Below are 56,979 nucleotides of genomic sequence, written 5' to 3'. Positions count from 1 at the left end.
GCGTCCCAGTCGTCACCACCGGACGCGGCAGGCGCAGCGGCGGCAGGGGCGGAGTCGTCCAGAGCGGGGGCGGGGGCGTCCCAGTCGTCGCCGCCAGATGCGGCGGGCGCGGCGGGCGCAGCCTGAGCCGGCGCGGCCGGGGCAGCGGTCGCGTCGAGAGCCGGAGCGGGGGCATCCCAGTCGTCACCACTCGATGCGGCGGGCGCGGCGGGCGTCTCAGGAGCAGGAGCCGGGGCGGCATCCCAGTCGTCGGCCGCTGCCGACGCAGCGCCACCGGCAGACGCCGCAGCACCGGCCGCGGCAGCCTTCTGGCCGTTGGACGGCGCGTTCTTCGGCGCGGGAGCCTCCGCCTTCGCGGGCGCGTTCTGGGCGGCCGGCTGCTGCTCGGCCGTCTCGTTCTTCGGTGCGCCGGTCTTCACCTCGTCGGCCGTCTTTGCGGCACCCTTCGCAGGCTTCTCCTCGAGTTCGGAGGTGGCCGCGGCCTTCGCGTCAGGCGTCTCGACGCTCTCGTCGACGGAGTCGTCACGGCCGATCTTGTTCTTGCCGTTCACCCCGTGGATGCCGACCGAACCCGGGCGCTTCGGCGCGCCCTTCTTCGGGTCGCGCATGAGCAGGTAGGCGATCAGAGCCAATAGCAGGATGACGTTTTCGAGGATGAACCACTTCACGGTCGCGTCCCATCAGTCGTACGAGCACACATTTCTGTGGCCACCCTACCGCCGAGTCACTTGCGCCGGGCCGGGATTTACCGCGTCGTGATGCGCCCGCGGGCGTTGCTACCGTGGTGGGGTGAGCACGCCTGAACCCCGCACCGAAACCGCCGAGCGCGACGAGAGCCGCCACGACACCCGTGACGACGCCCGCCCGGCGTCCGAGGCCCCACGCCCGGCACATGACGAGGCGCGCGCCGACGAACGTCCGGCCATGAACCGCGACGGCGTGCCCCTCGCTCGCGTGCGTCGTGCGCCCCGCGTCATGCCGTTCCTGCTGACAGGCGCCGTCATCGGAGCCCTCGCGGGCCTCTTCGTCTCCCTCGACGGCGGTGACGGCGGCAACTACACGGCGTCGTCATCGACCGGTTATCTCGTCGTCCTGTTCGCTGCCCTCGGCACGCTGCTCGGCGGCCTCGCGTTCGTCGTCGCCGACCGTCGTTCCTGACGCCCGTACGCGTCCTGCGCCCCGGCGCCCGGCTGCTCGCACGATGCACGCTGCGGCTCAGGTCGTGAAAGACTGATGTCTGTGGCACGCGGCGACGGCAAACTCTCACACGACATCCTTCCCGGCGAGAAGGGCCCCCAGGACGCATGTGGCGTCTTCGGGGTCTGGGCGCCGGGTGAAGAGGTCGCGAAACTCACCTACTACGGCCTGTACGCGCTGCAGCACCGCGGCCAGGAGTCGGCAGGTATCGCGACGAGCGACGGCAAGAGCCTGCTCGTCTACAAGGACATGGGCCTCGTCTCCCAGGTGTTCGACGAGACGAGCCTCGCCTCCCTGCGCGGCCACCTCGCGATCGGCCACTGCCGGTACTCGACGACGGGTGGTTCCACCTGGGAGAACGCGCAGCCGACGCTCGGTGACACCGAGGCGGGCACCGTGGCGCTCGCGCACAACGGCAACCTCATCAACTCCGCCGAGCTGCGCGAGAAGCTCGAGGAGATTCACGGCGAGCTCGGCAACACGCTCGGCGAGCTGCGTCGCGGCAACACCACCGACACCGCGCTCGTGACGGCGCTGCTCGGCGCTCAGTTCGACACGAGCCTCGAGAAGACGGCCCTCGCCCTGCTGCCTCACCTGCGGGGCGCGTTCTGCTTCGTCTTCATGGACGAGAACACGCTCTACGCCGCGCGTGACCCGCAGGGCATCCGCCCGCTCGTCATCGGCCGTCTGGAGCGCGGTTGGGTCGTCGCGAGCGAGACGGCGGCGCTCGACATCGTCGGCGCCAGCTACGTGCGCGAGGTCGCGCCGGGCGAGATGATCGCCATCGACGCGGACGGTCTGCGCTCGACGACGTTCGCCGAGCCCGAGCCGAAGGGCTGCGTCTTCGAGTACGTCTACCTCGCCCGTCCCGACACGACGATCGCCGGCCGCGAGGTCTACGAGAGCCGCGTCGAGATGGGCCGTCAGCTCGCGCGTGAGTTCCCCGTCGACGCCGACATGGTCATGCCGACGCCGGAATCCGGGACGCCCGCCGCGATCGGGTACGCCGAGGAGTCCGGGATTCCGTACGGCATGGGCCTGGTGAAAAACGCCTACGTCGGGCGGACGTTCATCGCGCCGAGCCAGACGATCCGCCAGCTCGGCATCCGCCTCAAGCTCAATCCGCTCAAGCCCGTCATCAAGGGCAAGCGCCTCGTCGTCATCGACGACTCGATCGTGCGCGGCAACACCCAGCGCGCCCTCGTGCGGATGCTGCGCGAGGCCGGCGCGGCCGAGGTGCACGTGCGCATCTCGAGCCCGCCGGTGCGCTGGCCGTGCTTCTACGGCATCGACTTCGCGACGCGCGCCGAACTCATCGCCAACGGCCTCGTCGTCGACGAGATCGCGACGTCTCTCGGTGCCGACTCGCTCGGTTACATCAGCGAGGACGGCATGATCGCCGCCACCGGGCAGCCGCGCGAGAACCTGTGCACCGCGTGCTTCACGGGCCGTTACCCCGTCGAGCTGCCCGCTGAGGATCGCCTCGGCAAGGGCCTGCTCGAGCTGCAGCTGCCTGTCGAGTTCGGCGGCGTCGATCCGACGACGGTCGGCACGGCCGACCTCGGCCAGGACGAGTCGATCGACCTCGCCCGCACCAACCCCGACGGCGTCTCGCACGCCGGGGGCGCCGCCGTCAGCCCGGTCCGTCGGCACACGTCGAACTGACCGACGCCTCTCGATCCTCCCGCGCCGCCGCAGCCCTGACGGCGGCGCCGCGCCCGCACCGTGACCTCGCACTTCGAAGGACGACGATGACCCAGCACAACGAACCCATCACCTACGCCGGCGCCGGCGTCGACGTCGAGGCCGGCGACAAGGCCGTCGAACTGATGAAGGCCTCCGTCAAGCAGGCCCAGCGCCCCGAGGTGCTCGGCGGCCTCGGCGGGTTCGCGGGGCTGTTCGACGCCTCCGTCCTCGCGCGCATGGAGCACCCGATCCTCGCGACGTCGACGGACGGCGTCGGCACGAAGGTCGCGATCGCGCAGGCGCTCGACACACACGACACGATCGGGTTCGACCTCGTCGGCATGGTCGTCGACGACATCGTCGTGTGCGGCGCGGAGCCGCTCTACATGACCGACTACATCGCGACCGGCAAGGTGGTGCCCGAGCGCATCGCGGCCATCGTCAAGGGCATCGCAGCGGCATGCCGTCAGGCGAACGTCGCCCTCATCGGTGGGGAGACGGCCGAGCACCCGGGCCTGCTCGCCGCGGACGAGTACGACGTCGCGGGCGCCGCGACGGGCGTCGTCGACAAGGCCGATCTCATCCTTCCCGAGTCGGTGCGCGAAGGTGACGTCGTCCTCGGCCTCGCCGCGAGCGGCCTGCACAGCAACGGCTACTCGCTCGTGCGCAAGGTCTACGCGAGCGCCGGGTGGGGCTACGACAAGCACGTCGAGGAGTTCGGTCGCACGCTGGGGGAGGAGCTGCTCGAACCGACGCGGGTCTACGCTGCTGACCTGCTGCGCCTCATCCGCACCGACGGCGTCGACATCCACGCACTGTCCCACGTCACAGGCGGGGGCCTGGCGGCGAACGTCGCCCGCGTCCTGCCCAAGGGCATGGGCGCGCGCATCGAGCGTTCGACGTGGACGCCGCCGGCCGTCTTCGACGTCACCCAGCGCGTCGGCAACGTGCCCCAGGACGACATCGAACGCACCCTCAACATGGGCGTCGGCTTCGTCGCCGTGCTGCCCGCCGAGCAGGCCGCGACGGCCATCGAGGTGTGCGCCGAACTCGACCTGCCCGCATGGCGCATGGGCGATATCGCACGCACCGAGAACCTCGACGCCGCAGAGGCAGAGATCATCTCCGGCGCCAAGGGCGTCGACGCCGGCGCCTGCCAGATCGTGGGCAGCTACGCCTGACGCGTGAGCACGGGCGCTCGAGCCCCTCGAGCTCGGCGGCGGCCCACGCAGAAGTCAGCACGACGAGAGCCTCCGTCCCGATGGGATGGAGGCTCTCGTTCACGTCAACTCAAGAAAAAGCGGGTTGCGCGCCCGTCGTGGTCAGGCGTCGTCCGACGCCCACTTGGAATAGCGGTCATACTCGTCGCCCTCGTCGTCGGCTTGCGCCTGACGCGTTTCGTTCGCGCTGCGCGAGGCACGGAGCTCTCGCTCCAACGCGCTGAGGTCGGTGTCCGGCGAGAAGTACTTGAGCTCGCGTGCAACCTTGGTCTGCTTGGCTTTGGCCCGGCCGCGCCCCATGGCGAGACCCCCTCTGTCGTGTTGCCAGGGCGGCCGTCATCACCCCGCACGCGGGCGTGCGGACGTCAGGCGGAGGGCCCTGGGGATCCTAAGTTTCTGTCGTGGGGGTAACGCTACCTCAGGTGCGTTGATTTCCGCCCATCGACGCGGATCGCCGGGCGCCTCGCGCGGCCATGAGTGACCGGTCTCACTCCGTGTGGGTGGTGGCCAAGCCTGGATCGTCGACGACACGCCGTCGGGCGACGACGAACGTCCCCACGAGGGCGAGCGCGCCGAGGCCGAAACCACCCAGGACGAGGGCGGGTTCGTTGTCGCCAGGCTCGTCGACCGTCGGCGTCGTCGGCCCCTTGACGGTGCTCGGGGAGGCCGTGGCGGTCTGCACGGTCAACTCCTGAGCTCCCTCGGACGCCCCGGCGGTGCTGCTCGAGCTCACACCCGGGCTGCGCGTGATGGCGGCGGCGGGTGAGGACGACCCCGCGGCGACGGCGAGCACGCAGGCGCCACCAACGACGAGGGCGCGAGCGGATGCGGGCAGATGGCGCGACGTCATGCCCCCATTCTGACGCCCGCGCGACGGGGGCGCCACGTTCCGCGTCGTCGTTTCGCATCATCGCGCCCGGTATCGTCGCCGGACATGACGACGTCTCGGTTCACCACCCTCGCAGGCCCGGCCATCGCCGAGATCGAGGTGAAGCACTCGCGGTTCCTGTGTGAACTGACGCCGGTGGGGGCGGGTGACGACGAAGTGTCGGAGGTGGCCGCACGGGCCGTCGTCGAGGCCGCTCGTAAGCAGCACTGGGACGCGCGTCATCACTGCAGCGCGTTCGTGCTCGGCCCCCAGCGTCAGGTGCGGCGCAGCAACGACGACGGCGAGCCGTCGGGCACGGCGGGCGCGCCGATGCTGGAGGCGCTCGTCGCCTCGGGTCTGAGCGACGTCGTCGCCGTCGTGACGCGCTGGTTCGGCGGCACGCTGCTCGGCGCCGGAGGGCTCGTGCGGGCCTACGGCGACGTCGTGCGCGCCGCGCTGGCCGAGGCCCGCGTCGTCACGTACGAGTGTCGCCTCGTCATGGCGGCCGACGTCGGCATCGCCGACGTCGGCCGCGTCGAGAACGCCCTGCGAGCCGCCGGGCGGCACGTCGAGGGCGTCGACTACGCCCAAGGCGCGGCCTCAGGAACGGCGCGCCTGGTGCTCGCCGTCACGGAGGCCGACCGCGCAGCGCTCGAGAGCGAGCTCGCGAGCCTGACGGGCGGTTCGGCCGACCTCGACGAGTGTGGGCAGCGCTGGGTCTCACTCGCCGACCAGCCTGGGTGAGGCGTCAGCCGGCCGGACCTTCGCGCGTTTTCGGGGCGCACCGGCCGCCACCCATCAGCGACACCACACCTGCCCCGGTACTTCTGCCGCGCCACGGCGCGTCTCCCGCGCCCTGAGACGGGGTTGGCGCGTGGGCGTGCGAACCCCCAGAGTGGCTCCATGAGTGAACCGAAGACCTTGACCCCCGACGAAACATACGCACTCGACCGGGCCCACGTCTTCCATTCGTGGTCGGCGCAGGCCGCGCTGAAGCCGATGGTCGTGACGAAGACGTCCGGCTCCCGCCTGTGGGACGGCGACGGCAACGAGTACCTCGACTTCACCGGCCAGCTCGTCTACACGAACGTCGGCCACCAGCACCCGCGCGTCGTCGAGGCGATCAAGACGCAGGCCGAGACGCTGTGCACGATCGGGCCGAGCAACGCCAACGACCAGCGTTCGCAGCTGGCGAAGATGATCAGCGACCTGCTGCCCGACACGCTCAACAAGGTGTTCTTCACCAACGGTGGTACCGAGGCGAACGAGCACGCCGTCCGCATGGCGCGCGAGGTGACGGGCCGTCGCAAGCTGCTCGCCGCCTACCGCAGCTACCACGGCGCGACGGCGCAGTCGATCCACCTCACCGGTGAGGCGCGCCGCTTCGCCAACGACAAGGGCGCGAGCGAGGTCGTCCACTTCTTCGGTCCGTTCCTCTACCGCAGCGAGTTCTGGGCGACGAGCGAGGACGAGGAGTGCGAGCGTGCGCTGACGCACCTCGAGCACACCATCACCTCCGAGGGCGCAGACGCGTTCGCCGCTCTCATCCTCGAGCCCGTCATCGGTTCGGCCGGCATCATCCCGCCGCCGCCGGGCTACCTCGAGGGCGTCCGCGAGATCTGCACGAAGTACGGCATCATCTTCATCGCCGACGAGGTCATGGCCGGCTTCGGCCGCACCGGTGCCTGGTTCGCGCACCAGCACGCAAATGTCGTGCCCGACCTCATCACGTTCGCCAAGGGCGTCAACTCGGGGTACGTGCCGCTCGGCGGTGTCGTGCTGAGCGACGAGATCGCCCACCACTTCGACGAGCGCGCCTACCCCGGCGGCCTCACATACTCCGGCCACCCGCTCGCGTGCGCGGCGGGCGTCGCGACGATCGCGGCGATGCAGGACGAGGGCATCGTCGAGAACGCCGCCCGCATCGGTTCCGACGTGCTCGGCCCCGGCCTGCAGGCGCTCGCCGAGAAGCACGACGCGGTCGGCCAGGCGCGTGGCGTCGGGGTGTTCTGGGCGCTCGAACTCGTCAAGGACGCCGCGCGCACGCCCGACGTCGAGCGCGCCGCCGCCGTCGCGGCCGCGTGCAAGAAGAACGGCCTGCTCGTCATCGCCGCCGCGAACCGGCTGCACGTCGTGCCGCCGTGCAACGTCAGCGACGACGACGTCCGTGCGGCCCTGACGATCCTCGACGAGGCGCTCTCCGCGAGCTGACGACGACGCGCCGTCGGTGGGTGATCGACCGGGTGCGACGCTGCCGAACGAGGCAGCTTCGCGCCCGGTGAAACGTCGGGGTGCCGCGGCGCGGAACGCGCCTCGAACCGGGAGGCATCTCGAACCGGGAGGCATGCAGAACACGAGAAAGCCCCCGAGACGAATCTCGGGGGCTTTCTCGGTGGAGCGTGGCCAGAGACGGGGTCGAACCGCCGACCTAGCGATTTTCAGTCGCTCGCTCTACCAACTGAGCTATCTGGCCCTTGGGAAAGGGATGGCGACCCCGACGGGACTCGAACCCGCGACCTCCGCCGTGACAAGGCGGCGCGCTAACCAACTGCGCTACGGGGCCTCGTGAAAGGCCGATCTGTGCGTGGTATCCCCAACGGGATTCGAACCCGTGCCGCTGCCGTGAAAGGGCAGTGTCCTAGGCCGCTAGACGATGGGGACTACACAAATCATTCCCGCGAGCCGCTCACCTTCCGGTGTTTGCCCCGCTGGAACTTGCGTAACTTTAGTACACGTTCGCCGGGCAACGCAAAACGCCCGGAATGACGGGGATTCCGGCGGCATGGCGTGCGGTGCGCTGCCTGGCCCGGACGGCGTCGAGGCGCTTCTCAGGCGATCTCCTTGCGCGCGAACGTACGCACCCGCTCGACGTCCCACGTCGTGATGACGCGCTCGAGCGGCACGCCGAGCTCCTCGATGCGCGCGGCGCCGTACTGGAGGAAGTCGAGCTGGCCGGGCGCGTGCGCGTCGGAGTCGAGGGAGAAGTAGCAGCCGGCGTCGATCGCCTCGCGGATGAGATCGTCGGGCGGGTCGCAGCGTTCGGGGCGCGCGTTGATCTCGACGGCGACGCGGTGCTCGGCGCATGCAGCGAACACGGCCTTGGAATCGAACGTCGACGGTGGGCGGACGCCGCGTTCGCCGTCGACGAGGCGGCCGGTGCAGTGCCCGAGGATCGTCGTGTGGGGGTTCTCGATGGCGCCGAGCATGCGTTTCGTCATGGCAGCCGGGCCCGAACGCAGCTTGGAGTGAACCGACGCGACCCGCACGTCGAGGCGGTCGAGCATGTCGGCGCGCTGGTCGAGGGAGCCGTCCTCCTTGATGTCTACCTCGATACCCTTGAGCAGGACGAACGGGGTGCCCGTCGCCCCGAGGGCCGAGTTCATCGCGTCGATGACGCCGAGCTGCTTCGTCAGCCGCTCGGCACTCAGCCCGTTGGCGACGCGCAGCGAGGGGGAGTGGTCGGTCTGCACGATGTACTCGCGCCCGAGGGAGATCGCTGCCATGACCATCTCGTCGATCGGTGAGCCGCCGTCGCTCCAGTCCGAGTGGGTGTGGCAGTCGCCCTTGACGGCGGCCATGACACGCTGCGCGCCCTCGACGAGGTGCTCGGGGCTCGATTCCTCCAGCTGGTCGAGGTAGCTCGGGACGCGGCCGTCGAGTGCCTCGGTGATGACGGCGAGCGTCGTCTTGCCGATGCCGGAGACGTCCGCGAGGGAGCCGTCGGCGGCCTTCGCGCGCAACGTCTCCTCGTCGAGCGCGGCAATCGCGCGCGAGGCGCCACGGAACGCCTTGACGCGGTATGTACCCGCACGGCGACGTTCGAGCAGGAAGGCGATGCGGTCGAGCGCTTCGCGAGGCGTGGGAGCACCGGTCATGTGGTCACTGTACGAACATCGCCCGGACTTGCCCAGGGCCTCCGCCTTGCCCGAGGACACTGATTTGCCCAGAGGTTAGGTGAGCCTTAGTTTGGGGTTGGCTCCACTGCGTGGCCTCGGTGTCGTTCCTTCGTGGGTGCCACTGGAAATGGCCGATCAGGATCGCAGCGAGGTGCCCCTGCGGCGCCGAGGAGCCCCGACGAGACGAGGACATCGTGACGAACACCGAAGCAGCGCCGGCCCGCCCGCGTCGAACGCCCACCCACGTGAGAGTCGAGCAGACCGAGCGGCTGACCCGCGACCTCGTGCGCGTCCACTTCAGCGGGGACGGGCTGCGCGCCCTCGAGCCGAAACCCGTGACGGACGCCTACGTCAAGCTCATCTTCCCGCCGCGCGGGGCCGACTACGCAGCGCCGTTCGACCCCGAACAGATCCGCGCCGAGCGGCCTCGTGAGGAATGGCCGGTGACGCGGACCTACACGATCCGGGCGATCGACCACGCGGCCGGAACGATGGCGATCGACTTCGTCGTGCACGGTGACGCCGGCCTCGCGGGGCCCTGGGCGGCTGCGGCGCGAGCGGGCGACGTCATCGGCTTCCTCGGCCCCGGCGGCGCGTGGGCGCCCGAGTCGGAGGCCGCTCATCACCTCTTCGTCGGCGACGAATCGGCCTACCCCGCGATCGCCGCGGCGCTCGATGCGCTGCCGCAGGACGCCGCGTGCACCGTCGTGCTCGAGGTGGCCGACGCGAGCGTGCACCCTCCGGTGCGCGCACTGGCGCACATGAACCTCGTCTGGGTGCACCGGGACGAGACGCGCAGCCACGGCGGCGGGCTCGTCGACGTCGTCGCCGCAGCCGACGTGCCGGGTCTGCGCGACGGTGATGCCCCCGACGGGCTGCGCGTGTTCGTGCACGGCAACGCCGAGATGATCAAGGAGATGCGCCGGTTGCTCATCGTCGAGAAGAGCGTCGCTCGTGCGCACGCGTCGATCTCCGGATACTGGCGCCCCGGCCATGACGAGGACGCGTGGCAGTCGAGCAAGCGCGAGTTCGTGCAGCAGATGGAGCAGGAACAAGACCGCGCCTGACCCCCGCGCCTCGCCCCCTGTGCCCATCCGCGATTCTCGTCCCCAACGGCGAACGGCGTCCCCATCGGCGATTTTCGTCCGCATTCGTCGAGGTCACGCTGATGGCCGGGCGCTCGCCCCCGCGTCACTGATCGCCTCGGCGCGATCGACGCCGAGGTCCGCGACGACAACGACGTCGAACGCGGCGCGCGGTCGCGGCGAAACGCGAGACAATGCCGCGGTGAAGTCCTGGTTGCTCCTGCTGCTCGTCGTCGCTGCTGCGGCCCTCGTCCTGCTGACGCGTCGTTCGGTGCGGACGTCCGTCGTCACGTGGATGGCGGCGCGGCTCGGCCCCGACGCGCGCAGCGGCCGGCGGGCCGCGCTGCTGTGGCACGGTTCGGCGTTCCTCGCCGCCGTCGCAACACTGACGGGCGCCTGGTTCGGTGTGCGCGCCGGGGGAGCGGCGCGCTGGGTCGGGGATGCGGCGGCGATCGCGGTCGTCCTCGGCTACCTGCCGTTCACGTCGCTGGGCGCGCCGAAGACGACCCGGTGGCAGAAGAGCTTCGGGCAGCATCTCGCCGAAGCGGGGGCTGCCCGAAGTGCCGCGACGGCCTGTGCCGACGTCGCGCGTGTGTTCTCAGTGGTCGGTGTGCTCGTCGCTCTCGCTGCGCTCGTCGTCGTCGCCGGCCGCGGGGCGTGAGGTGTTCGCGGATTCGATCTGACCGGCCGGCGCAGACGACTTCTGCTTCGTGCCGAGCGGGTCGCTGAGCGTCGACTCGAGCGTCTCCTTCGGCAGCGCCTTCTCCTGCAGACGGGCCGTGGACGCCTGGATCTGCTTCGTCACGTACGGCCCGACGAGGCTGATCGCCGCAGCTCCGACAGCCATCCACAGACGCGGGTGACGCACGCCGCGCTTGAGCAGCATCTTCTCGACGTTCTTGTCGATGCGCAGCGCGAGCCCGGACGTCACGAGGCCCATGCCGGCCGTCGCGGCGGCGGCCAGGTCGCTCATCGACGACGATGTGGCGCGCCCGTCGACGACGTTGATCGCCTTGTTCGAGTCGGCCAGGCGGGAACTCGCGGGACGGCGCTCGCCCGCCATCGCCATGCCGACGCTCGTCAGCGTCGACGACATCGCGACGCCGCGTCGCACCCAGCGCGGGAAGCGCGCGGGACGCACCAGCGTCGTGGCGGCCGCCGTCGCGGCGGAGATGGCGGCCTGCGCGGCCGGGGAGTCGAGAGCGGGAAGCGTGAAACGAGGCATGACCTCAGCCTAGCGAGAGGCGCTGACGCGGCACCACCACGTCGGCGACGTCGGCTGGTCACACCTGCGCAGCGCGCGCTTGCGCGCGCCGCAACAAACCGCGCGCCGCGACGGCGAGGCCGAGGGCGACGCTCGTCGCCGTGAGCGTGACGGCGAACGCGGCCGTCGCGCCGTGGGCGTCGACGAGGCGTCCGGCGATGCCCGCTCCGCTGGCGTAGCCGAGGCCTGTCGCGCCGGCGAGGAACGTCATGGCCGTCGCGAGGCGCCCGCGATCGGTGATGAGTTCGCCGAGCGTGAACGTCGTGATCATGTACGGCGCGATCGCGAAGCCGAGGATGACGAGCTCACCTGCGAGCCCCCACAGCCCGTCGACGGCGAGCAACGGCAGCGACAGCACCCACATGGCCGTCGCGAAGAGGAGCAGCCGGCGCGCGTGATCCGGGGTGCGGCGCACGCGGCCCAACGCGAGGCCGGCGCTGACGGAACCGATGCCGAGCAGCGCGTGGAACAACCCGGCGCTCTCGGCGTGGCCGGCGGCGCGCGTCATCATCGTCGTACCGGTCTGGATCGAGCCGAACAGGTTGCCGATGAGGAACTGCGCGACGAACAGGACGGTGAACGCGGCGCTCCACACCGGTATGCGCGACGAGCCCGTCGGGGCCGGCGTGACCAGTGAGGCGCTGGGGTGACGTGCGAACTGCAGACCGAACCACAGCAGCAGCGCCGCGGCGGCGAGCAGCGGCGCCCACGTCCCGAACAAGGCCGCGAACGCGCCGACGAGCATCGGGCCGACGACGAACGACGCCTCGTCCGCGGCTCCCTCGTAGGAGAATGCGGTCGTGACGAGCCGCCCATCGGCGCCGTGCGATCCGATGATAGGACGCCAGCGCACGCGGGCGAGCTGACCGATCTGCGGCAGCGCGAACCCGGCGAGCGCCGCGACGATGGCCGTCAGCCACCAGGGCGTATCGAAGTAGCGGGTGGCGACGACACCGACGAGGCCCGCCGCGCCGCCGAGGCACTGCACGAGAAGGATGCGCGTCTGGCCGAGCCGGTCGGTGAGGGAACCGAACCAGGGCGAACCGATGGCGTTGCACACCGCCAGCGCTCCCGCGCAGATGCCGGCGTAGGTGTAGGAGTCGGTCGTCGTCGCGACGAGCAGCAGCGTGCCGAGTTGCGACATGGCCAGTGGCAGGCGCGCGATGAACGCGACGACGACGTACCAACGGCCCGTGAGCCCGAACAACCCTGAATACCCGACGTGACTCACCCGCCCATGCTACCGGCGCCGTGAGGGCGCCGAAACCGCCGACAACCGCGACCTGACGGGGTTGTCGGTCCTGGCGCACCTAGGCTGAGCACGTGCTCGTCTCACTCGTGCGTCAGTCGCTGGCGCCCCATGGTCGGTTGCTGCTCGGGCTCGTCGCCGCGCAACTCGTCAGCGTCGCCGCGTCGCTGTATCTGCCGAACCTCAACGCCGACATCGTCGACCACGGCGTCGTACGCGCCGACACCGGTTACATCTGGCGCACCGGCGGCTGGATGCTGCTCGTCAGCCTCGTCCAGGTGTGCGCCGCGATCTGCGCGGCCTGGTTCTCGGCCCGCATCGCGATGAACGCCGGACGCGACATGCGGGCCCGCGTCTTCGGCGCCGTCCAGCGCTTCAGCTCGCGCGAGGTCGCCGAGTTCGGCGCGCCGTCGCTCATCACGCGCTCGACGAACGACGTGCAGCAGGTGCAGATGCTCGTTCTCATGGGCGCCAACCTCATGGTGACGGCGCCGATCATGATGGTGGGCGGCGTCATGATGGCGCTGCATCAGGACGTCGGGTTGTCGTGGCTCATGGTCGTCGCCGTGCCGGTGCTGGCCGTCGCGATCGGCCTCATCGTCTCGCGCATGGTGCCCGGGTTCCGCACGGTTCAGGAGCGGCTCGACGGCGTCAACCGGGTCATGCGCGAGCACCTGTCGGGCATCCGCGTCGTGCGTGCGTTCGTCCGGGAACCGCACGAGTTGCAGCGTTTCGGCGCCGCCAACTCGGCGCTCGCGAACGCGCAGATCCGCGTCGGCAACCTCATGGCCTTCATGTTCCCGACGGTGTTCCTCGTCATGAACCTCTCGACGGTCGCCATCTGGTGGTTCGGCGGCCACCGCGTCGGTGACGGCGACCTGCAGATCGGCGCGCTGTCGGCGTACATGAGCTATCTCATGCAGATCCTCATGGCCATCATGATGGCCACGTTCATGCTCGTCATGATCCCGCGCGCCGCAGTGGCTGCCGAGCGCATCACGGCGGTACTGGACACGCGCTCGAGCGTGGTCGAGCCTCCGTCACCGATCCTGCCCGACGGTGGGGTGCGCGGCGTCGTCGAACTCGAGCACGCCGAGATGCGCTATCCGGGCGCCGACGAACCTGTCGTGCGCGACCTGTCGTTCACCGCCCGCCCCGGCCAACGCGTCGCGCTCATCGGCTCGACCGGTTCGGGCAAGTCGACGGTGCTCGGCCTCGTCGCGCGACTGTTCGACGTGTCGGCCGGCGCGGTGCGCATCGACGGCGTCGACGTGCGCGAACTCGACCCGCAGGCGCTGTGGGGCAGCATCGGCCTCGTCCCGCAGCACGCCTATCTGTTCTCCGGCACCGTCGCGTCGAACCTTCGCTACGGCAAACCCGACGCCACCGACGACGAGCTGTGGTCCGCGCTCGAGACGGCACAGGCGCGTGACTTCGTCGAGAGAATGGACGGCGGCCTCGACGCCGTCATCGAGCAGGGCGGTAGCAACGTCTCCGGTGGCCAACGGCAGCGATTGTGCATCGCTCGGGCGCTCGTCGCGAAGCCCCGCATCTACCTGTTCGACGACTCGTTCAGCGCACTCGACCTCGCGACCGACAGGCGGCTGCGTGCCGCGCTCGCGCCGCAGGTGAAGGACGCGACGGTGCTCATCGTCGCCCAGCGCGTCTCGACGATCACCGACGCCGACCTCATCATCGTCCTCGAGGACGGCGCGGCCGTCGGCATGGGCACGCACGAGGAACTGCTCGCCACGTGCGCGCCGTACCGCGAGGTGGTCGATTCGCAGCTCGGACGTCAGGAGGGAGCGGCGTGAGCCGCCGTCAGCCGTCGGGGCCCGCCGCATCGGCCGCATCGCCCGGCTCGGTCACTCGCCCGCCGGGCCCGCCGGCCGGAGGGCCGCGTCGCGGGGGTCATGGCGCGGCGATGGCGCCCGCGGAGAAGTCGCTGAACTTCGGCGGATCCGCGCGCCGCCTCATCGGGCTGCTGAAACCGCATCGGCTGCGCGTCATCGCGGTACTGGCGCTCAGCGTCACGGCCGTCGTCATGAACGTCGTCGCGCCGAAGGTGCTCGGCAAGGCCGTCGACGCAGTGTTCGCGGGCTCGGTGAGCATGCATCTGCCCCTGGGCTCGACGAAGGCACAGGCCGTGGCGGCGCTGCGCGCGTCGGGGCAGTCGAAGATGGCCGACATGGTCGCGGCGATGGACCTCGTACCGGGCGCGGGCATCGACTTCGACCGTGTCGCGACGATCCTGCTCACCGTCGTCGCGCTCTACGTCGTCGCATCGCTGCTGCAGGTCGTGCAGGCGCGTCTGCTCAACACCGTCGTACAACGGACGGTGGAGAAACTGCGCGCCGACGTCGACGCCAAGCTGCAGCGCGTGCCGCTGTCCTATGTCGACTCGCGCCCGCGCGGCGAGCTGCTCTCGCGCGTGACGAACGACATAGACAACGTCGGGCAGTCGATGCAGCAGTCGGCGGGGCAGCTGCTCGTGTCGATCTGCACGGTGCTCGGCGTCGTCGTCATGATGCTGACGGTCTCGTGGCAGCTGACGATCGTCGCACTGCTGACCATTCCCCTCGTCATGCTCGTCGCCGGGCAGATCATGAAGCGTTCGCAGGGGCAGTACGTGGCCCAGTGGGCGCACACGGGCACGCTCAACGGGCAGATCGAGGAGGCGTTCACGGCGCACGAGCTCGTCAAGGTCTTCGGGCGCGGGCCGCAGGTGGAGGCGGCGTTCGCGTCGACGAACGCCTCCTTGACGGAGGTCTCGCGCCGCGCGCAGTTCCTGTCGGGGCTGATGATGCCGATCATGATGTTCGTCGGCAACCTGCAGTACGTCGCGATCTGCGTCATCGGCGGCGTGCGCGTCGCGTCGGGGCAGATGACGCTCGGTGACGTCACCGCGTTCATCCAGTACTCGCGCCAGTTCACGCAGCCCGTCACGCAGATCGCGTCGATGATCAACCTGCTGCAGTCCGGCGTCGCGAGCGCCGAGCGCGTGTTCGAGGTGCTCGACGCGCCGGAGGAGTCGCGCGACGCCCGCGGGCGCGGTGCCGGCGAGAACGCGCACCTGCCGACGCCGCTGCGCGGAGAGGTCGTCTTCGATGACGTGCGCTTCGGTTACGACCCTGACGCGTCGCTCATCACGAGCCTCGACCTGCGGATCGAGCCCGGCCAGACGGTCGCCATCGTCGGGCCGACGGGTGCGGGCAAGACGACGCTCGTCAACCTCGTCATGCGCTTCTACGACGTCGATGCGGGTCGCATCCTCGTCGACGGGGTCGACGTGCGTGACGTGCCACGCGAGGAGTTGCGCTGCCACTTCGGGATGGTGCTGCAGGACAGTTGGCTGTTCCGCGGCACGATCGCCGACAACCTGCGCTACGGGCGGCTCGACGCGAGCGACGACGAACTGCTCGAAGCCGCTCGCGCGACGTTCGTCGACCGGTTCGTGCACTCACTGCCCGACGGCTATGACACGATCATCGACGACGAGGGCGGCTCCATCTCGACGGGTGAGCGTCAGCTCATCACCATCGCGCGCGCCTTCCTCGCGCGGCCCGACATCCTCATCCTCGACGAGGCGACGTCATCGGTCGACACGCGCACGGAGGCGACGCTCCAGCAGGCAATGGCGGCGCTGCGTCAGGATCGCACGAGCTTCGTCATCGCCCACCGACTGTCGACGATCCGTGACGCCGACATCATTCTCGTCATGGAGAACGGCGGCATCGTCGAACAGGGCTCGCACGACGATCTGCTCGCCGCGCGCGGCGCCTACTGGCGGTTGTACGAGGCACAGTTCGCCGGGGCGGCGCAGACCGACACGGACGAGGGGAAGGCAGCGGACGTACGACCGGCCTGACGGGAGCCGGATGATTCCGGCGTCGTCGTCCGCATTCTTCGGCCGGGAAGACCGCCCCGACGTTCTCGAGGGCCGGGGCGGTCGACGGCATCTCAGCCCCGGGCGTGCTCCCACGCGCCGCGCGTGTACTGCGCCGGATACGGCGTCTCGCGCCATGTCAGACCCAGTTCGGCGGCGGCGCGCAGCGGCCAATACGGCTCGCGCAGGCCTGCTCGTCCGATGAGGACGACGTCGGCGTCGCCCTCGGTGAGGATCGCCTCGGCCTGCGCGGGCTCCGTGATGAGTCCCACGGCTCCGGTCGCAATATCGGCCCCGCGCCGGATCTCGGACGCGAAACGCACCTGGTAGTTGGGCCCTACGGGGATGTCGGCGGGCACGTTGCCGCCGGTGCTCGTGTCGACGAGGTCGACGCCGACGGACTTCAGCTCGCGAGCGAGGCGGACGGTCTCGTCGATGTTCCAGCCCGTCTCGGCCCAATCGGTGGCCGAGACCCGCACGAAGAGCGGCTTCGCCTCCGGCCAGGCCCCGCGCACCTCGGTCGCGATGCGTAGCAGCAGACGGGCGCGGTTCTCGAAGGAGCCGCCGTACTCGTCGTCACGGCGGTTGGAGGCAGGGGAGAGGAACTCGTGCAGCAGGTAGCCGTGCGCTGCGTGGAGCTCGACGACGTCGAAACCGGCCTCGTCCGCGCGTCGGGCGGCGTCGACGAAGGCGTCCACGACGTCGTCGATGTCGGCGAGCGTCATGGCGCGGGGCGTTGCGTAACCGTCGAAGGCGACCGCGGACGGGCCGAGAGCCTCCCAACCGCCTGCGTCGACGGGCACGCTGCCGGAGGGCTCACCCGCGAAGGGGCGGTAGGTCGAGGCCTTGCGTCCGGCGTGCGCGAGCTGGACTCCGATCTTCGCGCCGTTCGCGTGGACGGCGTCGACGACGCGGCGCCATGCGGCCACCTGGTCGTGGTTCCACAGGCCGGCGTCCTGGGGGCTGATGCGCCCCTCGGGCGCGACGGCGGTGGCCTCCGTCAGCACGAGCCCGAAACCACCGACGGCGCGCGTCGCGTAGTGGACGAAGTGCCACGCGGTCGGGATACCGTCGCACGCCTCGCAGCTGTACTGACACATCGGCGTGAGCCAGATGCGGTTGCGGAACTCGACGTCGCGCAGGGTGAGGGGTTCGAACAGCTGGGGCATGCGGGGGCCTTTCGTCAGGATCGGGCGCGGCCACGGACCGCGCCTCGTGGGGCCCATGCGACAACGGTGGTTAGGGACGCGATATTTCCTCGGCCCGTTGTTCTGGCCGCGAACCGCTCCGTCAGAACGCCGCCGATGCCTCGCCGCGCTTGACGTCGGCGCGCCATCGCGTGAGGAACGCGGCGCCGGCGGCGTCGTTCGTCAGCGCCGGATCGGGCGTGACCTCGACGGGGTAGGTGCGCTCGAGCAGGCCGTCGGCGGGGCGAACGTCGCCGTGGCGCACGACGAATCCACGCTCGTGCAGACGATCAGCCATCGCGTAGTCGCTGCGAGAATCGCCGAGGGTGCGCCACTCGCGCGGGGTGATGCCGCGCGCGGCGAGCAGTTCGATCGCCTTGTCGGCACCGACGTTCTTGCCGACCCCGACGTGCTCGATGTCGGTCGAGATGATCGTCGGATCGATGCGGACGGCGATGTCTTCACTGCCGTTGAGCGCTTCTCGCTCACCCCAGACGACGCCGATCTCCTGCTCGGCGAGGTAATCCCAAACCCGCTGATCGAACGCGTGCTGACGTTCGCGGTAGACGTCGAGGTCGATGCCATGGTGCGCCTCGAGGCTCACCATGGCCTTCTTCGTGTCGTCGAAGAACATGGCGTCGTCGAAATCGGGGGCGATACTGCGGCAGTACTCGACGAGCCCCGTCGGAACGCGCAGGGCGTCGTCGACGCGCAGGTCGACGCCCGCGTTGCGCAGGTGCGCGCGCGTCGGGGTGAACCACGTCGCGCCCTTCTCACAGACGGCGATGACGGGCGCGTCGTCGGGTAGTCCGGCGTCGAGCAGGGCGGGCATGACGGTGGCTGCGACGAAGTCGTCGGAGCGCCCCGTGTTGAACACGATGGGGACGCCCGCCCGCGCCATCGCGACGAGATCCGTGGCGATCGACGGGATCGCGACGGTGCGCGTCACCGGGCTCGCGATGGGTCCGTCGACGTCGAGGAGGAGGCCGTACAGGGGTTCGCGCAGCTGGCTCGTCATGCTCGAAGTGTCGTCGCGCGCGGGGCCGGTCGCAAGCCGCACCCCCACGCCTCGGTTAAGGATGATTAACTGAAGTCGGCATGGTGTGAGGTGCATCTCACGAAGCGCGATCTGGAGGGTTCATGGACAAGGTGGTGGCCTCGGCTGCGGAAGCGGTCGCCGACATCGGTGACGGTTCGTCGCTCGCCGTCGGAGGGTTCGGGCTGTGCGGCATCCCGAGCGTCCTCATCGCGGCGCTGCACGAGCACGGCGCGAAGGATCTTGACGTCGTCTCCAACAACTGTGGGGTCGACGACTGGGGTCTCGGCGTGCTGCTGCGCGACGGGCGCCTGCGCACCGTCATCGCGTCGTACGTGGGCGAGAACAAGGAATTCGCGCGCCAGTACCTCGAGGGCGAGCTGGAGGTGCACCTGACGCCGCAGGGCACCCTCGCGGAGAAGTTGCGCGCCGGTGGCGCAGGCATCCCCGCGTTCTACACGGCGACGGGTGTGGGTACGCAGGTCGCCGACGGCGGCATGCCGTGGAAGTACGCGGCCGACGGCTCGGTAGAGAAGGCCTCACCGGCGAAGGAGACGCGCGTCTACGGTGACGGCGACGACGCGAAGCCGTACGTGCTCGAGGAGGCCATCACGACGGACTTCGCACTCGTGCGTGCGGCGAAGGGTGATCGTCACGGCAACCTGGTGTTCAACCTGTCGGCGCGCAACTTCAACCCGCTGTGTGCGATGGCGGGCCGCGTCGTCGTCGCGGAGGTGGAGCAGCTCGTCGAGCCGGGCGACATCCACCCCGACGACGTCCACCTGCCCGGCATCTACGTGCAGCGAGTCGTGGAATTGACGTCCGAACAGGCTGACGACAAGCGGATCGAGAAGCGCACGACCCGCGAGACGGAGGGCGACTGAGATGGATGGGCGACTGTTCGGGGGACGTGCGTTCGACCGAGAGTGCGAGAAGCGCACGACCCGCGAGACGGAGGGGGACTGAGATGGATGGGCGACTGTTCGGGGGGCGTGCGTTCGACCGAGAGTGCGAGAAGCGCACGACCCGCGAGACGGAGGGTGACTGACATGGCCTGGACGCGAGAGCAGATGGCGGCGCGTGCTGCGGCGGAGCTGCAGGACGGCGATTACGTCAACCTGGGCATCGGGTTGCCGACGCTCGTGCCGAACTACGTGGCGGACGACGTCGAACTCGTCCTGCAGTCGGAGAACGGGCTGCTGGGGGTGGGCGCGTATCCGAGCGAGGGCGCCGTCGATCCCGACCTCATCAATGCGGGCAAGGAGACGGTGACGCTGCGGCGCGGGGCGTCGACGTTCGACTCGGCCATGTCGTTCGGCATGATCCGGGGCGGCAAGGTCGATGCGGCCATCCTCGGTGCCATGCAGGTGTCGGCGGACGGTGACATCGCGAACTGGATGATCCCGGGCAAGATGGTCAAGGGCATGGGTGGCGCGATGGATCTCGTGCATGGCGCGAAGAAGGTCATCGTCCTCATGGAGCACTGCGCGAAGGACGGATCGCCCAAGATCCTGCCCGCGTGCACCCTGCCGATCACGGGGCTCGGTGTCGTCGAGCGCATCATAACCGACCTCGCCGTCATCGACGTGACGCCCGATGGTCTCGTCGTCACCGAACTCGCACCGGACGTGACGTTCGCCGAGCTCGAGTCGAAGACGGGCGTGCCGCTGACGGCGGCGGCATCCCTGGGCTGAGGCAGCCATTCGGGCGCCGTGGGTGATCGACGGCGATCCGGGCGCGCGGCGTGAGCTCGGGGCGTCGTCGGAGACCGATGACACCCCGAGCTCCAGCGCGGCCCCGGGACGACGCGGCGATCGATGGCGACCCGGGGGATGCCCAGTGTGACCTCGGGTGGCCCCTGGGGTGTTCCATAGTGCAACAACGCAGTAGCGTGGCAGTGAGGAAAGGTGGTGCGTCATGGGGACGTGGAACTACGTGGTGAACGAGAAGTTCACCGAGGAGTATGGCGAGGGTTCGCTCGGCCGGTTCGCGGACATGCTCGGCGACGTCGCCGGGCGAGTGCGGCCGGGCGATCGTGACGGCGCGATGGAACTGCTCGACGCAGGCTTCGAGCGTCTGGGCATGAACATGCCGAAGCTCACGCGTGACCAGCTCGCCGAGAACCTGACGATGGCGGAGCACAGCACTGTCGTCATCAGCGATGACTCCGGTCGCATCATCGCCGAGCACGCGCTGCCGGGTGCGGTGACCAGCACCGACGAGGAGCGGCGCACGCACGTCGAACCCGAGGACGGCGACCGCCCGGCCTACAGCTGAGCCGCCGCTCGCCCCGTTCGTCGGCACCCGCTCGCAAGGCTCGCCCCGCCCGGTTCGTCGTGACGCGTCGGGCGGGGCTAGGCTGTCTCGCGCTGCACGGTGGCCGTGAGAGTCGACGATCGTGAGTCGGACGACTCGTCGCCATGCTCGTCTGGCGCATCGAGCCCGATGCGAGGATCTGGGTGCCAGGAACGGAGCAGCAAGGGCCTTTAGCTCAATTGGCAGAGCTGCGGACTTTTAATCCGTAGGTTGTGGGTTCGAGCCCCACAGGGCCCACCACTCGTCGGCGCGACGAATGTGGACGAAAATCGCCGTTGTGCCAGGTCCCGACCTGCCCGCCCCTACTGCGATTCCCGTCTACATCTGTGATTTGCGTCCACATTCGGTCCAGCAGACACGCGGGTCATGACGCAGGTCGCGTCGCTCCACTCCTCGCGGCCCCGCCCATCGACGCACCACTCGTCGGCGGCAGGGGCTTGGCATACTTGCCCATCGCGTGGGCGATGGCGTCGACGTAGTGTTCCGTCTCCGCGAACGGCGGGACGCCCTGGTACTTCGTCACGTTGCCGAAGCCTGCGTTGTAGCCGGCGAGCGCGAGGCGCATGGGGTTGTCGGCGATGCCTGAACGTTCGGCCCGCTGCTTCAGTTCACGCATCAAACGCCCCTGTGCGGCGACGGCGTCGGCGGGGTCGAACGGGTCGCCCTTGCCGTGGCTGGCCCACGCATCGGGCGTGAACTGGGCGAGCCCCTTGGCGTTCGCGTGCGAGACGGCCTTCGGGTTCCACTTCGACTCGACCTCGAGCTGCGCAGCGAGCACAGCGCCGGGCACGCCCGATTCGCGCGACGCCGCCGCGACGAGCGGCCCCCAGCCGTTCGGCACCTTCGACTCGTCCAGCCCGCCGAGGGGCGCGTCGAACGACGGGACGAGCTGCGGGTCCGAGCGTGTCGACGTCATGAGCAGCAGCAATCCCGCGCACAGCGCGACGACGAGGCACGTCACGACGATGCGCCCACGCCGCGTCAGACGGATGGGCGCGGACGATGACGCGGCGCGTCGTGGGGTCATGATCTTCTCGTTCGCTCTCGTCTCGCGCGTCTTGAGGTCCGACTCTCGGCCGAACCCGGCTGCTTGCCCGCTGCTGCCTCACACGCTGCCAAACGATCAGGGGGCGTAGAACCCTGTCGATGTACGCATCCCCTCCGCAAGGCCGGGGTAGCGGGCCGCTCCAGTCTGACAGGCTGCCGGCGCCCGTCTCGGCTGCCACGCTCGGACGCGTCCCGGATCGACGCTCCGAGGGCCTGACGACGACGCGTCGCTGCAACGTCGCACAACACGTCGACAGATGGTCGCAGCCCCCCGACGACGGGCAGCCCTGATAAATCGACGAACACATGAACGTCCGCCCAGACCTCATCCACGCGCCTCGTCGAGGTGAAGGGATCGAAGGGGGCGATGAGTAGCCCTTGCTGTTCGATCGACACCGCACCCTCGGGCGCCGTGGGCGCCTCAGATCTGGAGAAGACGATGACGAACACCCCGATCACCGCCGGCAACACGATCGGCGAATGGCTGGAGCACGCCTCGACCACCTTCCTGTTGAGCGACGACTCGACCAACATCAACGGCGCGGTGCTCACCTCGGACGGCGGGTGGTCGGCGGCCTGAGCCTCAGGGGCTCGGATTCGGCGGAATTCCGGGGTTGTCGGCATGATGTGGTTGGGTTGTTCTCGACGAGGAGAACCCGACCACACCGACGCCGAGGAGGCGCACCGATGGTGAACGACACCCCCGCAGCATCCGACGACCGCTCGAACGGCACGTGGCGCGACGTCGCGTCACCGCAGGCGCAGGCCGACCTCGACGAACTGCTCTCCGCAGCGCTCGGCGCGGCGATGGAGCACCTCGAGAAGAACGGCGAGTTCTACCCGTTCGCGATGTCGGTCGACGGCGAACCGACGATCGACTCCACCGGTGAGCCGACGGCCGCAAGCAACCAGGCCGTCGCGCCGGACGTCGACATAGTCTTCGCCGACCCCGCCGCGCTGGGCGAGCAGCCCGAGCCCGAAGCGGTGCTGGCCGAGCTGCGCCGCGTCCTCGCGGTGCGCGCCGAGAACGAGAACCGCACGGTCGCGCAGCGCGCGACGGCCATCGTCCTGTACGTCGTCGTGCCCGAGTTCGGTGACGCGGTGCGCGTCGACCTCGAGCACGCCGAGGGTGTGCAGCTCATGGTGCTCGCGCCCGTCAAGGGCAAGGGCAAATCGCGCAAGCGCACCTTCGAGTACGGCGACCTGCGGCTGTTGCCGGGCCAGCGCCACATCTGGTGAGCCGCGCCCTCGACCTCGTCCGCGATCCCGCACGACGACTTCGCGCAGCGGGATGCCCCGTCGACCACACCGAGCAGCAAGGCTGACATGACGAACGAATCGCCCGACGACGCCGCGGCCGGCGCCGTCGAGACCGTCCATCCCGGCGCGCAGGACGTCGCGGGCGACTTCGCCGCGTCCGCGGATGCCGCTGCGCGGGAGGCGAACCCGCGCGTCAAGACGCTGACGCAGCGGTTGCCGAAGACGTTTGACGCCGACCGCATCTACGAGGAGTTCACCGCCTGGGCGGGCGATCGTGGCCTCAGCCTCTATCCGCACCAGGAAGAGGCCATCATCGAGGTGCTCGACGGCAAGAACGTCATCCTCGCGACGCCCACGGGCTCGGGTAAGTCGATGGTCGCGACGGCGGCGCACTTCGCGGCGCTCGCAGGCGACCGGGTGAGCTTCTACACAGCGCCGATCAAGGCTCTCGTGAGCGAGAAGTTCTTCGCGCTGTGCGAGATCTTCGGTGCCGAGCACGTCGGCATGCTGACGGGCGATGCCTCGGTCAACGCCGACGCGCCCATCATCTGCTGCACCGCGGAGATCCTCGCCAACATCGCCTTGCGCGAGGGCAAGGACGCCGACGTCGGCCTCGTCATCATGGACGAGTTCCACTTCTACTCCGAGGGCGATCGCGGCTGGGCGTGGCAGGTGCCGCTGCTCGAACTGCCGCAGGCGCAGTTCCTGCTCATGTCCGCGACGCTCGGTGACGTGCGCCGTTTCGAGGAGGACATGACGCGTCGCACCGGACGCGCCTCCGTCACCGTCGCGGGGGCCGAGCGTCCCGTGCCGCTCAGCTATCACTGGTCGACGACACCACTCAACGAGACGATCGAGGAGCTGCTCGAGACGCGTCAGGCGCCCGTCTACGTCGTGTTCTTCACGCAGGCCCAGGCGCTGGAGAACGCGCAGGCGCTCATGTCGCTCAAGGTCGCCTCCCGTGAGGATCGCGACAGGATCGCCGAGATGATCGGCGACTTCCGCTTCTCCACCGGCTTCGGCAAGACGCTCTCACGACTCATCCGTCACGGCATCGGTGTGCACCACGCCGGCATGTTGCCGAAGTACCGCCGTCTCGTCGAGACGCTCGCGCAGGCCGGTCTGCTGAAGGTGATCTGCGGCACCGACACGCTCGGCGTCGGCATCAACGTGCCGATCCGCACCGTCGTGCTCTCCGGCCTGACGAAGTTCGACGGCACCCGCCAGCGCATGCTCAAGTCGCGCGAGTTCCACCAGATCGCCGGGCGGGCCGGCCGTGCGGGGTTCGACACGAGCGGCACCGTGGTCGTCCAGGCGCCCGAGCACGTCATCGAGAACACACGCAACATCGCGAAGGCCGGTGACGACCCGAAGAAGCTCAAGAAGGTGCAGCGCAAGAAGCCGCCGGAGGGTTTCATCAACTGGAGTGAGGAGAGCTTCGAGCGCATCGTCGCGAGCGAGCCCGAAGCGCTCGTCAGTCGCATGCGCATCACGCACTCGATGCTGCTCAACCTCATCGCCCGCGACGGCGACCCGTTCGTCGCCGTGCGCGATCTCGTGCGCGACAACCACGAGGATCGCAAGGGGCAGGCGAAGCTCGCTCGCCGCGCGATCGGCCTCTACCGCGAGATGCTGGCCGCCGGCGTCGTCCGGCGACTCGACGAACCGCAGGCCGACGGGCGCCAGGTCGACCTCACGGTCGACCTGCAGGACAACTTCGCGCTCAACCAGCCGCTCGCACCGTTCGCCCTCGCCGTCCTCGACATGCTGAGTCCCGACGACGCCGCCCCCGCCCGCGGTGACGCGCCGGAGGTCGACACCTCGACGAACGAGGGCGCACGCGCTGCGGCGCGCACGAACGCACAGGATTACGCGGTCGATGTCGTCAGTGTCATCGAGTCGATCCTCGACGACCCTCGCCCGGTGCTCATGGCGCAACAGCACAAGGCGCGCGGCGTGGCGATCGCCGAGATGAAGGCCGACGGCATCGAGTACGACGAGCGCATGGAGCGCCTCGAGGACGTGACGTGGCCGAAGCCGCTCTCCGACCTGCTCGACGCGGCGTTCGAGACGTACGCGCAGAGCCAACCGATGGTGCGCATGTACGAACTGTCACCCAAGTCCGTCGTGCGCGAGATGTACGAGAATGCCTGGGGCTTCGGCGATCTCATCCGCTTCTACGACCTCGCGCGCAGCGAGGGCGTCGTCCTGCGCTACCTCACCGACGCGTACCGCACCCTGCGTCAGAGCGTGCCCGAGTCGAAGAAGAACGAGGAACTCGCCGACCTCATCGAGTGGCTCGGGGAGGTCATCCGTCAGACCGACTCGAGCCTGCTCGACGAGTGGGAGGCCCTGACGCACCCGGGTGACGCGCCGGTGCAGCAGGAGACGGTGCTGAAGCAGCGTCCCCTCACGGCCAACCCGCGCGCGATGAAGGTCGCCATCCGCAAGGCGATGTTCAAGCGCGTCGAGCTCGCAGCGCGCGACGACGTCGACGGCCTCGCCGCGCTCGACGCAGCCGTCGCGGCGACGACCGACCCGCCGACCGAGATCGTCATGGATGCCGACGCGTGGGATGCCGACCTCGGCGCCTACTACGACGAGCATGACGAGATCCTCCTCGACGCGGACGCCCGCGGGCCGAAGATGCTGCGCATCACCGAGCAGCCCGACAAATGGGAGATCCGCCAGGTCATCCACGACCCCGATGACGACAACGACTGGGGGATCGACGCGGAGGTCGACCTCGCCGCCTCCGACGAGGCGGGCGTCCCGCTCGTCGTCGTGGTCGGCCTCAACCGCCTCGGGGGCTGACGCGTGTCCGCGACGAGCGGCGGTCATCGAGAGCCGCATACCGGCCAAGGACGAAGAGCAGCCGAGCCAATCTTGTGAGCACGGGGAGCCCCTGACGACGAACACCGAACGCACGGGCTCGGGTCGAGCACGTACCCTGACCCGGTTGTTGGCCGGCGCGGTGTCGCACGAGCGTGCCCAGCGCGACGCTTTCAATGAGACAGCCACGCCTCACCCCAGCTCGTCGAAGGAGAACACGGTGGATCAGCAGGTCGGCGCCCACGCGGTCAAGGGCTCGGCGAGCACGGACGCCCCGGCGAGCTCAGAGGGTTCGAGTGGCCTGACGCGCAGCCTCGGGCATCGCACCATGCTGATGATCGGTCTCGGTTCGGCGCTCGGCACGGGCCTGTTCTTCGGTTCCGGCGCGGCGATCGGGGTGGCCGGCCCGGCGGCCGTCGTCAGCTATGCGCTGGGCGCGCTGCTCATCGCCGTCATCGGCCTCGCCATGGCGGAGATGGCGACCGCCCGCCCCGAGCCGGGCAGCTTCGGCGCCGCCGCGGGGCGTTACCTCGGGGAGTGGGCCGGCTACGTCTCTCGCTGGTGCTACTGGGCGGCGAGCGTCATCGCGCTCGGCGGCGAGGTCGTCGCGGCCGGCGCATATCTGCAGTACTGGTGGCCGCAGACGTCGCTCTCCGTGTTCGTCGCCCTCGTGGCGCTCGCGATCATCGTCATCAACCTGCTCTCCGTGCGCGCGTTCGGCCGCGCCGAGGTCGTCTTCTCCGCGCTCAAGGTGACGGCTCTCGTCGCGTTCATCCTCGTCGCGCTCGTCCTCGTGCTGTTCGGCGTGCCCGGCCATCCCGCCACCGGGTTCGCTCACCTCACCGACCACGGCGGGTTCATGCCCGGCGGTATGGAGTCGATCTGGTTGTCGATGTCGATCGTGATGTTCGCCTTCGTCGGCGTCGAGGTCGTGCCGATCACCGCGGCCGAGGCCGACGACCCGCGCCGCAGCGTCCGCACCGCGATGCGCGCCCTCGTCGCCCGGCTGGGGTTGTTCTACGTCATCGCGGTGGGTCTCATCGTCACGCTCAACGCCTGGACCGACGTCGCGTCCGCGAAGGGCCTGACGGCGAGCCCGTTCGTCAAGGCGTTCGACGCCGTCGGGCTCCCGGCCGCCGCGGGCATCATGAACGCCGTCATCCTCGTCGCCGCGCTGTCCACGGGCAATGCGCAGCTGTACGGCGCCGGTCGGCTCGTGCACTCGCTCGCCGTCGATCGTCTCGCACCACGATTCCTCGCCCGCACGACGTTGCGGGGAGTGCCGCTCGCGGCCACGCTCGTCTCGACGTTCGGCCTCGTCCTCGCGATCTACCTCGCACAGACGGGGGTGGCCGACATCTTCACCAAGCTCGCCTCCATCGCGATCTTCTCCGTCATGGTGACGTGGCTGCTCGCCCTCGCCAGCTTCATCGCGTTCAAGCGCCGCGGCGACGTCGATGGCAGCGTCCACCTGCCCGGCGGCAGTGTGACGGCGGCGCTCGGCGTCGTCGGCGTGCTCGCCGTGATGGCCACCGCGTTCGAGGTCGACGACATGCGTCAGGCGGCGCTCATCGGCAGTGGCTGGGTCCTCGTGCTGCTCGTCGCGTACCTCCTCACGCGGGCCGGGCGAGCCCGGGCCCGTACCTACTGACGCCCCACCTCACCCCTGCGGTGGGATGCTGCGGCCCCGACTCGATTTTCCGCGCGAATGGTGGTGGGGTTGGAGGCATGAGCGCGCCCGTGACGTCCACCTATCGCTTCCAGCTGCACGCCGACTTCCCGTTCGACGCTGCCCGCGCGCAGTTGCCGTACCTGAAGAAGCTCGGCATCTCGCACGCCTATTGCTCGCCGATCCTCACCGCCGTCCCCGGTTCGGTCCACGGCTATGACGTGCTCGACCACACCCGTGTCAACCCGGAGCTGGGCGGACGCGAAGCGTTCGAGCGGTTCGCCGACGCCGCGCACGAGCTGGGGCTCGGTGTCGTCGTCGACGTCGTGCCGAACCACATGGCGTTCGTCGCGCCCGAGTCGAGCAACGCGCCGCTGTGGGCGCTGCTGGCAGGGGGGAAGGACGCCTCGACGGCGCATTGGTTCGACGTCGACTGGGACGCGCTCGACGGCGCGCTCGGCGTCCCGATTCTCGGCAAGCCGCTCGACGAGGAGATCGCGGACGGCTCGATCACGCTCGACCGCAGCGGTGACGAACCCGTGATCCGCTACTACGAACACGTCTTCCCCGTCGCCGACGGTTCCCTCGACGGCATCGGCGAGGCGCCGCAGGGCGACGAACTCGCCCGGCTTCTCGAGCGTCAGCACTACCGGCTCGCGTTCTGGCGCGATCGTGACGCGGTGCTCAACTATCGTCGCTTCTTCGAGGTCAACGAGCTCATCGCCGTGCGCGTCGAGACCGACGACGTCTTCGACGCGACGCACGCGCTGCTGCTCGAACTGCATCACGCCGGCCACATCGACGGCTTCCGCATCGACCACCCGGACGGACTGGCCGACCCGGCCGGATACCTCGCGCGACTGACGCAGGAGTGCCGCAGGGGCACGCCGATCTGGGTCGAGAAGATCCTCGAACCGGGCGAGCACCTGCCGAGCGACTGGGCCTGCGCGGGCACGACGGGTTACGACGCGATGGCCGCTATCACCGCCGCGCTGGCCGATGACGCCGCCGCCCCGACGATCGAGGCATGCTGGCAGCGTGCGCTCGGTGACGGCGACGCCCGCGACGTCGAGGTCGCGACGCGCGAGGCGAAGCGCTTCGTCGTCGAGAACGGTCTCGTGCCGGAGGTCGAGCGGCTGACGCGTCGCGCCGCCGAGGTGCGCCCCGACCTGCAGCGCGAAGCACTGCGTGCCGCGATCGTCGAGCTGCTCGTCGCGGCGCCCGTCTACCGCGCCTACCTCGTCCCGGGCGCCCGCATGGCACCGGAGTCGAAGCACCACCTCGACGAGGCGCTCGAGGCCGCGCGCGAGGCCCGCCCCGATCTGGCCGACGAGCTCGATGCTCTCAAGCGCATCGCGCTCGTGCGTCCGCACGCCGGGGCCGACGAGTTCGACGACATCGAGCCGGCCGCGTCCGACTTCGCGGTGCGTCTGCAGCAGACGTGGGGCCCGGTCATGGCGAAGTCGATCGAGGACACCCTCTTCTACCGGTGGCACGCGTTGACCGCCCTTAACGAGGTCGGCGGCGACGTCGACGTCCTCGTGGACGCCGGCGCGCACCGTCTGAACGCCTGGGCGCAGCACAACGCCGAATACTGGCCGCGCACGATGACGACGCTGTCGACGCACGACACGAAGCGCAGCGAGGACGTTCGCGCGGCGTTGCTCGCGATCGCCGGTGACGACGAGGCGTGGACGGCGTGCAGCGACGCCGCGTTCGCGCTCGCCGACGCGATGGGCGTCGACCGGCCCGCGGCGGCGCTGGCGTGGCAGACCATCGCTGGATTCTCCACCGCCTACGGCCCGTTCGACACCACCGATGCTGACGGCGCCGCACCCGACGCCGCCCACGGGCGGCGCGATCTCGGCATCGACGCGGATCGCCTGAGCGAGTACCTGACGAAGGCGCTGCGCGAGGCGAAGGTCTACACGGCCTGGACCGACGGCGACGAGGCGTACGAGAAGCAGGTGCTCGCCTTCGCCACCGCTGTCCTCGAGGCTGACGACGCCGCCGCCCCTCGAACGGGGGAGAGCGCTGCATCGGCGCCGGCCGCCGAGACGCTCGCCGTGGATCTACGCCGCAGCCTCCTCGACGCGCGTCGACGGAACGCCGAGGCGATCACGCTGACCGGGCACACGCAGAAGGTGCTCGAGCTGTTCCTTCCGGGCATCCCCGACACCTACCAGGGCTCGGAACGTCCGACGCTCAGCCTCGTCGACCCCGACAACCGTCGCCCGGTCGACTACGGCGAACTCGAGCAGCTCCTTGACGTCGAGGGCTCGCGTCCGCGCCTCGTGCAGCGTTGCCTCGCCGCGGACGTCCATGCGCCGGCGAACCCGGGGTCGGGTTACGAACCACTCGAGTCCGACAGCGAGTTCCTCGTCGCGTTCGAGAGGACGGTGCCGGCAGCGTCCGTGGTGCGCCGTCAGATCGCCGAGGCCGGGCGTCTCGTCGAGGCCGCGGGGCGTCAGGTGAGCAAGTTGGTCAAGCGCGCCCAGGGCGGCGAGCAGACTGACGCACCGACGCCCGCCGAGGCGGACGCGACTCCGCTCGCCGTCGCCGTCATCGGGGTGCGCGCTGCATCCCGGGCACTGCGCACGGGCGCGCTGGCCGATGCCCACGTCAGCCTGCCTGCCGGAGAGTGGCGGCACGCCTTCACCGGCGAACGCCTCACCATCACCGACGCGCCGGTCGCGTTCGGCGATCTCGGTGACCACGAGTTCGGCCACGTCCACGTCCTCGTTCAGGAGAAGCGATGAACACCTACTCCTCGCCCGGTTTTCACGGCGCGACCCAGACGATCTCGGTGTGGGCGCCGGCCGCCGAGCGCATGGTGCACCTCGTCGCGGACGGCGTGAAGGCGCCCATGAAGGCCGGCGAGAACGGCTGGTGGCATTCGCCCGAGCCGGTGCGCGTCGGCAGCGAGTACGCCTTCAGCATCGACGGCGGCGACCCGCGCCCCGACCCGCGTTCGCTGCTGCAGCCCGAGGGCATCCACGGCCCCAGCGAGGTCGTCGACCTCGCGGCCCACGACTGGCAGGACGACGGTTGGCGCGGCCACCACGCGGACGCGGCCTCGCACGACGACGCGATGCGCGGCGCGGTCTTCTACGAGCTACACATCGGCACGTTCACCGAATCCGGGACGTTCGACTCGGCCATCGAACGGCTCGATCACCTCGTGACGCTCGGGGTGACACACGTCGAGATCCTGCCGGTGAACGGCGTTCCGGGAGAGCGAAACTGGGGCTATGACGGTGTCAACTGGTACGCGACGAGCGCCGCCTACGGCGGCCCGGCCGCCTTCCAGCGCTTCGTCGATGCGTGCCACGCGCGCGGCCTCGCCGTCTGCCTCGACGTCGTCTACAATCACCTCGGCCCGAGCGGCAACTACTTGCCCGAGTTCGGCCCCTACTTCAATGCGCTGCACCACACGCCGTGGGGCCCCGCCGTCAACCTCGACGGCCCGCAGAGTGACGAGGTGCGCCGCTTCATCATCGAGAACGCGCTCATGTGGTTCACCGAGTTCCACGTCGACGCGTTCCGCCTTGACGCCGTCCACGCGCTCGCCGACGACACGGCCGTCCACATCCTCGAAGAGCTCACGGCCGCACTGGAACTCGCCGCCGAGCAGACGGGGCGCAACGTGGTCGTCGTCGCCGAGTCCGACCGCAACGACCCGGCCACCGTCACGCCGCGTGCGCGCGAACCGCGCTCGGGTCAGCGCGGACTCGCAGTCGCCGACGGTGGCAGCGCCGGCCTCGGGCTGAGCGGGCAGTGGGCCGACGACATCCACCACACCCTGCACGTGCTGCTCACCGGCGAGACGCAGGGCTACTACGAGGACTTCGCGGCCCCCGCGGCCCTCGCCAAGATGTACGCGACGCCGTTCTTCCACGACGGCACGTACTCGAGCTTCCGCGAGCGCCGCCACGGCCGCCCCGTCGATCCCGAAGCGACGCCGGGTTGGCGCTTTGTCGCGTCTCTGCAGACGCACGATCAGGTCGGCAACCGCGCGACGGGCGAGCGCCTGTCGCAGCTCGTCGGCGTCGACCGGCTGGCCTGCGCGGCAGCGCTGCTGCTGACGTCGCCGTACACGCCGATGCTCTTCATGGGTGAGGAGTACGGTGCGCAGACCCCCTGGCAGTTCTTCACCGACCACGTCGACCCCGAGATCGCCGAGGGCACCTCACGCGGGCGCGCGGCCGAGTTCGCAGCCCACGGCTGGGGTGACGCGGTGCCCGACCCCCAGGAGGAGTCGACCTTCCGCAACTCGGTGCTGCGCTGGAGCGAGATCGACGACCCCGACGGCGAGCAGTCGCTCCTGCTCGACTGGTACCGCACCCTCATCAGGCTGCGCCGCGAGGTGCCCGACCTGTCCGACCCGACCCTCGGCACGAGCCGGGTCGAGGGTGACGGCCAGGGCCCGACGAGCGTCGTGACGGTGCACCGCGGCGACTGCCGCGTCGTCGTCAACCTCTCGGGCGAGGCGACGACGATCGACGCCGACCGTGTCATCGCCGCATGGCACATCGTCGACGAGCGCCCCGCCGACGGCGGGGGAGTGCGCGTCGTCATCCCGGCCGACGGGGTGGCCATCGTCCGCTGACCCGTAGCAGGGTCGTGCCGCCCGGTGCGACCCTGTGGAGTTCGCGGCGACGGCGTCCGGCGGATGTCTCGACGGCGCCCGGCGGAATGCCGCCCGCCCGCGCGTCGTTGACCCGATGACGCACTCGACGCCTCGTCGAGGCACCGAAGGAGCCAGCCGTACCCGTGACGCGTTCCCACCACAAGCCGTTGTTCTTCACCGACCGCGAGTTCCAGGCGTTCGAGGGAGCACCCGACCCCGCCGATGTCACCGCCATCGCGCACGAGAGCGCCGCCATCCTCGTCGGCGCCGGGCGCACCAACGCGGACCCGGAGGTGACGGCCCGGCTCATCGCGCTGACGGACGAGATCGGCTTGTCGACGCTCGCGCAGCTGTGGGCCGGGCGCCCCGCCGTCAGCCTGCCCGGCGTGCTGTGGCGCCTCTACACGCTGCGCGAATGGGTGCGCCGCGACGCTGTAGGCGCCGCGGGCGACTACAACGCCGGTATCCGGCACGCTCACGTCTCCCACGCCGTCGCGGGATCGGCCGACCCGAGCGGACCTGCCGAGATCAAGGCGCTCGCCGACCGCATCCTCGAGGGCGCCTACACCGGCGACTTCGCCGTCGCGCTCGAACGCGCCGCAGCCTTCTGTCGCGTCGTCGCCTCCGGCCGGGCCGAACGCGCCGAGCGTCACGACGGCCATGACGATGCCCTGGCCGCGCGCGAGGCGCTCAGCGCCGCACGGCTCGGCGACACAGCCCGTGACCTGACGAAGGCCGCCTCCGCCTGGCGCATCGGCAACCTTGACTGATCCGACCCGACTGACTCGACTCAGGTCATTCGACCCGGGCGGCCCGTCTCGAGCGGTGCATCTCGACCGGTTCATGGGTTGCGCTGTCTGGTCTCGACCGGTGGTGACGCCTCGCCAGGCGTCGCCGGCTCCGGGACGACACTGCACTGCGTGACGTTTCTCGCAGCCGCCGGGAATGCGAGGGCCGGTGATGTTCGTTAAGGTGGATGAGCACGCTGGGCCGCGGCAGCCCCGGGTCCCAAATTCAGCCGCTACGAGCGGCCTAGTGCCGAGAGGCGCTCCCGGTCCAGCGTGTCTCACATCTCTCGCGGCGCGGCCATCCCCTGCGCCGCTACCGCACCTCATCGCGAGCGGCGAAGCGCCGGGATGTATTGGCATTCGACCGTGCCGTGGTGGTCAGTGCGCCAGGAGGTAGTGCTCCGCCGCGTCGCGGCGGGCCTTCTCGCGGGCGCGACGCCCACCGCCCTTCCAGTCGCAGACGTGGCAGACGCCGTAGCTGAAGTTGCCGTCGTCGACGATTCCCGGGGTGTCCGAGAAGACGATCTCGTCAGGGGTCGGGTGAGCGCCGCGCGCGATCGCCTGCTTCTTGCGGTTCTTGAGCAGCGACTTGCGCGACCACGTTCCAATACGAGTTGCATCCTTCGGCACAAGCACAGTGTGCATGAAATCGGGATGAACGGCCCCTGAAGCATTGAGTCGATTTGCCCGACCCCGGGCACGATGTTCAGCGCCGGCTCGCGCTATGCCGAAGAGGGTTGCGCCCCAGGGAAACTCGATCGGCACACGGTCATAGCCCCCGCTCATATGTGATGTGAGTCATTCTGCATCCCGACGTGCAGCGACGCCTGCAGCGCCTCCCAGCGTGAAGTCAGGTTGACGCCGCAGGAACGCTGCCCGGCAACGCAGGCGCCCCCCACCGTCACGACGGTGGGGGGCGCACAACGCACGATGGATCAGCAGTGCTTCTCGGGCTGAGCTCGGGGGCGCCTGCGGACCTCGCTTCGTTCGTGTCCTCGGCACCCTTTCGCTTTCACCTGACGGGCTCGGAGGGCCGCGCCGGGCCGGTGCTCGCTTCGCTGCGCCCCGGTCCTCACGGCCCTTTCGCCCGGCTGTCAGCCGAAGCGACCGGAGATGTAGTCCTCGGTCGCCCGCTGATCCGGGTTGCTGAACATCTTCTGCGTGTCGTTCATCTCGACGAGCATGCCGGGCTTGCCCGTCGCCTCGAGGTTGAAGAACGCCGTCCGGTCAGCCACACGCGCCGCCTGCTGCATGTTGTGCGTGACGATGACGATCGTGTAGTCCTTCTTCAGCTCCAGCATCAGATCCTCGATGGCGAGCGTCGAGATCGGGTCGAGAGCCGAGCACGGCTCGTCCATGAGGAGCACGTCCGGCGACACCGCGATGGCACGCGCGATGCACAGACGCTGCTGCTGACCGCCCGACAGGCCGGCACCCGGCTTGTCGAGGCGATCCTTGACCTCGTTCCACAGGTTCGCGCCACGCAGCGACTGCTCCGTCTTCTCGGCGAGCACCTTCTTGTCCTTCACGCCGTTGAGGCGCAGACCCGCGACGACGTTGTCACCGATCGACATCGTCGGGAACGGGTTGGGGCGCTGGAATACCATGCCGACGGTGCGGCGCACCGCCACCGGGTCGACGCCCGGCGCGTACAAGTCCTCGTCGTCGAGGAGCACCTGGCCCTCGACGCGGCCGCCGGGGATGACCTCGTGCATGCGGTTGAGGGTGCGCAGGAACGTGGACTTGCCGCAGCCCGACGGGCCGATGAAGGCCGTGATCGAGCGGGGCTCGACCGTCATGGAGACATCGTTCACGGCGAGGAAGTCGCCGTAGTAGACGTTGAGGTTGTGAACGTCGATCCGCTTGCTCATTGAACTCGGGTTCCTTTACGAGTCGTATCCGCGCGAGCGGATGTCAGTTCTTGACCTTGCTGAAGCGGCTGATGAAGCGGCCCAGCAGGTTGAGAAGAAGGATGAGGAGGATGAGGGTGCACGCCGCCGCCCACACGCGCTGCGCGGAGGCGTCGACGGCCATGTTGTCCTTGCCGTTGTAGATCATCGTCGGCAGCGTGCCCATGAGGCCGCCGAACAGGTTCGTCGACAGCGACTTGAAGTAAGGCGCGAGGATGATGAGCGGTGCCGTCTCGCCCATGACGCGGGCGAGGCCGAGCAGCACACCGGTGACGATGCCGGAGAACGCCGTCGGGAGCACGATCTTGAGGATCGTCTTCCACTTCGGCACGCCGAGGGCGTACGCGGCCTCGCGCAGCTCGTTCGGCACGAGCTTCAACATCTCCTCCGTGGAGCGCACGACGACGGGAACCATGAGCAGCACGAGCGCCAGGCACACGGCGAACGGGATGCGGTCGAAGCCGAACGTCGTCACCCACACGGCGTAGACGAACAGCGCGGCGACGATGGAGGGGACACCGGTGAGGATGTCGACCATGAAGCTGACGATCTTCGCGGCACGGCCGCGGCCGTACTCGACGAGGTAGACGGCGGTCATCACGCCGATCGGCACGGCGATGAGAGCCGTGACGAAGGCCTGGATGAGGGTGCCCTGGATGGCGTGGGCGGCGCCGCCGGCGACCTCGCGGCGGCCGACGCCGCGCTGGCTCTTCGTCCACCAGTCGACGTGCAGGAGCAGCTCGCCGCCCTTCATGATGACGGTGGCGATGATCCACACGAGCGGTACGAGGGCGACGAGGAACGCGGCCCACATGACGACGGTGGCGATCGTGTTCTTCGTCGCGCGGCCGCCGGACTGGCCCTTGCCGGAGAGCGAGTTCTTCGACCGGGGCTCGGGAGCGGGGTTCTTCTCGAGGGAGTGGGCTGCGGTGCTCATTCGGTGAACGCCTTCCTGCGCTCGATGACGACACGGGCGATCGCGTTGACGACGAACGTCAGGATGAACAGGACGAGGCCCGCCGCGATGAAGGCCCCCGTCTTCGAGGGGTTGTCGAACTCGCCGGCGTTGTTGGCGATCTTCGAGGCGAAGGTCTCACCGCCCTTGAAGATCGAGAAGTTCCAACCCTCGCTTCCGTTGAGGGCGGAGACGATCATCATGACGGCGACGGTCTCACCGAGCGCGCGCCCGAGGCCGAGCATGGACGCGCTGATGATGCCGGGCTTGCCGAAGGGGAGCACCGCGGTGCGGATGACCTCCCACTTCGTCGCGCCGAGCGCCGTCGCCGCATCCTTGTGGGCCTGCGGCGTCTGCGCGAAGACCTCACGCGTCAGGGCCGTGATGATCGGCAGGATCATGATGGCGAGGATGATCGAGACGAAGGCGATGGTGCTCGCGGGGGAGGTGTCCGTCTTGGCGAACAGGGGGCACCAGCCCAGCACGTCCTGAATGACCTTGGCCACCGGGTCGAAGTACTGACCGACGGTGAACACGCCCCACAGGCCGTAGACGATGGACGGCACGGCCGCCAGCAGGTCGATGAGCGCAGCGCCCGGCTTCGCCAGCCACTTCGGCGCGTACTGCGTGAGGAACAGCGCGATGCACACGGCGAGCGGCACGGCGATGAGCATGGCGAGCACCGAGGAGGTGACCGTCACCCACAGCAGACGGGCGATGCCGAAGTGCATTGGGCTCGAGTCGACGTCCCAGTCCTGGGAGGTGAGGAAGTTCGAGTGGTCGTCCATGATGGCGGGAACCGCCTGGATGACGAGGAAGGCTCCGACGAGCGCGACGAGGACGACGACGAGGAGGCCCGCGCCGCGCGCGAGGCCACCGAAGATCATGTCGCCCCTGCGGCCCGTCGCTGCGCGGTCACCAGAGGGGGCGCGTTCGCCGGGGCCCTCCCCGGGGGTGTGACCGTCGTCGGGGCCGGGTGCGTCGGCCACCGAGACGCCGGTGATTGAACTCATGAGGTTTCCTGCCTCTGCTCGAGCTGGTACGGGTGGAACGCGAGACTATGGACTCGCTCCGACGCGCAGACGGGGTGCTCGGGCGCCGAAGCGCCCGAGCACCCCGTCAGGCGCTGTGCGTCACTGGATGGCGTTGACGGCCGTCTTGACCTTGCCCTGGATGTCGGCCGGCAGCGGCGCGTAACCCTGGGACTCGAGGTTCTTCTGGATGTCGTCGCCGGCGAAGTAGGTGAGGAACGACTTCACGGACTTGCCGATCTCGGCGTCCTTGTACTTCGAGCAGACGACCTCGTACGTGACGAGGACGATCGGGTAGGCGTCCGCTTCCTTCGTCGCGTAGTCGAGCTTGAGGCGCAGGTCGTTGCCCGTGCCGTCGATCTTCGCGGCGGAGATGGCCTTGGACGCAGACGCGCCGGTCAGCTCGACGGCGCCCGCGCCGTTGTCGATCTTCGCGACCTGCAGCTCGTTGTCCTTCGCGGCCGACCACTCGGCGTACGTGATGCCACCGTCGGTCGACTTCACGGACGAGGTCACGCCGGCCGTCTTGGCCTTGCCCTCGCCCTTGCCCGTCCACTTCTTGCCGGGCTCGGCCGTCCACTTGTCCTTCGCGGAGGCGGCGAGGTACTTCGTGAAGTTCTCCGTCGTGCCCGACTCGTCCGAGCGGAAGAAGACCTTGATGTCCTTGGCCGGCAGGGTGACGCCCTTGTTGACCGCGGCGATTGCCGGGTCGTTCCACTTCGTGATCTTGCCGTTGAAGATGTCGGCGAGGACGGCCGGCGTCAGCGTGATCGGGTCTTTGACGTCCTTCAGGTTGTACGAGACGGCGATCGGGCCGGTCACCATCGGGATGTTCCAGGCCTCGGAACCGCAGGCCGTCTTGGCCTCGTCGGTCTCGATCTTGCCGTCCTTCGGCTTCGTCTTGAGCGCGGAGTCGGAGCCGGCGAAGTTGACCTGGCCGGCGATGAACTGCTTGATGCCGTTGCCGGAACCGGTCGCGTTGTACGTGACGTTGTTCTCGCAGGTCTTGCCGTACTTCTCGATGGCGTCCTGGATCGCGTTGTCCTGGGCGGAGGAACCCTCGGCCTTCAGGTCCTTCTTGCCGCAGTCGGCCGAACCCGAGTCACCGCCGGACTTGGCGGCGTCCGTCGCGCTGGAGCCTGCGGACTTGGCGCCGTCGGTGGCGGAGTCGGACGACTCGCTGCCACAGGCGGACAGGGCAAGGGCGCTGGCCAGCGCGACGCCGGAGATGCGGGCGATGCTCGTGATCTTCACGGGATACAGACCTCTCGTCACAAAGTATTTCCGGGCACGTGCCTGGACGCTTGGAACCTAGGTCGTTCACGTGTCGCGAATCCCCCTTCGAGGTAAACGTTGAGTGAACGCAGTCTGAGGGGTGTGAGAGGCCTTGGGGCAGTGGGAGATTGCCGGTCGGAATCGGTGCTCAGCGTTCCAGGGGTGGGGTGCGCAACCGCTCCACCGAGACGATCTGCGCCTCCTGGCCGCCACCGAGGACCTGGCAGACGAGCACCTCGCCCTTGTCCATCCCGTGCGCCTTGATGTGGCCGAGGCAGCGACGCGTCGCCGACCCGGTCGGCGCGAGTGCGGACAACCCCGCGACGAGATCGGGGATGAGGGGGCGGTGAGTGCACAACGCCGTCGCATCGGCGCGCTCGAGGGCGCGCGTCAACTGGCGGGCGGCCTTCTCAGGACGAGCGGCGAAGGTCTCCTCCGACAGCGCGCTCTTAGTCTGCAACCGCGTCCCGCTCGCGGACGTGAACGGCTTGACCGTCTGCACGCACCGCGTCGACGACGACGACACGACGCGCTCAGGAGCCCACGCCCCGAGGACGGGGACGAGCGCAGCGGCCCGTGCGCGGCCGCGCTCGCTCAGCGGGCGGCGGGCGTCGTCGTCACCCCGATACGCGGCGCGCGCCTGGGCGTGGGCGTGACGCACGAGCAGCAGCGGCCACGTCTCGAGGCGGCCGTCACGCTCGGCTTCGAGCAGGGCGTCGAGGGGGAGGCGGTCGCGTGCGTAGGTGAGCGTTCGTCGAGCCGTCTCGACGTCGAGCCAGCGCACCTCGTCGACCTCGTGCTCGAGCACTCCGCTGCCGCCGACGACCTGGGCGGCCCAGTACCGGACGAGCTTCGTCGCGCCGTTGTCGAGGCCGTAGACGAGCTCGGGCAGGGGGATGCCGAGACGCACCTGCAGCCCCGTCTCCTCGAGCACCTCACGCGCAGCGGCCTGAGCGAACGTCTCACCGGGGTCGAGCTTGCCCTTCGGCCACGACCAGTCGTCATAGCGCGAACGATGAACGAGCGCCACCTCGATGCGGCTGCGGCGGCGGCGCCACACGAGCGCCCCGGCAGCAGGCACCAGCTCCGGGTTCTTGCCGCGCGTCACCGCCGGCGGGCCTTGCGACGACGCTTCGAGTACGCCTCGATCAGATCGGCCTGGTAGTCGTTCTTCGGCGCGCCGTCGGGCGTGAGGTTCTCCCGGATCCAGCGGCCCTCGGCGTCGAGACGCCACGACGAGGTCTGCGGGCTCATGCCGGTGGCGACGAGGTCGACGACCGTCGCGACCTGGCGCTCGTCCGTAAGCCGCACGAGCGCTTCGACGCGGCGGTCGAGGTTGCGGTGCATCATGTCGGCGCTGCCGATGTAGGCGATCGGCTCCTGGCCCTCGACGTCGAAGACGAACACACGGCTGTGCTCGAGGAAGCGCCCGAGGATCGAGCGCACCTCGATGTTCTCGCTCAGCCCGGGCACGCCCGGACGCAGCGCGGAGATGCCGCGCACGAGAACGTTGACCTTCACCCCGGCCTGCGAGGCGCGGTAGCAGGCGTCGATGATCTGCTCGTCGACGATAGAGTTGACCTTGAGTGACACGCTCGAGGCCTTGCCGGCCCTGGCCGCCTCGATGCACCGGTCGATCTGCTCGATCAAGCCAGAACGCACCGAACGCGGCGCCACGAGAAGGCGCTTGAACTTGGCGCGCGGCGCCATGCCCGACAGCTGGTTGAACAGCCGGCCCAGGTCCTCGCCCACGTCGGGGTCGGTCGTGAGCAGCCCGAGGTCCTCGTAGAGACGAGCCGTCTTGGGGTTGTAGTTGCCGGTGCCGACGTGGCAGTAGCGGCGGATGCCGTCGCCCTCATGCCGCACGACGAGGCACAGCTTCGCGTGCGTCTTGAGCCCGACCATGCCGTAGACGACGTGCACGCCCGCGCGCTCGAGCTTGCGCGCCCACGTGATGTTGTTCTCCTCGTCGAAGCGCGCCTTGATCTCGACGACGGCGAGCACCTGCTTGCCGGCCTGCGCTGCGTCGATGAGTGCCGAGATGATCGGCGAGTTGCCGCTCGTGCGGTACAGCGTCTGCTTGATGGCGAGCACGTCTGGGTCGGCTGCGGCCTGCTCGACGAACGCCTGCACCGACGTCGAGAACGAGTCGTAGGGGTGGTGCAGCAGGATGTCGCTCGAACGCATCGCGCCGAGGACGTCGGGGGCCTCGGAGCGCTCGACCGGCGCGAGCAGCGGGTGGGTCTTCGGCATGAACCGTGGCCACTGCAGCTCGCTGCGGTCGAGATCGGCGATGTCACCGAGGCCGCGCAGGTCGAGCGGCTCGGGCAGGCGGAAGACCTCGTCGTCGCTGACGCCCAGCTCACGCGTCAGCAGGTCGAGGACGTGATCGTCCATGTCGTCGGCGACCTCGAGACGCACCGCCGCGCCGAAACGGCGTCGCGTCAGCTCCTTCTCGAGGGCGGTGAGCAGGTTCTCGGCGTCGTCCTCCTCGACCTCGAGATCCTCGTTGCGCGTGACGCGGAAGGTGAATTGCTCGTGCACCTCCATGCCGGGGAACAGCACGTCGAGATGCTCGGCGATGACGTCCTCGAGGGTGACGAAGCGCGCGTCGTACAGCGGGTCCTCGCCTTCGCCCGTCGGCAGCTTGACCATGCGTGGCAGCAACGGCGGCACCTTCACGCGAGCGAAGTGCTCGCGGCCCGTCTTGGGGTCGATGAGCAGCACCGCGAGGTTGACCGACAGGCCCGAGATGTACGGGAAAGGATGCGCCGGGTCGACGGCCAGCGGGGTGAGGACGGGGTAGACCTGCGCCTCGAAGTAGGTGCCCAGGTAGTCACGGTCCGCGTCCGTCAGCTGCGAGAGCTTGAGCAGGCGGATGCCCTCATCCTCCAGGGCCGGGCGGACCTGGCGCTGGAAGATGCCGGCGTGCAGATCCATGAGGTCGTGCGAGGCGCGCGTCAGGTCGTCGAGCAGCTCGCGCGGTTCGAGACCGGACGCCGAGCGCACCGCGAGGCCGGCGGCGATGCGGCGCTTGAGGCCCGCCACACGCACCATGAAGAACTCGTCGAGGTTCGACGAGAAGATCGACAGGAAGCGGGCGCGCTCGAGCAGCGGCACGTTCGGGTCGGTCGACAGCTGCAGGACACGCTCGTTGAACTGCAGCCACGACATCTCGCGGTCGAGGAAACGGTCTGCGGGCAGCTCCGGCTCGTCAGCAGAGGCGGTCTTCGTCGACTTCGCCTTCTCCGTCGTGGCCGCCGAGCGCGCGACGTTGCGTGGACGAGAGGCCGCGCGTGGCTTGAACCGGGCGACGGCCGTCGACGGAGACGAGGGAGTAGTCTCGGGCGGCGAGTCGTCGGCGCGGCCCGCATCCTGCGGTTCCTTGGAGGCGGCGGTCTTGGGCGCAGTGCTCATGGCTCTATCTTCACATCGCCCGGGCAGGCGTGTGGACGTACATCACGTCGTGAGCAGCACGGACGAACCCACGCCGCGTGTAGGTGGCCTTGGCCGGTTCGTTGTCGCCCTCGACGTAGAGCTCGACGCTGCTCGCCCCCGCGTCACGCAGGTGAGCCAGGCCGAGGGCAGTGAGCGGCCCGGCGATGCCTCGTCCTTGCCACTCGGGTGCGACCGCGACGACGTACACCTCGCCGGCCTCGTCGCCCGGCTCGTGCTTCGTCCAGTGCGAGGCGACGAGCTCTCCGCTCGCCTCGTCCCACACGAGGATCAGACCCGCCGGGTCGAACCACTCCTGCGCCTCGCGCTCGCGGAAGTCGGCGAGCGTCATACGCCCCTGTTCGGGGTGATGCGCGAAGGCGCGCGCGTTGAGATCGACCCAGGCCTGCGCCTCGCGCTCGCTGCCGTCGTAACCGCGCGCGACCAGACCCGCGGGGAGTGCGACGTCGAACGTCTCGTCGGCGGTGAGCGGACGCGTCATGCGCCACAGCTCGCGCGCCTTGCGCGCACCGAGGCTCGCAGCGAACGCCTGGGCAGCGGGCAGATCGCCGTGGGCCCAAAGGCGTACGGGCGTCGCAGTATCGCTCCTGGACTCGTCCAGGGCCACGAGCAGAGCCCGTGCGACACCCGCGCGGCGGGCGTCGGGCGCCGTCACGAGATCGCATCCGCTTGCATCTGACTGCGCGTCGACGAGCACGCCGACCGGTGAGCCCTCCCGGGAGGCGACGAGGACGCGGGCCGGTGGCGCGAGGCGCTCGAGCGCGAACAGCGACTCCTCGTTGAGGGCGGCCACACCGTCGCTCCTCGCCGCGGAGCGCGCGAGCGCCAGCACGGCGTCGACCTCGTCGGGGCGGGCCGGGTGGACGTCGAGGTTCTGTGCGTCGATCTTCATGGCGTTCACGCTAGCGCGCACGGGTGACAACCGCGGAATGACGGGAGATTCAGAAGCCAAGATCGCGCCGCGAGCGCTGCTCGCGTCGGCCCGGACGGAAGCGTCACTCGCCGTTCACGCCACCATCGACGAAGCGGTACCCGACGTTGCGGACCGTGCCGATCGACGTCTCGTGCTCGGCTCCGAGCTTGGCCCGCAACCGTCGCACGTGGACGTCGACGGTACGCGTGCCGCCGTAGTAGTCGTAGCCCCAGACCTCCTGCAGCAGCTGCGCGCGGGTGAAGACCCGCCCCGGGTGCTGCGCGAGGTGCTTGAGCAGCTCGAACTCCTTGTAGGTGAGGTCGAGCGACCGCCCACGCACCCGCGCCGAGTACGACTCCTCGTCGATGACGAGGTCGCCGGCGGTGATCTGCGTGTTCGCCTCGTCGGGCTGCGAACCGGCGCGGGCCAGAGCCAGACGGATGCGGGCGTCGACCTCGGCGGGGCCCGCGACATCGAGGACCACGTCGCTGATCGACCACTCGGGGGTCAGTGCGACGAGGCCGCCCTCGGTGAAGATGGCGAGGACGGGCGTACCCGGCCACGCGGCCTCGACCATGCGGGTGACGCCGCGCATCGCGACGAGGTCGGTGCGCGCGTCGACGATGACGACGTCGGCGTCGAGCGGAGCGGCGAGCCGATCCGGGTCGGGCGTGCTCACGCGCACCCGGTGGCTCAGCAGCCCCAGAGCAGGAAGCACCTCGACGCTCGCGCCGCGAGCCGTCGTCAGAAGCAGGAGGTGCGCCACGCGTCAAGACTACGGTTAGCGTGGAGAGGCTGCCGGAGCATGGTCGAAGGATGGAACATCGGATGACGACAGACGTGGACGCTCGCCCGAGTGTGCGGGTGCGCTACTGGGCGGGTGCGGCGCAGGCCGCCGGGTGCGACGAGGAGAGCCTGCCGCTCGCGGTGGGTGAGGCGCCCCAGAGCCCCGAGATCACCGGCCGCGACGTACGCACGCTCATCATGCGGGCCCACCCCGACATCGAGGCCGTGCTCGCACGCTGCAGCCTGCTGCACGGCGGCCGTCGCCTCGCCGATGACGCCTCGTTCGAGCCGGCAGACGTCGTCGAGGTGCTGCCCCCGTTCGTCGGGGGATGAGCCGTCAGGGGATGAGCACCGGCGCGCGGGATGCGAGGATGGGCGCGTGACCTCCGCCAAACCACCGACGCCGTCGATGCGCGCCTCCGGCGCGTGCGCCGGAGCTGTTGCGTCCGCCGCGATCTGCGCGGCGTCCTTCGCGCCGGTGACGCTGATCGCGCTCGTCTTCGTGGTACTCGGATGTGGCCTCGCATGGGGGTGGCCGCGACTGGTCAACCTACCGAGCCCGCGCGGGACGACGTCCGTGCTGACGGGCACCGCCGTGGCGCTCGCCGTCACGATGCTCGCCAGTGGCGCCGGGGATCGCACGCGGTGGGCCGGTGCCGTCCTGTGCGTCGGGCTCATCGCGAGCTTCCTGCACCAACTGCTGCGCGAGGACGGGCGTCCGCGCCTCGTCATGACGCTCGCCGGCACGGCGCTCGGCCTCGGCGTGCTCGGGGCAGGCGCCTACTTCATCGACGCCGCCGACTCGTCGCAGACGCGCCACCTCATGCTCGCCACAGGCCTCGCGACGCTCGTCGGCAGCGTCCTCGACGGCGTGGCGGGGGCGACGTCACGGCGCCTCGAACTGGGTGCGGCGCAGTGCGTGCTCGGCGCGATCGCCGGGTGCGGCGCCGTCATCGCGGGCGCATCGGTCGCGTCGGCCGCCCTGGCTGGTGGCGCGGCGGGCCTGTTGTCGTGGGCGTGCCTGCGTACGACGGTGACGCTCGCGACGTCCGCCCACACGCGGGCGCAGCTCGCCGCGGGGTGTGCGTGCGTCCTCGTCTGTGGCCTCGTGCCCGTCGCGGTGGCGCGTCTCGTCTGAGCGCCCGCAAGCCCGGTTGTCCGCATCGGCTCGTCGGCACTTGCCGCTCGAACCACCACGGACGCCGATGGGCGCCGCACCCGGCGAGGGAGGCGGCGCCCATCGGCGCGTCAGGCAGGAGCGCAGCACGTCAGTCGACGCGCTTGAGCTCGGCCGAGGCGTAGCTCTGCAGCGGTTTGCCGTTGAGCGCCGCGTCGTAGGCCCACATGAGGTTGGAGTTGACGTAGCCGAGCATGCGCGCGCCGGCCGTGTACTCGGGCGCCTGCGGCGAGCGGATGACGCCGTCGGTGCGCAGTTCGATCTTCGCGGGGGAGGTGTTGCCGTAGTACATCTCCACGATGCCGCTCGGGTGCGTCACCATGAACTCGACCTCGTTGTTCTCCAGCGGGCGCCAGTAGCCGAACTCCGTGTCGATGGCGTCCGTTTTGTTGCCCTGCTCGTCGAGCTTCCACATGCGCGAGTGCCACTCGAGGAAGGGGCGCTCGTCGTGGCTGACGACGAGTTCCTGGCCGAAGTTGGCCGACTCCATGCCGGGGTAGCCGATGACACCGGCGCCCTCCCAGCGGCCGACGAGCCAGGCGAGGGGGGCGAGTTCGATGGGCATGTTGACATCAAGTTCGAAAGGCACGGCACCAGGTTATCCGGTGACGTGCCTCTCGATCGAGCCGCGCGCAGGGGCTTTCCGCGTCCTGGGCCTCAGCTCGCAGCGCCCACGCGCCCGTTCGGGACGCCGGACATGTCGTCCTTGCGCAGGCCGTCGCTCAGCTTCTCGAGGCCTGCCTCATCGACGTAGTCGACCGATCCTGCGGCGCCCTCGTTGCCGAAACCGGTGTACGGCGCCGTGTAGAAGGTGATGTTCTGCGTGTCGAGGTCGCGCAGGCTGTAGGCGAGGCTCGTCATGTACCCAGAGGTGAATCCGTCGTCGACGGCCAGGTTGTCGGAGATGTCGCCGACGAGCTTGGTGATGGTCACCGGGTTGGTCAGGACGCCCTGGGTCTTGGCCTTCTTGAACATGGCGAGAATCCAGGCCTGCTGGTTCTTGCCACGGTCGATGTCGCCGTTCTTGAGCTGGTGACGCTCCTGGACGTAGTGGCGCGCCTGGGTGCCGTTCATGTGGTTCATGCCCTTGGACCAGCTGCCGTATCCCTTCTCGTCGAAGGCCTGCGGCACGTAGATGTCGACGCCGCCCATGTCGTCGGTGAGCTTCTCGAAGCCCTTGAACCCGATCTGCGCGACGTGATCGATGTGGACGTTCGTCGCCTTCTCGATCGTCTGGATGAGCAGGGTCGGGCCGCCGTACGCGTAGGCGGCGTTGATCTTGTTCTTGCCGTGGCCCGGGATGTCGACGTAGTAGTCGCGCGGGAAGTGCACGACGGAGACCTGCTTGCGGTCGTTGCTGATGTGGACGAGCTGGATGACGTCGGAACGGCTTCCGTCACGCAGGCTCGTGTTACGGCTGTCCGAGCCGAGCAACAGGATGTTCTGGGCGTCCCCGGCCGCGGCGTCTCGCGTCACGTTCGAGCTCGGCAGGAGCTTCTCGCGCGAGACGTTCGAGTCGAACACGTACTTGAGGTACAGGAAGAACCCGCCGATGACGAGGGCGACGATGAGCAGCAGCGCGAGCAGCGTGTAGAGCAGGACACGCAGCTTGCTACGCCTCCGTCGCCGGCCGGGGGCCTTCGTCGCGCGGGAGCTGGCACCGTCGCTCGTCTCGCCCGTCGCGCTCGTGCCGTCGTGGGGCGAAGGGCCCGGGGTGCCGGGCGCGTCGTCGGCGTGCGGCATCGAGGTCTCGTCTGACATGGCCCCAGCATAGGTGGGCCGACCGAGGCTCACCTGGGAGCCGCGCGGACCCGCGCGTACGGTGGTGCGGTGAATGATATGCAGCCCCTGCCCCCTGAGGTCTCGGACGCGGACCGGGCCACGAATCCGGACACCGTCGACGCCGCCCATGCCGGCGCGACGACGAACGCCCCCGCGTCGCAGCATGAGGCGGCCCACGCGGGCGACCGCTCGCCGTCCCTCGACCTGCCCGGCGCCGTGGCGGCCGACGGCGTCTGGGCGTCGGTGCCCGCCCACTACGGCAACCCGGTCGCCGAGCAGCGTGCGCTCGAGCAGGGCCGGGCTCACGTCGACCTGTCGGCCCGCGGCGTCGTGCGGGTCGCCGGCCCCGACCGCCTCTCCTGGCTGCACTCGATGACGACGCAGCACCTCGCCGACCTGGCGCCGTTCACCTCGACGGAGACGCTCGTGCTCAGCCCGCACGGGCACGTCGAGTTCGCCCTGCACGTCGTCGACGACGGCGAGGCGACGTGGCTGACGACCGATCCCGGTCGCAGCGCCGAATTGGCCGCATGGCTGCGACGCATGCAGTTCATGCTGCGCGTCGAGGTGGCAGACGTCTCCGACGAACACGCAGTCATCGGTGAGGTGAACGACGAGGAGTCGACCCCCGAGCAGGTGCGTGAGACCGGCGTCATCGCCTGGCGTGACCCGTGGCCGGCGCTCGGCCCCGTGAGCGCGGCGTACGGTCCGAGCGCGCAGCACCCTGGTTCGGAGCGTCGGTGGCGCGAACTCATCGTGCCGCGCGAGCGGTTCGAGGCGGTCTTCGCCGAGGCTCAGCCGGCGGGCCTATGGGCCGCGGAGGCGCTGCGCGTCGCGGCCTGGCGACCCGACGGGCTGCTCGAGGTCGACCACCGGACCATTCCGCACGAGCTCGACTGGCTGCGCAGCGCCGTGCATCTGCAGAAGGGGTGCTACCGGGGGCAGGAGACCGTCGCCCGCGTCCACAACCTGGGTCGCCCGCCGCGGCGGTTGGCGTTCGTCCATCTCGACGGCAGCGACCACACGCTGCCCGAGGTCGGCGCCGAGGTCATGGTGCCCGGAGCCCCCCGTGCTGCGGGTCGGCTGACGTCAGTGGCGCGTCACCACATCGACGGGCCGATCGGCCTCGTCGTGCTCAAGCGTTCAACCCCAGCCGACGCGCCGCTGCTGATCGGCGGGGTGGCCGCCGCGCAGACCGTCATCGTCGCGCCCTGAGTGTTCGCGGCCTGATGCTCGGGGCGGGGTCAAGGGGTCCTGACCGTGCAGGGTCTCAGATGAGTCTACCGGGACGGGATGCAAAAAATGTGATTCATGTCACAAAACCGATGGGTAGCGGTTGTCTGTATTGGCCATAGGGGTGGAGCTGTCACCCCTATGAGGCCGCAAAACGGCCCTGAAGCGTGTCGGGGTCCACTCCCACGGGTGAGATCCGAGGGGCGGGTGACGCGGAGGAGACCCCCAGGTTGCATCCTGTCCAGACCCCTTTCGCGGCCGGGGGTGGTGACAGCGGCCAGGAAAAATGATCGGCTGATGCCAAGCCGCACGGCGACCTGGACGGATGCGAATCCGGTCGGATCGGCGTGCATCCGCCATCACGAAGGAGAACGAAAATGCTTTCCGTTGACGACGTTCTGGCCACCCGATCCGGCAAGGCCTACGACAGCGACGGCGACAAGATCGGTTCGGTCGGCGAGGTCTACCTGGACGACCAGACGAGCCAGCCCGCCTGGGTCACGGTCAACACGGGCCTGTTCGGTACCTCCGAGTCCTTCGTCCCGCTCGAGGGCGCCCGCGTCGAGGGTGAGGACCTGTACCTCCCCTACACGAAGGCCAAGATCAAGGACGCCCCGCGTCAGGACGCTGACAAGCACCTCGACGTCGAGCAGGAAGAGGCGCTCTACCGCTACTACGGCCTGTCGAACGGTGGCACGACGCACGACGGTGAACGTCGTGACTTCGACGGCCGCGACGCCGCTGCCGCCGGCACGGCCGGAACCGCCGGTCACCACGACCACGACGCCAAGGACCGTGTGGAGGGTCGCGTCGACGAGGCTCGCGCCGACCACGAGTTCCGCAAGGAAGAGCACGACGAGCGTCGCGTCGAGCGTGACGAGCGCAACCTTGAGCGCGACGAGAACGGCGTCGTTCTTCACGAGGAGCGCCTCAACGTCGCCAAGGAGCGTCGTGAGGCCGGCAAGGCTCGCCTGCGCAAGTACGTCGTCACCGAGCAGCAGCAGGTCGACGTCCCCGTCACCCGCGAAGAGGTTCACGTGACCCGTGAGCCCGTCAACGAGCGCGTCGACGGCAACGTCCAGCTCGGCGAGGAGACGCAGACGGTGACGCTGCACGAGGAGCGCCCGGTCGTCGACAAGGAGACCGTCGCCACCGAGCGCGTCGGCCTCGACGTCGACCAGGTCCAGGAGACGCAGCGCGTCCAGGCGGAGGTCGGTCACGAAGAGGTCCGCGTCGAGAACGGCGTCGAGGGCACGCGTGGCACCGACGGCGTCCGCGACGGTGACGACCGCTCCTTCGCCGACAAGGCCAAGGACAAGGTTCGCGACGTCAAGGACAACCACTGAGGTTGACCGCATCTAGCCTCGGCTAGTCGCAGACGAAGGCCCGTCGCTCCCTGGGGGAGTGACGGGCCTTCGTCATGCCCGCGCCAGCCCGTAAGGTCGGAGCATGAGTTCGCCCACCGCTGATCAGATCATCGCGAGGCTCGCCGGGGCGCCGGTCATGGCCCGCGTCGACCGCTCGGGTTTCGTCGAGTCCGTCCACCGTGCGCTCGCGTGCGTCACCACTGCCAAGGGGGCCGTTCAGGCCGCGTGGGGCGAGCCGGACGTCGTCATCTACCCTCGCTCGTCGAACAAACCGTTGCAGGCGCTCGCGATGGTGCGTGCCGGCCTCGATCTGCCGCCGCAGCTGCTCGCGCTCGTGTGCTCGAGCCACTCGGGTGAGCGCTTCCACCTCGAGGGGGTGCGCAGCATCCTCGAACGGCACGGCCTGAGCGTCGAGGACCTGCAGAACACCCCCGACCTGCCGTACGACGACGTCGATCGTCGCCAGTGGCTGCGTGAGGGCCGCGAGCCCGAGTCGCTGGCCCAGAACTGCTCCGGCAAGCACGCCGGCATGCTCGCGACGTGCGTCGTCAACGGCTGGGACACGACGACCTACCGCGACGTCGACCACCCGCTGCAGCGACTCATGGCCACCACGCTCGAGCAGATCGCCGACGACACCGTCGAGGCGACTGGCGTGGACGGTTGTGGTGCTCCCGTCATGACGCTGAGCATGGACGGGCTGGCGCGTGCCTTCGGGCGACTTGCCGCGGCGGCGCCCGGCAACGCAGAGGCGCGGGTGGCCGATGCGATGCGCGCCGCGCCGCGCTACCTCGGGGGCACACGCCGCGACGTCACGAAACTCGTCGAGGGCGTCGATGGCCTCATCGCGAAGGACGGGGCGGAGGCCGTCTACGCGATCGGCCTCGCCGACGGACGCGGCGTCAGCGTCAAGATCGCCGACGGCTCCCAGCGCGCGCGCCCCGTCGTGGCTGCGGCGATCCTGCGGGCGATGGGGGTGGACGCGCCGGTGCTGGACGATCTCGCGTCGGCACCGATCCTCGGCCACGGTGAGCCCGTGGGCGCTGTCACGGCCGTGCTGCCGGAGCCGACGACGGGTTCGCTCGCCGCGGCGCACCGATGAGGGCCGTCCTGCAGCGAGCGCTCGAGGGGAGCGTCAGCGTCGCGGGCGAGGTCGTCGGCCGACTCGACGCGCCGGGTCTCGTCGTCCTGCTCGGCGCCACCCATGACGACGGCGGCGCCCAGGTCGCGGCGATGGCGCGCAAGATCGCCGGGTTGCGCATCATGCCCGGGGAGGTCAGCGTCAGCGACCTGCACGCCGGCGACCTCGAGACAGGTGAGGCGTGCACCCGCCTGCTCGTCGTCAGCCAGTTCACGGTGTACGGCGACACGCGCAAGGGTCGGCGCCCGTCGTGGGGAGCGGCTGCGCCGGGTGAGGTCGCGGAACCGCTCGTCGACGCCGTCGTGGCGGCGCTGCGCGGCGAGGGGTTGCGCGTGGCGACGGGCCGCTTCGGCGCTGACATGCGTGTGAGCCTCGTCAACGACGGGCCGTTCACCGTCGTCGTCGAAGTGTGAGGGCGACGTCCCCGGCCGCCACCTCGAGAACGCCCCGTCCGGCGCGGGTTGTCGGACCTCTCGCCTAGGCTGGAGGCATGGAGGTCATCTCTCAGATCCAGGCGTACGCGATGGTGGCGTTGGGCGTCATCGTGCTCGGCGTCGAGATCTTCGCACTCATCGAGGCCGCGCGCGGTTCGGCGATCATGTATCAGGTGCACGGCAAGCTCTCGAAGCCCGCGTGGTTGGCGATCACGGCGGTCGCCGTCCTGCTCGGTTTCATCTCGCTGCTGCGGCCCGTCAGCCTGCCGGGCATCATCGGCATCGTCGCCGCCGGGGTGTTCCTCGCCGACGTCCGACCCATCGTCCGACCGAACAAGCCGAATTCCAACGGCCCGTACGGCCCCTGGTGATCCGCGGTGGCTGCTGAGTTCGTCGACGGCCCGAGCGGCCCGCTCGAGGTGGTGCGCTCCGGTCGCGGGGAGCCGGTGACGGTGTTCGCGCACGGCATGGGCGCCTCCATCCCCTCGACGCGTCCGTACGCCTCGGGCGTCTCGGGCACGCGCGTCTTCTTCCACTTCCGTTCGCACGGCCGCTCGGCGCCGGCGTTCGACGGGTGGGACTACGACCACACCGCCGACGAACTCCTGGCCGTCAGCGACCATGTCGCGGCGACGCGGGCGCTGGGTGTTTCGATGGGTGCCGGTTCGCTCCTGCGCGTCCTGCTGCGCGACCCACGACGCTTCGAGCGGGTCGTCCTCGTGATCCCCGCCGTCGTCGACTCGCCGCGCAACAGCGCGGGCCTCGTGCGCTACGAGGCGATGGCGCAGGCCTCGCGTGACGGCGACGCCGCCACGATCCGTGCCCAGCTGGAGCGCGAGCTGCCGGCGTCGGCGCGTGGAAGTGACGCGGCGCAGGCCTGGGTCGATCAGCAGACCGAGGTGTTCCTGCGCCCCGGCATGGCCGAGGCGTTGCGCGACATGCCACACGCCGTCCCGGTCGCCGACGTCGAGGCGCTGCGCGGCCTCGAGCTGCCCGTGCTCATCCTCGCCCAGCGCGGCGACGAGGTGCACCCGGTGAGCTCGGCCGAGCGTCTCGCACAACATCTGCCGAACGCGCGTCTCGAGGTCTTCGACGAGCACGGGCTGCTGTGGGGGCACCGCGCGCGGGTGCGGAAGGTCGTGGGGGAGTTCTTCGACGACCCCGCCGACGACATACGATGACGCCCGTCATGGGTGCAGTGGGGGAGGGGGCGCCGTGCTGAAGTTCGAGCCGTTCATCAAGGATTACGCGTGGGGTTCGCGTGAGGCGTTGGCAAGCCTCGCCGGGCGCGCGCCGAGCGAGGAACCCGAGGCCGAGCTGTGGGTGGGGGCTCACGAAGCGGGGCCGGGCACGTTCGATCAGGGGGGACGTCGCTGCGGCCTCGACGAGCACATTGCGAGCGACCACGCCCACCATCTCGGTGCCCGCTCGCGTGAGCGTTTCGGCGACCGTCTGCCGTTCCTGCTCAAGATCCTCGCGGCCGACAAGGCCCTGTCGATCCAGGCGCACCCGGACGCGAGCCGCGCGGCGTCGGCGCCGGAGGGCACCTACTCCGATGCGTGGCCGAAGCCCGAGGCGTGGATCCCCCTCGTCGAGAGCGAGGCGTTCGCCGGCTCGTTGCCCTTCGCGCAGGTGCAGGAGCGCCTCCGCGCGCTCGGCCTCGTGAGCCTCGAGGCGATGATCGACGCCGCGCGCGGCACCGAGCGTCCCGAGCACGCGCTGCTCAGCATGATCCTCACGCTCGAGACGGAGCGTCAGGGCCCGTTCGTGCAGGAGGTCGTCGCGGCGCTCGAGAGCGTCGTCAAGACGATCGAGGACGACGCCGAGGCGCGCGCCCTGCGCACGGTCCTCACCGTGCACGAGCAGTTTCCGGGCGACATCGGCGTCGTCGTCCTGCTCACGATGCAGCACCACCTCATGACGCCCGGGCGCAGCTACTTCATCGGCGCTGGCGTCCTGCATTCCTTCGTCCGCGGCACGAGCGTCGAGATCCTCGCGAACTCGGACAACGTCGTCCGCGGCGGGTTGACGCCGAAGAAGGTCGACGTCGCCGAACTGCTCGCCATCGTCGACGTGTCGACGCCCGTGACGGCGGACGAACCCCGGCGCCCGCAGCCCGGGATGGCGCGATACCACTCCGAGGTGCCGCACTTCGCGCTGTGGGAGCTTCGACCTCAGAGTGAGCCCCTTGACGTGCCCGCCCACGGCGCGCCCGGTCTCCTGCTCGCGCTCGATGCGCCCGTCAGCGTCGAGTGCGCCGACGAGCGTCTGATGCTCGGGCCCCTGGAGTGCGCGTGGTGGCCGGCGGGCGACCCACCGGCGCGCGTCACCGGTGAGCGGGGCGCGAGGTTGTTCGTCGCGACGCTCAACGACGAGTGATGCGGGCGCCGTCGTCCGCGGGTGCCACGGCTGCCCAGGCGACGGTGATCTCGCCGAGGCGCCAGCGGTGGACGTCGTCGAGCAGCGGCCAGCCCGACGCCCGCATCGCGCGGGCCGTCGCGATGAACCGCTGACGAGCCCCGTGCGGCGCCAGCGGCGCACTGAGCGTCCAGTGGTGTGACAGTGCAGCGAGGTAGTCGTGGATGCGCTCGCCGGGCACGTTGCGGTGGATGAGGGCCTTGACGAGCCTCGGGGCGATGTCCGCGGGGTCGGCGAGGCCCGCGAGGCGGTAGGAGAGCGTGAGGCTGACGGGCCCGCTCGCCTCGAGCGCCACCCACGTCGAACGGCGCCCCAGCTCGTCACACGTGCCGTCGAGCAGCAGCCCGCCCGGCGCCAACCGCTCGAGCACGTGCGCCCAGGCGCCGGCCACCTCGCTCTCGTCGTACTGACGCAGCACGTTCGCGGCCCGCACGATGACAGGGCGCTCGCCGCCCGGTAGCGGCACCTCGAAACCGCCACGGGCGAAGCTCAACCCCTCCAGCGGCGTGCGCGCGATCAGTCGCCGGCCCATCTCGACGCGGCTCGGTTCGATCTCGATGCCGACGGTGCGCACGTCACGGCGCACCGCGCGCAGTCGCGTGTGCAGTTCGACGGCGGTGATGGGGGAGGCCCCGTACCCGAGATCGACGACGACGGGCGAGCCCTCCGAGCGGCGCAGCCGCCAGGCCTGCGGCCCCGCCAGCCACCGGTCTTGACGGCGCAGCCGGTTGGCGTTGGTCGTGCCGCGGGTGACGGCGCCGACGGGTCGGGAATGCACGTGGCGAATCTACCGTTGCGGATGTCGTGGACGAATCCGACGTGAACGATGCCGCTGCCCGCGCGTGGCTACCGAGCGCCTCCGCCGCACCGTCGGACGGGCGCGAAGGAACGAGTCCGGCCACCTCGGCGTCCGGTGAGGCTCCAGAGCGCGAGGTCAAGCACGTCGCCATGGTGAGCGTCCACACCTCACCGCTGTCGCAGCCGGGGACGGGTGACGCGGGCGGCCTCAACGTCTACGTCGTCGAGACGGCGAAGCGGCTCGCGCAACGCGGCGTCGCCGTCGACATCTTCACGCGGCGCACGAGCGCGTCCGTGGGTGAGCAGGTCGAACTGGCGCCCGGCGTGACCGTCCACCACATCGCCGCCGGGCCGTACGAGGGGCTCGGCAAGGACGATCTGCCGGGCCAGCTGTGCGCGTTCGCGGCCGGCATGATGCGGGTCGGCGCGTCGAAGCCGGAGGGGTACTACGACCTCGTGCATTCCCACTACTGGCTCTCGGGCCAGGTCGGGTGGCTCGCGGCCGACCGGTGGCGGGTGCCTCTCATCCACACGATGCACACGATGGCGCGGGTCAAGAACAGTCAGCTCGCCGCGGGTGACACTCCCGAGCCGGCGGGGCGCGAGATCGGTGAGGAGCAGGTCGTCGACGCGGCCACGACGCTCGTCGCCAACACCCCCGGCGAGGCCCGGGAACTCATCGACCTCTACGGAGCCGACCCGGCGAGGGTCACCGTCGTCACCCCCGGCGTCGACCTCGACGTGTTCAGCGCGGGCGACGACATCGTCGCCGAACGTCATGCTGCGCGAGCGGAACTCGGCTTCGAGGAGGACGCTGACGTTGTCCTCTTCGTCGGCCGCATCCAGCCGCTCAAGGCGCCCGACGTCCTCGTGCGCGCCGTCGCTCGCATGATCGAGGACGCCCCGTGGCGCCGCGAGAAGCTGCGACTCGTCATCGTCGGCGGGCCGTCGGGCTCAGGCCTCGACAAGCCCCTCGCGCTGCAGGCGCTCGCGCGCGAGCTGGGCGTCAAGGACGTCGTCGACTTCGTGCCGCCCGTCTCGCGGCGCGAACTCGTCACCTGGTTCCATGCGACGGATGTCGTCGCGGTGCCGTCGCACAGCGAGTCGTTCGGGCTCGTCGCGATCGAGGCGTCCGCCTCCGGCACGCCCGTCGTGGCCGCGGCGGTCGGTGGGCTGCCGACGGCCGTCGGAGACGGCGGCGTCCTCGTCGACGGCCACGACCCGGCGACGTGGGCGCAGGAGCTCGCTGCATTGCTCGACGACCCGCCACGCATCGATGAACTGGGCCGTCGCGCCGCCCGCCACGCTCAGGACCACAGCTGGGACGCGAGCGTCGACAAGCTCCTCGCCGTCTACGAGGACGCGTGCCGGCGGGAGACGAGCTCCGACATCGACGCCTCCCGTGCGCTCGCCGGTGTACCCAGCGCCATCGTGCCGTGACGGTCTGACGGTCTGAGCGTGCGACGGCCTGACGGTGCGAAGGCCTGACCGGGTGATGCCGCGAGCGGCGACGGCCGCGTAGGTTGGTGTCATGTCTGACGCTGACCTGGTCGAAGCCGCCACCGCCCTCGTGCGCGAATGGTTGGAGGAATCCGGCCTCGAATGGGATCTCGGGGCGCGCGAGCGCGAGTTCGTCGTCACGCTGCCGGGGGAGAAGAAGCTCAAGACGGTCGTCTCGCTCGTCGTCGGGGATCGCACGCTCAAGGCGATGGCGTTCGTCGTGCGCAACCCCGACGAGAACCACGAGGACGTCTACCGGCTGCTCCTGCAGCGCAACCTGCGCCTGCCGGGCGTCGCCTACGGCATCGACTCCTCCGGCGACGTCTACCTCACCGGCCGACTGCCGCTGGCGGGGCTCGACACGGCGGGCCTCGACGTCCTGCTCGGCGCGATGCTCGAGGCGAGCGACGGCATCTTCAACGACGTCCTCGCGCGTGGCTTCCTGTCGTCGATGAAGAAAGAATGGCACTGGCGCGTCACGCATGACGAGTCGACGCGCAACCTCGACGCCTTCCGCCACCTCCTCGAGAACGACCGCGACGACGAGGCTAGGGCGGACGATGAGGCAACGGCGAAAGATCCGACCACCGAGCCGTGACGCCCCACCCTCACACGGGCGTCGGCGATAGGCTGGAGGCATGACGCACACGCTGATCCTGCTCCGTCACGGAGAGTCCGACTGGAACGCCAAGAACCTGTTCACCGGGTGGGTCGACGTGCCCCTCACCGACAAGGGCAGGGCCGAGGCCACGCACGGCGGTGAACTGCTCGTCGAGAACGGCATCCTGCCCGACGTCGTCCACACGTCGCTGCTGCGCCGCGCCATCATGACGGCCAACCTCGCACTCGACGCAGCCGACCGTCACTGGATCCCGGTCAAGCGCAGCTGGCGCCTCAACGAGCGGCACTACGGCGCCCTCCAGGGCAAGAACAAGGCCGAGACGCTCGCCACGTACGGCGAAGAGCAGTTCATGACGTGGCGCCGCTCCTTCGACACGCCCCCGCCGCCCATCGAGAAAGGCAGCGAGTGGAGTCAGGACGCCGACCCGCGCTACGCCGACCTCGGTGACGACGCGCCGCTGACGGAATGCCTCAAGGACGTCATCGAGCGCTTCCTGCCCTACTGGCACGACGAGGTCGTCCCCGACCTGCAGGACGGCAAGACGGTGCTGCTCGCCGCGCACGGCAACTCGCTGCGCGCCGTCGTCAAGCACCTCGACGGCATCAGTGACGACGACATCGTCGGCGTCAACATCCCCACCGGCATGCCCCTCGTCTACGAACTTGACGACAACTTCGAGCCCGTCACCAAGGGTGGACGCTACCTCGACCCCGAAGCCGCCGCCGCAGCCGCTGCCGCCGTCGCCAATCAGGGCAAGAAGTAAGCACCCGCATCTGATGAAGCCCGCCACACCGATCGGTGTGGCGGGCTTCATCAGATCTGGTGCCCAGCGCGCGTTTTGTTTTGCGCGCTTCGTCAACGCTCGCCGACGCTGGAGCTGGCTGGCCTCGCAAGTTCGGGCCCCAGCCCCGCGGCGACGAGCTTGATCCTCAGCGCGCGTTTCCTCTTGCGCGCTTCGTCAACGCTCGCCGACGCTGGAGCTGGCTGGCCTCGCAAGCTCGGGCCCCAGCCCCGCGGCGACGAGCTTGATCCTCAGCGCGCGTCGCGCGAGAGGCCCTCGTCCGG

The 56,979-nt window shown here is 69.8% G+C and carries 51 protein-coding genes, 4 tRNA genes and 1 pseudogene (1 of these 56 only partly in view); 32 read left to right on the top strand and 24 right to left on the bottom strand.

The window, feature by feature from the left end; all coding sequences use genetic code 11:
- On the bottom strand, window positions 1–668 hold the beginning of the coding sequence (locus J4Z35_RS07330) for a hypothetical protein (RefSeq protein ID WP_144767667.1). It extends 1,522 nt beyond the left edge of the window; the window shows 668 of its 2,190 coding nt (coding positions 1–668); it begins with the start codon at window positions 666–668; the stop codon falls past the left edge of the window.
- 121 nt (window positions 669–789) lie between these two features.
- Between J4Z35_RS07330 and J4Z35_RS07325 the strand changes: the two genes are divergently transcribed.
- The 3 genes from J4Z35_RS07325 (at window position 790) to purM (ending at window position 4,064) form a co-directional block, all read left to right on the top strand.
- Window positions 790–1,158 carry a hypothetical protein gene (locus J4Z35_RS07325; protein ID WP_144694216.1) on the top strand — a complete coding sequence of 123 codons (369 nt, stop codon included), beginning with the start codon at window positions 790–792 and terminating at the stop codon, window positions 1,156–1,158.
- Between the two features lie 81 nt (window positions 1,159–1,239).
- Window positions 1,240–2,862 (top strand): amidophosphoribosyltransferase, encoded by a 1,623-nt coding sequence (gene purF / locus J4Z35_RS07320; RefSeq protein WP_144694214.1) that lies wholly within the window; start codon window positions 1,240–1,242, stop codon window positions 2,860–2,862.
- An 86-nt stretch (window positions 2,863–2,948) separates the two neighbouring features.
- Complete coding sequence (gene purM, locus J4Z35_RS07315; protein WP_062258216.1) at window positions 2,949–4,064, top strand: phosphoribosylformylglycinamidine cyclo-ligase; 1,116 nt, start codon at window positions 2,949–2,951, stop codon at window positions 4,062–4,064.
- A gap of 141 nt (window positions 4,065–4,205) precedes the next feature.
- Here the strand turns inward: purM and J4Z35_RS07310 are convergent, their stop codons facing one another.
- Together J4Z35_RS07310 and J4Z35_RS07305 are read right to left on the bottom strand one after the other, a co-directional pair.
- Window positions 4,206–4,403: a DUF3073 domain-containing protein gene (locus J4Z35_RS07310; protein ID WP_062258217.1), complete on the bottom strand. Its 198-nt coding sequence runs from the start codon at window positions 4,401–4,403 to the stop codon at window positions 4,206–4,208.
- A 187-nt stretch (window positions 4,404–4,590) separates the two neighbouring features.
- Window positions 4,591–4,953: a hypothetical protein gene (locus tag J4Z35_RS07305; protein WP_074045681.1), complete on the bottom strand. Its 363-nt coding sequence runs from the start codon at window positions 4,951–4,953 to the stop codon at window positions 4,591–4,593.
- 84 nt (window positions 4,954–5,037) lie between these two features.
- Here J4Z35_RS07305 and J4Z35_RS07300 point away from each other — a divergent pair, with 84 nt between their 5' ends.
- On the top strand, window positions 5,038–5,715 hold the full coding sequence (locus tag J4Z35_RS07300) for a YigZ family protein (RefSeq protein WP_144694212.1): 678 nt from the start codon (window positions 5,038–5,040) through the stop codon (window positions 5,713–5,715).
- A gap of 159 nt (window positions 5,716–5,874) precedes the next feature.
- On the top strand, window positions 5,875–7,182 hold the full coding sequence (locus tag J4Z35_RS07295) for an aspartate aminotransferase family protein (protein ID WP_144694210.1): 1,308 nt from the start codon (window positions 5,875–5,877) through the stop codon (window positions 7,180–7,182).
- A gap of 189 nt (window positions 7,183–7,371) precedes the next feature.
- Here J4Z35_RS07295 and J4Z35_RS07290 read toward each other — a convergent pair.
- The 4 genes from J4Z35_RS07290 to J4Z35_RS07275 form a co-directional block, all read right to left on the bottom strand.
- Window positions 7,372–7,444 (bottom strand) — tRNA-Phe (locus J4Z35_RS07290).
- A gap of 13 nt (window positions 7,445–7,457) precedes the next feature.
- Window positions 7,458–7,534: transfer RNA gene (locus J4Z35_RS07285), tRNA-Asp, on the bottom strand.
- A gap of 22 nt (window positions 7,535–7,556) precedes the next feature.
- Window positions 7,557–7,632: transfer RNA gene (locus J4Z35_RS07280), tRNA-Glu, on the bottom strand.
- Window positions 7,633–7,799: 167 nt separating this feature from the next.
- Window positions 7,800–8,846, bottom strand: a complete 1,047-nt coding sequence (locus J4Z35_RS07275; RefSeq protein ID WP_062258224.1) for a PHP domain-containing protein — start codon at window positions 8,844–8,846, stop codon at window positions 7,800–7,802.
- Between the two features lie 215 nt (window positions 8,847–9,061).
- Between J4Z35_RS07275 and J4Z35_RS07270 the strand changes: the two genes are divergently transcribed.
- Both J4Z35_RS07270 and J4Z35_RS07265 read left to right on the top strand, forming a co-directional pair.
- Window positions 9,062–9,934 carry a siderophore-interacting protein gene (locus tag J4Z35_RS07270; protein WP_347813540.1) on the top strand — a complete coding sequence of 291 codons (873 nt, stop codon included), beginning with the start codon at window positions 9,062–9,064 and terminating at the stop codon, window positions 9,932–9,934.
- Between the two features lie 220 nt (window positions 9,935–10,154).
- Window positions 10,155–10,613, top strand: a complete 459-nt coding sequence (locus tag J4Z35_RS07265) for a hypothetical protein (protein ID WP_062256351.1) — start codon at window positions 10,155–10,157, stop codon at window positions 10,611–10,613.
- Here J4Z35_RS07265 and J4Z35_RS07260 read toward each other — a convergent pair.
- Together J4Z35_RS07260 and J4Z35_RS07255 are read right to left on the bottom strand one after the other, a co-directional pair.
- Window positions 10,551–11,177, bottom strand: coding sequence for a hypothetical protein (locus J4Z35_RS07260; protein WP_062256349.1), 627 nt, complete (start codon window positions 11,175–11,177; stop codon window positions 10,551–10,553). The genes J4Z35_RS07265 and J4Z35_RS07260 overlap by 63 nt on opposite strands.
- Before the next feature lie 58 nt (window positions 11,178–11,235).
- Window positions 11,236–12,447 carry an MFS transporter gene (locus J4Z35_RS07255; RefSeq protein WP_144694206.1) on the bottom strand — a complete coding sequence of 404 codons (1,212 nt, stop codon included), beginning with the start codon at window positions 12,445–12,447 and terminating at the stop codon, window positions 11,236–11,238.
- A gap of 92 nt (window positions 12,448–12,539) precedes the next feature.
- On the opposite strand from J4Z35_RS07255, the gene J4Z35_RS07250 reads away from it, so the two are divergent.
- Both J4Z35_RS07250 and J4Z35_RS07245 read left to right on the top strand, forming a co-directional pair.
- A complete protein-coding gene (locus J4Z35_RS07250; protein WP_144694204.1) occupies window positions 12,540–14,279 on the top strand; it encodes an ABC transporter ATP-binding protein in 1,740 nt (579 codons plus the stop codon).
- Between the two features lie 110 nt (window positions 14,280–14,389).
- Window positions 14,390–16,333, top strand: coding sequence for an ABC transporter ATP-binding protein (locus J4Z35_RS07245; RefSeq protein WP_186318533.1), 1,944 nt, complete (start codon window positions 14,390–14,392; stop codon window positions 16,331–16,333).
- 92 nt (window positions 16,334–16,425) lie between these two features.
- Here J4Z35_RS07245 and J4Z35_RS07240 read toward each other — a convergent pair whose 3' ends face one another.
- Together J4Z35_RS07240 and J4Z35_RS07235 are read right to left on the bottom strand one after the other, a co-directional pair.
- The gene (locus tag J4Z35_RS07240; protein WP_115296997.1) at window positions 16,426–17,520 is read right to left on the bottom strand and encodes an NADH:flavin oxidoreductase/NADH oxidase; all 1,095 of its coding nucleotides are present in this window, start codon (window positions 17,518–17,520) and stop codon (window positions 16,426–16,428) included.
- A 121-nt stretch (window positions 17,521–17,641) separates the two neighbouring features.
- Window positions 17,642–18,556: a hypothetical protein gene (locus tag J4Z35_RS07235; protein ID WP_208065464.1), complete on the bottom strand. Its 915-nt coding sequence runs from the start codon at window positions 18,554–18,556 to the stop codon at window positions 17,642–17,644.
- Window positions 18,557–18,678: 122 nt separating this feature from the next.
- On the opposite strand from J4Z35_RS07235, the gene J4Z35_RS07230 reads away from it, so the two are divergent.
- The 4 genes from J4Z35_RS07230 (at window position 18,679) to J4Z35_RS07215 (ending at window position 21,130) form a co-directional block, all read left to right on the top strand.
- Window positions 18,679–19,458, top strand: a complete 780-nt coding sequence (locus J4Z35_RS07230) for a CoA transferase subunit A (protein ID WP_074045673.1) — start codon at window positions 18,679–18,681, stop codon at window positions 19,456–19,458.
- Window positions 19,459–19,623: 165 nt separating this feature from the next.
- Window positions 19,624–20,268, top strand: a complete 645-nt coding sequence (locus tag J4Z35_RS07225) for a CoA transferase subunit B (RefSeq protein ID WP_208065463.1) — start codon at window positions 19,624–19,626, stop codon at window positions 20,266–20,268.
- Between the two features lie 223 nt (window positions 20,269–20,491).
- Window positions 20,492–20,851 (top strand): hypothetical protein, encoded by a 360-nt coding sequence (locus J4Z35_RS07220; protein WP_062258100.1) that lies wholly within the window; start codon window positions 20,492–20,494, stop codon window positions 20,849–20,851.
- A 203-nt stretch (window positions 20,852–21,054) separates the two neighbouring features.
- Window positions 21,055–21,130 (top strand) — tRNA-Lys (locus J4Z35_RS07215).
- A gap of 124 nt (window positions 21,131–21,254) precedes the next feature.
- Here the strand turns inward: J4Z35_RS07215 and J4Z35_RS07210 are convergent.
- A complete protein-coding gene (locus tag J4Z35_RS07210) occupies window positions 21,255–21,917 on the bottom strand; it encodes a lytic transglycosylase domain-containing protein (protein ID WP_208065462.1) in 663 nt (220 codons plus the stop codon).
- Between the two features lie 513 nt (window positions 21,918–22,430).
- Here J4Z35_RS07210 and J4Z35_RS07205 point away from each other — a divergent pair.
- The 7 genes and pseudogenes from J4Z35_RS07205 to J4Z35_RS07175 form a co-directional block, all read left to right on the top strand.
- Window positions 22,431–22,517, top strand: a pseudogene (locus J4Z35_RS07205) (short-chain dehydrogenase); the annotation flags it as partial.
- A gap of 107 nt (window positions 22,518–22,624) precedes the next feature.
- Entirely contained in the window at window positions 22,625–23,176 is a 552-nt protein-coding gene (locus J4Z35_RS07200) for a hypothetical protein (RefSeq protein ID WP_074041005.1), read from the top strand.
- 87 nt (window positions 23,177–23,263) lie between these two features.
- Window positions 23,264–26,011 carry a DEAD/DEAH box helicase gene (locus J4Z35_RS07195; protein WP_197418888.1) on the top strand — a complete coding sequence of 916 codons (2,748 nt, stop codon included), beginning with the start codon at window positions 23,264–23,266 and terminating at the stop codon, window positions 26,009–26,011.
- A gap of 238 nt (window positions 26,012–26,249) precedes the next feature.
- Complete coding sequence (locus J4Z35_RS07190; protein WP_062258107.1) at window positions 26,250–27,680, top strand: amino acid permease; 1,431 nt, start codon at window positions 26,250–26,252, stop codon at window positions 27,678–27,680.
- Window positions 27,681–27,757: 77 nt separating this feature from the next.
- Window positions 27,758–30,457, top strand: a complete 2,700-nt coding sequence (treY, locus tag J4Z35_RS07185; RefSeq protein WP_062258101.1) for a malto-oligosyltrehalose synthase — start codon at window positions 27,758–27,760, stop codon at window positions 30,455–30,457.
- Complete coding sequence (treZ, locus tag J4Z35_RS07180) at window positions 30,454–32,307, top strand: malto-oligosyltrehalose trehalohydrolase (RefSeq protein ID WP_006946412.1); 1,854 nt, start codon at window positions 30,454–30,456, stop codon at window positions 32,305–32,307. Before treY ends, treZ begins: the two co-directional genes overlap by 4 nt.
- 164 nt (window positions 32,308–32,471) lie before the next feature.
- On the top strand, window positions 32,472–33,098 hold the full coding sequence (locus J4Z35_RS07175) for a hypothetical protein (protein WP_006946442.1): 627 nt from the start codon (window positions 32,472–32,474) through the stop codon (window positions 33,096–33,098).
- A 396-nt stretch (window positions 33,099–33,494) separates the two neighbouring features.
- On the opposite strand, the gene J4Z35_RS07170 is transcribed toward J4Z35_RS07175, so the two are convergent.
- From J4Z35_RS07170 to J4Z35_RS07130, 9 genes are all read right to left on the bottom strand, one after another.
- The gene (locus J4Z35_RS07170) at window positions 33,495–33,761 is read right to left on the bottom strand and encodes a hypothetical protein (protein WP_062258103.1); all 267 of its coding nucleotides are present in this window, start codon (window positions 33,759–33,761) and stop codon (window positions 33,495–33,497) included.
- Window positions 33,762–34,210: 449 nt separating this feature from the next.
- Window positions 34,211–34,987, bottom strand: coding sequence for a phosphate ABC transporter ATP-binding protein PstB (gene pstB / locus J4Z35_RS07165; RefSeq protein ID WP_038569353.1), 777 nt, complete (start codon window positions 34,985–34,987; stop codon window positions 34,211–34,213).
- Window positions 34,988–35,030: 43 nt separating this feature from the next.
- The gene (gene pstA, locus J4Z35_RS07160) at window positions 35,031–35,963 is read right to left on the bottom strand and encodes a phosphate ABC transporter permease PstA (protein ID WP_006946437.1); all 933 of its coding nucleotides are present in this window, start codon (window positions 35,961–35,963) and stop codon (window positions 35,031–35,033) included.
- Window positions 35,960–36,994, bottom strand: coding sequence for a phosphate ABC transporter permease subunit PstC (gene pstC / locus J4Z35_RS07155; RefSeq protein WP_038569351.1), 1,035 nt, complete (start codon window positions 36,992–36,994; stop codon window positions 35,960–35,962). Before pstC ends, pstA begins: the two co-directional genes overlap by 4 nt.
- A gap of 120 nt (window positions 36,995–37,114) precedes the next feature.
- Window positions 37,115–38,266: a phosphate ABC transporter substrate-binding protein PstS gene (pstS, locus tag J4Z35_RS07150; protein ID WP_144694184.1), complete on the bottom strand. Its 1,152-nt coding sequence runs from the start codon at window positions 38,264–38,266 to the stop codon at window positions 37,115–37,117.
- A 169-nt stretch (window positions 38,267–38,435) separates the two neighbouring features.
- Window positions 38,436–39,395, bottom strand: a complete 960-nt coding sequence (locus tag J4Z35_RS07145; protein WP_144694182.1) for an NUDIX hydrolase — start codon at window positions 39,393–39,395, stop codon at window positions 38,436–38,438.
- On the bottom strand, window positions 39,392–41,704 hold the full coding sequence (locus J4Z35_RS07140; protein WP_144694180.1) for an RNA degradosome polyphosphate kinase: 2,313 nt from the start codon (window positions 41,702–41,704) through the stop codon (window positions 39,392–39,394). The genes J4Z35_RS07145 and J4Z35_RS07140 overlap by 4 nt, the downstream gene beginning before the upstream one ends.
- Window positions 41,705–41,714: 10 nt before the next feature.
- Window positions 41,715–42,635, bottom strand: a complete 921-nt coding sequence (gene mshD, locus J4Z35_RS07135) for a mycothiol synthase (protein WP_144694179.1) — start codon at window positions 42,633–42,635, stop codon at window positions 41,715–41,717.
- 103 nt (window positions 42,636–42,738) lie between these two features.
- Entirely contained in the window at window positions 42,739–43,422 is a 684-nt protein-coding gene (locus J4Z35_RS07130) for a response regulator transcription factor (RefSeq protein WP_144694178.1), read from the bottom strand.
- A gap of 62 nt (window positions 43,423–43,484) precedes the next feature.
- On the opposite strand from J4Z35_RS07130, the gene J4Z35_RS07125 reads away from it, so the two are divergent.
- Both J4Z35_RS07125 and J4Z35_RS07120 read left to right on the top strand, forming a co-directional pair.
- The gene (locus J4Z35_RS07125; RefSeq protein ID WP_131941621.1) at window positions 43,485–43,775 is read left to right on the top strand and encodes a MoaD/ThiS family protein; all 291 of its coding nucleotides are present in this window, start codon (window positions 43,485–43,487) and stop codon (window positions 43,773–43,775) included.
- 46 nt (window positions 43,776–43,821) lie between these two features.
- Window positions 43,822–44,580, top strand: a complete 759-nt coding sequence (locus tag J4Z35_RS07120; protein ID WP_131941619.1) for a hypothetical protein — start codon at window positions 43,822–43,824, stop codon at window positions 44,578–44,580.
- Window positions 44,581–44,710: 130 nt separating this feature from the next.
- On the opposite strand, the gene J4Z35_RS07115 is transcribed toward J4Z35_RS07120, so the two are convergent.
- Together J4Z35_RS07115 and J4Z35_RS07110 are read right to left on the bottom strand one after the other, a co-directional pair.
- Entirely contained in the window at window positions 44,711–45,208 is a 498-nt protein-coding gene (locus tag J4Z35_RS07115) for an FABP family protein (RefSeq protein ID WP_006946469.1), read from the bottom strand.
- A 68-nt stretch (window positions 45,209–45,276) separates the two neighbouring features.
- Window positions 45,277–46,380, bottom strand: a complete 1,104-nt coding sequence (locus J4Z35_RS07110) for an LCP family protein (RefSeq protein WP_050786567.1) — start codon at window positions 46,378–46,380, stop codon at window positions 45,277–45,279.
- Window positions 46,381–46,449: 69 nt separating this feature from the next.
- Here J4Z35_RS07110 and J4Z35_RS07105 point away from each other — a divergent pair, with 69 nt between their 5' ends.
- The 7 genes from J4Z35_RS07105 to manA all read left to right on the top strand — a co-directional run bounded on the left by J4Z35_RS07105 (window position 46,450) and on the right by manA (window position 52,955).
- The gene (locus tag J4Z35_RS07105; protein ID WP_241725021.1) at window positions 46,450–47,616 is read left to right on the top strand and encodes a folate-binding protein; all 1,167 of its coding nucleotides are present in this window, start codon (window positions 46,450–46,452) and stop codon (window positions 47,614–47,616) included.
- A gap of 395 nt (window positions 47,617–48,011) precedes the next feature.
- Complete coding sequence (locus tag J4Z35_RS07100) at window positions 48,012–48,980, top strand: PRC and DUF2382 domain-containing protein (RefSeq protein WP_208065461.1); 969 nt, start codon at window positions 48,012–48,014, stop codon at window positions 48,978–48,980.
- Between the two features lie 103 nt (window positions 48,981–49,083).
- On the top strand, window positions 49,084–50,103 hold the full coding sequence (locus tag J4Z35_RS07095) for an asparaginase (protein WP_006946416.1): 1,020 nt from the start codon (window positions 49,084–49,086) through the stop codon (window positions 50,101–50,103).
- A complete protein-coding gene (dtd, locus tag J4Z35_RS07090; protein ID WP_006946430.1) occupies window positions 50,100–50,555 on the top strand; it encodes a D-aminoacyl-tRNA deacylase in 456 nt (151 codons plus the stop codon). Before J4Z35_RS07095 ends, dtd begins: the two co-directional genes overlap by 4 nt.
- A gap of 77 nt (window positions 50,556–50,632) precedes the next feature.
- A complete protein-coding gene (locus tag J4Z35_RS07085; protein ID WP_006946484.1) occupies window positions 50,633–50,947 on the top strand; it encodes a DUF2516 family protein in 315 nt (104 codons plus the stop codon).
- Window positions 50,948–50,953: 6 nt separating this feature from the next.
- The gene (locus tag J4Z35_RS07080; RefSeq protein ID WP_208065460.1) at window positions 50,954–51,757 is read left to right on the top strand and encodes an alpha/beta hydrolase; all 804 of its coding nucleotides are present in this window, start codon (window positions 50,954–50,956) and stop codon (window positions 51,755–51,757) included.
- A gap of 34 nt (window positions 51,758–51,791) precedes the next feature.
- Window positions 51,792–52,955 (top strand): mannose-6-phosphate isomerase, class I, encoded by a 1,164-nt coding sequence (manA, locus tag J4Z35_RS07075; RefSeq protein WP_208065459.1) that lies wholly within the window; start codon window positions 51,792–51,794, stop codon window positions 52,953–52,955.
- On the opposite strand, the gene J4Z35_RS07070 is transcribed toward manA, so the two are convergent.
- On the bottom strand, window positions 52,942–53,772 hold the full coding sequence (locus J4Z35_RS07070) for a class I SAM-dependent methyltransferase (protein ID WP_131941607.1): 831 nt from the start codon (window positions 53,770–53,772) through the stop codon (window positions 52,942–52,944). The genes manA and J4Z35_RS07070 overlap by 14 nt on opposite strands.
- Window positions 53,773–53,942: 170 nt before the next feature.
- Between J4Z35_RS07070 and mshA the strand changes: the two genes are divergently transcribed.
- The 3 genes from mshA to J4Z35_RS07055 all read left to right on the top strand — a co-directional run bounded on the left by mshA (window position 53,943) and on the right by J4Z35_RS07055 (window position 56,677).
- The gene (mshA, locus tag J4Z35_RS07065; RefSeq protein ID WP_074040829.1) at window positions 53,943–55,232 is read left to right on the top strand and encodes a D-inositol-3-phosphate glycosyltransferase; all 1,290 of its coding nucleotides are present in this window, start codon (window positions 53,943–53,945) and stop codon (window positions 55,230–55,232) included.
- 91 nt (window positions 55,233–55,323) lie between these two features.
- Window positions 55,324–55,890, top strand: a complete 567-nt coding sequence (locus tag J4Z35_RS07060; protein ID WP_131941603.1) for a YbjN domain-containing protein — start codon at window positions 55,324–55,326, stop codon at window positions 55,888–55,890.
- Window positions 55,891–55,930: 40 nt separating this feature from the next.
- Entirely contained in the window at window positions 55,931–56,677 is a 747-nt protein-coding gene (locus tag J4Z35_RS07055; RefSeq protein ID WP_131941601.1) for a phosphoglyceromutase, read from the top strand.
- Window positions 56,678–56,979: the final 302 nt, after the last annotated feature.

The organism is Dermacoccus sp. NHGro5 (genome assembly GCF_017565385.1).
GTDB classification, from domain to species: Bacteria; Actinomycetota; Actinomycetes; order Actinomycetales; family Dermatophilaceae; genus Dermacoccus; species Dermacoccus nishinomiyaensis.
This window is presented reverse-complemented; position numbering and strand designations above follow the sequence as displayed.

Excerpts from the sequence above, each read along its gene's own strand:
- J4Z35_RS07220 (WP_062258100.1), top strand. The coding sequence starts at position 20,492 with ATGGGGACGTGGAACTACGTGGTGAACGAGAAGTTCACCGAGGAGTAT.
- J4Z35_RS07230 (WP_074045673.1), top strand. The coding sequence starts at position 18,679 with ATGGACAAGGTGGTGGCCTCGGCTGCGGAAGCGGTCGCCGACATCGGT.
- mshA (WP_074040829.1), top strand. The coding sequence starts at position 53,943 with ATGGTGAGCGTCCACACCTCACCGCTGTCGCAGCCGGGGACGGGTGAC.
- J4Z35_RS07310 (WP_062258217.1), bottom strand. The coding sequence starts at position 4,403 with ATGGGGCGCGGCCGGGCCAAAGCCAAGCAGACCAAGGTTGCACGCGAG.
- J4Z35_RS07245 (WP_186318533.1), top strand. The coding sequence starts at position 14,390 with ATGGCGCCCGCGGAGAAGTCGCTGAACTTCGGCGGATCCGCGCGCCGC.
- J4Z35_RS07125 (WP_131941621.1), top strand. The coding sequence starts at position 43,485 with ATGACGACAGACGTGGACGCTCGCCCGAGTGTGCGGGTGCGCTACTGG.
- pstB (WP_038569353.1), bottom strand. The coding sequence starts at position 34,987 with ATGAGCAAGCGGATCGACGTTCACAACCTCAACGTCTACTACGGCGAC.
- J4Z35_RS07095 (WP_006946416.1), top strand. The coding sequence starts at position 49,084 with ATGAGTTCGCCCACCGCTGATCAGATCATCGCGAGGCTCGCCGGGGCG.
- J4Z35_RS07170 (WP_062258103.1), bottom strand. The coding sequence starts at position 33,761 with ATGCACACTGTGCTTGTGCCGAAGGATGCAACTCGTATTGGAACGTGG.
- J4Z35_RS07300 (WP_144694212.1), top strand. The coding sequence starts at position 5,038 with ATGACGACGTCTCGGTTCACCACCCTCGCAGGCCCGGCCATCGCCGAG.
- J4Z35_RS07140 (WP_144694180.1), bottom strand. The coding sequence starts at position 41,704 with ATGAGCACTGCGCCCAAGACCGCCGCCTCCAAGGAACCGCAGGATGCG.
- J4Z35_RS07260 (WP_062256349.1), bottom strand. The coding sequence starts at position 11,177 with ATGCCTCGTTTCACGCTTCCCGCTCTCGACTCCCCGGCCGCGCAGGCC.
- J4Z35_RS07110 (WP_050786567.1), bottom strand. The coding sequence starts at position 46,380 with ATGTCAGACGAGACCTCGATGCCGCACGCCGACGACGCGCCCGGCACC.
- pstC (WP_038569351.1), bottom strand. The coding sequence starts at position 36,994 with ATGAGTTCAATCACCGGCGTCTCGGTGGCCGACGCACCCGGCCCCGAC.
- J4Z35_RS07055 (WP_131941601.1), top strand. The coding sequence starts at position 55,931 with ATGACGCACACGCTGATCCTGCTCCGTCACGGAGAGTCCGACTGGAAC.
- J4Z35_RS07305 (WP_074045681.1), bottom strand. The coding sequence starts at position 4,953 with ATGACGTCGCGCCATCTGCCCGCATCCGCTCGCGCCCTCGTCGTTGGT.
- pstA (WP_006946437.1), bottom strand. The coding sequence starts at position 35,963 with ATGAGCACCGCAGCCCACTCCCTCGAGAAGAACCCCGCTCCCGAGCCC.
- J4Z35_RS07085 (WP_006946484.1), top strand. The coding sequence starts at position 50,633 with ATGGAGGTCATCTCTCAGATCCAGGCGTACGCGATGGTGGCGTTGGGC.
- J4Z35_RS07100 (WP_208065461.1), top strand. The coding sequence starts at position 48,012 with ATGCTTTCCGTTGACGACGTTCTGGCCACCCGATCCGGCAAGGCCTAC.
- J4Z35_RS07200 (WP_074041005.1), top strand. The coding sequence starts at position 22,625 with ATGGTGAACGACACCCCCGCAGCATCCGACGACCGCTCGAACGGCACG.
- J4Z35_RS07235 (WP_208065464.1), bottom strand. The coding sequence starts at position 18,556 with ATGACGAGCCAGCTGCGCGAACCCCTGTACGGCCTCCTCCTCGACGTC.
- mshD (WP_144694179.1), bottom strand. The coding sequence starts at position 42,635 with ATGAAGATCGACGCACAGAACCTCGACGTCCACCCGGCCCGCCCCGAC.
- J4Z35_RS07210 (WP_208065462.1), bottom strand. The coding sequence starts at position 21,917 with ATGACCCCACGACGCGCCGCGTCATCGTCCGCGCCCATCCGTCTGACG.
- J4Z35_RS07060 (WP_131941603.1), top strand. The coding sequence starts at position 55,324 with ATGTCTGACGCTGACCTGGTCGAAGCCGCCACCGCCCTCGTGCGCGAA.
- dtd (WP_006946430.1), top strand. The coding sequence starts at position 50,100 with ATGAGGGCCGTCCTGCAGCGAGCGCTCGAGGGGAGCGTCAGCGTCGCG.
- J4Z35_RS07240 (WP_115296997.1), bottom strand. The coding sequence starts at position 17,520 with ATGCCCCAGCTGTTCGAACCCCTCACCCTGCGCGACGTCGAGTTCCGC.
- J4Z35_RS07225 (WP_208065463.1), top strand. The coding sequence starts at position 19,624 with ATGGCCTGGACGCGAGAGCAGATGGCGGCGCGTGCTGCGGCGGAGCTG.
- J4Z35_RS07295 (WP_144694210.1), top strand. The coding sequence starts at position 5,875 with ATGAGTGAACCGAAGACCTTGACCCCCGACGAAACATACGCACTCGAC.
- J4Z35_RS07275 (WP_062258224.1), bottom strand. The coding sequence starts at position 8,846 with ATGACCGGTGCTCCCACGCCTCGCGAAGCGCTCGACCGCATCGCCTTC.
- treZ (WP_006946412.1), top strand. The coding sequence starts at position 30,454 with ATGAACACCTACTCCTCGCCCGGTTTTCACGGCGCGACCCAGACGATC.
- purM (WP_062258216.1), top strand. The coding sequence starts at position 2,949 with ATGACCCAGCACAACGAACCCATCACCTACGCCGGCGCCGGCGTCGAC.
- treY (WP_062258101.1), top strand. The coding sequence starts at position 27,758 with ATGAGCGCGCCCGTGACGTCCACCTATCGCTTCCAGCTGCACGCCGAC.
- J4Z35_RS07195 (WP_197418888.1), top strand. The coding sequence starts at position 23,264 with ATGACGAACGAATCGCCCGACGACGCCGCGGCCGGCGCCGTCGAGACC.